The following is a 40,985-nucleotide window of genomic DNA, read 5'->3' on the forward strand; positions in this document are numbered from 1 at the left end:
ATAGGGATATTAGTGATACATATTTCAATAAAATGTGCCAAAGAATTAAAGCTATGAATTATTCAGGGTTTGATTCGAATGCATAAAAAAATCCATCAAATAACAAGAATTGTCTGATGATAAAATAACAAAAAAACGAATTTTCTTAAAATAAAATTAAAATTATTTTCATTTTACGCTTTACAACACGCGTTATCTATAGTACATTTGGCTTATCAAATTTTAAAGGAAGGAGTTTTTACGATGAAATACTTGAACACACAACACAACCAATCCATTTCGAATATCTTATCAGACTCCTTTACAAATAGGTACAACGTAGCAAAGTAACGTCTTTTTGACGTAAACTTTTTATGGAAATTTTTGCCTAGTATTGTTCAGTCAGACTGATGGACGATACTAGGCTTTTTTGTGTGCTTTTTTCCTCTTTAACAATTGAAATTATAGAAAACGAGGTACAATTCATGTTAACAATTTTTTGGAATTATATTAAAAAACATCCTTATATTTATGGAATCACAACGATTTTTGCGCTATTATCCTCTGCTCTAGCTGTTGTCCCTAATTATCTCATTCAACAATTTATTGATTCAATGGTCAATCAGACATTAACGAATGAAAATTTATTCTTTTATTTAGGCATCTTTTTGGGAGCAATCATTTTAATTTATTTAGTTGATATCACTTGGGTTGTCCTACTTTTTGGCCAATCTTATCGCTATCAAAATGGCTTACGTAGTCAACTTTACCGTCGTTTATTACAATTACGGACACCTTTTTACGAACGATTTCGCTCCGGGGATTTAATGACACGGATGACGAGTGACATTGAATTTCTGGGTGATACGATCGGTTACGGCTTTATGCTGATTGTTTCGAATATTACTTGGGCGCTTAGTATTTTGATTATTATGATTCTAACGATTTCCTTGAAAGTGACCTTACTTAGCGTCTTACCGCTGATTTTCTTTGCTTTATTTATCTTTAAGCTCTGGAAAAAGATTGACATTTTATACGAAGCCAATCGAGATGCGGTCGCAACATTAAGCAATGAAGTTTTAGAAGTCGTTGACGGTGTGCGCGTCATTCGGGCGTATGGTAAAAAAGAGTTGGAACAACAACAATTCAAAAAGAGAACGAACCAAGTTTTAGAAAAAGCCAATCAGCTAGTCCTTTATAACGGTGCCGTTGGTCCAATTGCTAAATTATTTACCGGACTTAGCATGGCTCTAGGATTAACTTATAGTGGCTACTTAATTAGTCAGGGACAAATGACCATTGGTGAACTCATTTCATTTCAAATTTATTTAGGAATGTTGAGTGGTTCAATTTGGGGTTTATCAGATATTGTTTTAGTTTATCAACAAGGTAACGTTTCCTTCCGTAAAGTGGAAGAAATTTTACAAGCAAATGATTTAGTTGAAGCTTCTGGTCAATCAGAATTATCAGGCATTCAAACAATTCGTTTTAATGATTACTCCTTTAAATATCCGACAAATGAGACGCCGACTATCGAAAAAATTAATCTAGAAATTAAACAAGGCGAAACTTTAGGAATTGTCGGTCCAACGGGTAGTGGTAAAACGACTTTAATCCGTCAATTACTTCGTCAGTATCCTGTCAATCCCGCTGGTAGCCTCTCGATTAATGAACAACCGATTCAACACTACCAAATTGCGGATTTAGAAAAGAAAATTGGTTACGTTCCTCAAGAACACATTTTATTTTCAAAAAATGTCGCGTATAATATTCGCTTTGGAAAAGATCGAGCGACTGAACAAGAAATACATGATGTCGTAGAATTCGCTGACTTCACCAAAGACTTAAACCGGATGACCGAAGGATTGGATACTTTAATTGGTGAAAAAGGCGTTTCGATTTCTGGTGGACAAAAGCAACGAATCTCGATTGCTCGCGGTTTAATTCGCCAACCGGAATTACTGATTCTTGACGACTCGCTTTCTGCTGTTGATGCTAAAACAGAACAAGCGATTATACGAAATATTCAAACGATTCGAAAAGGTCAAACAACCATTATTATTACCCATCGCCTGTCTGCTGTGGCTAAAGCCCATAAAGTCATCGTGATGGATCAAGGAAAAATTGCTGAATACGGTACACCAGAACAATTATTGCAACAAAAGGGCTGGTACTACCAACAACATCTGAAACAGCAATTGGAGGACGATCAACATGAAAACATTTAAGCGCCTACTCAGTTATTTGGCAACCGAACCACTTTTTTACGGCTTCGGTTTACTACTATCCATCGTATCGGCTGCTACAACAATTTATGCGCCAATGATCGGCAAACAAATTATTGATATCGTTTCTGAACGCATCACAAATAATCAATTAATTCCGATCGACTTTTTAATTCAACAATTTGGCCTTTTCATGCTAATAACAATCATTAGCGCGATAACCGGCTATGCAAGTTTTTTATTATTTGCCTTTGCTTCAAATCGTGTTAGTAAAAAAATACGTGATGATGCTCATGAAAAAATGCAACAACTCCCTGTTTCTTATTTTGATGATAAACCAGCCGGTAAAATCTCAGCTCGAATTGTTAATGATACGGAAGTTTTACGTAACAATTTTTATCAAAACTTTAGCAATCAAGTTGTAATCAACTTACTAATGGTCATCGGGATTTATGTCGCTCTTTTCATTATTAGTCCGACAGTCGGTATCGCTCTTTTAGTCCTATTGCCCTTCTTTGCTATGTGGCAATGGCTTTATATTCGCGCTGCAACACCGATTAATAAGCATTGGCGTGAAATCGTTAGTGACTTAAACAGCCTAACAGCAGAAATCATTCAAGGGGTTTCAATTGTCCAAATTTTTCATCAACAAGACAATATGGCCGCTGAATTTGAAGAAAAGAATCAAGCTTGGCTCGATAATCGGATTCGTTCCATTCGGCTCGATGGGATTTTCTCTTGGGATTTTTCAACTTTTATCAAAAATCTCGTCATGTTTTGTTTATTACTTTATTTAGGTACTCAATTTACGAATGGTATTTTAGGCTATTCAATGGGAACGATTTTTATCTTAATCAACTATATTTCAAGTTTATTTGATCCAATTTTAACACTTGTTCGCATTATGCCTACCTTACAACAAGCTCTTGCCTCAGGTGAGCGTGTTTTTGAAATGTTAGATGAAACGGTTGAAAATGATACTTGCCTTCCTTTAATTTTAGAAAAAGGTGCGATTGTTTTTGATCATGTAACTTTTGGTTACAAAGCAGATGAACCGGTTTTAAAAGATATTCATTTCCAAGTGAAGCCTGGTGAAACGATAGGCTTAGTTGGCCATACAGCTTCTGGAAAAAGTTCACTAATCAATTTACTTTTTCGTTTTTACGATCCTCAAAAAGGAAACATTTCGATTGATAATCAAGTCATTCAAGCATGTAATCGCGAAAGTGTGCGTTCTGAGATGGGCATTGTTCTACAAGAACCTTATCTCTTTAGTGGCACAATTAAAAGTAACGTGACAATGCAAGACGAAAGCATCTCAGATGAAGCTGTTATCGATGCCTTGAAAAAAGTTGGTGCCGGCCCTTTATTAGCTAAGCTACCAAAAGGAATTTACGAAGAAGTGATTGAAAAAGGCCAGTCGCTTTCTTCTGGTGAACGCCAATTAATCGCCTTTGCTCGAACGCTAGCTAAAAATCCAAAAATTTTGATTTTGGATGAGGCCACGTCACATATTGACACTGAAACGGAAAGTTTAATCCAACATGCGATGAATGTAGTAAAAAAAGGGCGAACCACCTTTATCATCGCCCATCGCCTTTCAACCATTCAACAAGCCGATCAAATTTTATTGTTGGAACAAGGTGAAATTAAAGAACACGGCTCTCATCAAGAATTACTGGCACTAGCAGGACAGTATGCTGAAATGTATCAACTACAAGCCAAATCAGCTCAAATTTAAAAGGAGTGATCTTCTAATGACTGTAACTATTCAAACAAAATGCCTTATTTTACGCCCTTTGACCGTTAATGACGCCCCTCAAATGTTTCACCATTGGGCCAATTCTAAAACGGTCACGAAATATTTGACCTGGCCACCTCATACATCTATCACTCAAACCCAAGCGCGTCTAGCCTTACGTGAAAAAAGCGATGATGAAGATTGGGGGATCGTCATCCAAGCAACCGATGAGTTAATTGGCACTATTAATGTTGTTGAGGATAAACCCGAGATAAAAACAAAAATTATCGGATATGTAATCGGTGAGGCTTATTGGGGAGAAGGTTATATGACCGAAGCACTCGATGCCGTGATTAATTATTTATTCAGCCATACTACCGTCAATCGAATTGAAGCAAGCCATGATATTGAAAATCCTGGTTCCGGTAAGGTGATGCAAAAAAATGGCGTGACTTTTGAAGGAATTTTACGCCAAGCTGGTCGTAATAATCGTGGAATCGTAGATATTGCGCTGTATAGCCGTCTGCGTGAAGATTAATGAAAGTGGATGTGGCTTGTGTCACATTCACTTTTTATTTTTGCTTTTTGCATCAATCTGCTACAATTTAGAAAAATGAGAAAGAAGGTTATCTTATGCAAAATTTCGAGGAATATTTAGCCGCCATCGAAAATATTGAACACCGTGAAAAAATACGGGATTTATTCGAGTGGATTTTAGCAGAATTTCCTGAATTAGAAACACGTATCGCTTGGAACCAACCGATGTTCACCCATCACGAGACTTTTATTTTAGCTTTTAGCTTAGCTAAAAACCATATTTCTGTGTCACCTGAAGTTAAAACACTCACTCTTTTTGCTGAGACCATTGATCAAAGCGGTTATGAGCGAACGAATAATATCTTCCGCATCAAATGGACACAACCGATTGATAGAGAACTGATAAAAGAAATGATTGCCTTCAATATTGAAGACAAAAAAGACTATCATAAATTTTGGCGATAGACTAATGATTAAGGGACTGAGATTTTTTCTCAGCCCCTTAATCATTAGTCTATGTAATTAAAAAAGAGCTCTCCTCGCAAAAGGAAAGCCCTCGGAAACGTTGCTATTACAACGTTTGTTAAGTCTAGAATTATTCAGCAGCGTTAGCGTCTTTAAGACCGTATTTTTTGTTGAAACGGTCAACACGTCCGTCTGCTTGAGTGAATTTCTGACGACCAGTGTAGAATGGATGTGAATCAGAAGTAACCTCTACACGGATTACTGGGTAAGTGTTACCATCTTCCCATTCGATTGTTTCTGCAGAATGTTTAGTTGATCCTGACAAGAATTTGTAACCTGTTGTTGAGTCTAAGAATACTACTGGATGGTACTCTGGATGAATATTTGGTTTCATAATATGTTTCTCTCCTTTGCCCTGACCCATTTGCTGAATCAGAGTTGATTGTCGATTTACAACAAGAATATCTTAACACGTTTCGTTTTCAGATGCAATTATCTTTTATTAATACGTTTCGTTATTTTTCCACCGAAGGCCACATCTTGGAATGCTTTTAAGAATTCTTGATTGTTTTTGGTCTTTTTCATCATTTGGATGAACTGCTCGGTAAATTCTAATGAATCACCAGTCATATGATTACGGATACGCCAAGTCTCTTCTAACTGTTCCGCAGACATTAATAAGTCTTCTTTTCTTGTACCTGATTTTTTCAAATCGATGGCTGGGAAAATGCGACGTTCTGCTAATGGACGTGAAAGTTGGAGTTCCATGTTTCCTGTACCTTTAAATTCCTCGTAGATGACGTCATCCATTCGACTACCAGTATCAACTAAGGCTGTCGCTAAAATTGTTAAACTTCCACCTTCTTCAATATTACGAGCCGCTCCAAAAAAGCGTTTCGGTTTGTACAAAGCTGCAGGATCAATCCCGCCACTAAGCGTCCGACCACTTGGCGGCACAACCAAATTATATGCCCGAGCTAAACGCGTAATACTGTCCATCAAGATCACGACGTCACGTTTGTCTTCTACTAAACGCATCGCGCGTTCCAGTACAAGTTCCGCTACTCGTGTATGATTGCTTGGTTGTAAATCAAAGGTTGATGAGACAACATCACCTTTGACACTACGTTCTAAATCAGTCACTTCTTCTGGCCGCTCATCAATTAAAAGCACAATTAATTCGACATTCGGATGGTTTTCCGTAATACCATTCGCAATTTCTTTCAGAATACTCGTCTTACCAGCCTTGGGTGGTGCTACAATTAATCCCCGTTGACCAAAACCAATTGGCGAAAATAGATCAATCATCCGTGTCGCCAAACGGCCCGAGTTCGTCTCCAAATTCATATGACGATTTGGATAAAGTGGCGTTAAAGCTGGAAAATGTGGACGTTCTTTGGCTTCTTCTGGTTCTTTACCATTAACTGTTTCAACATGCATTAAACCATAATATCGTTCGGATTCTTTTGGTGGACGTGCTTTTCCAGCAACTTTATCACCATTACGTAAGCTAAAACGACGAATCTGTGAAGAAGAAATATAAATATCTTCTGCACTTGGGCCATAGTTAATTGGACGTAAAAAACCATAGCCTTCTTGACTGACGATGTCAAGAATGCCTTCCATAATAAAGAAGCCTTGCTTTTCAGCTTGTGCTCGAATCACCGCTAGCGAAAGTTCTTTTTTATTCATTTGACTATAGTATGGAATCTTAAATGAACGTGCATAAGCATAGACTTCTTTTAGTGTGCAGTGTTCGAGTTCTGCCATCGTTAAATAATCTTGCATTTATTACTCCTCTATCATTTTAATATCTGCTCCCATAGCAGTTAATTTTTCAATAATATGATCATATCCTCTTAAAATATGATCAACTTGACTAATTTTAGTCGTACCTTCAGCCATCAAGCCCGCAATGACTAAACTTGCTCCTGCACGTAAATCAGAGGCAACAACTTCTGCACCTTGTAATTGTGGGGTACCGTTTAAAATCATCATGTTGCCTTCAATACTTGCTTTGGCTCCCATGCGAACTAGTTCAGGAATGTGATTGACACGTTTTGGATAAATTGTGTCAATAATTTCTGAGCTACCTTGCGCTTTTAACATTAATGGTGCCAATGGTTGTTGCAAGTCTGTCGCAAAACCTGGATAAGGGTAAGTTTTGACATTAATCGCTTTTAAGTTTTTAGCTGGATGAACATAAATACTATCTTCACCAATATCCATTTGAACACCCATTTCTTGCAATTTTGCAATGAAACTTTCTAAATGTTCATGAATCACATTTTTAACTAAAATACCATTACCGACTGCAGCAGCTAAGGCTAAATAAGTACCTGATTCAATGCGGTCAGGAATAATTGAATGACGGCAACCATGTAATTCATCGACACCATCAATTCTAATTTCATCTGTACCGGCACCACGAATATTGGCACCCATATTATTTAGTAACGTAGCAACGTCAATAATTTCAGGTTCACGAGCAGCATTTTCAATAATTGTACGACCTTTGGCACGTGAAGCCGCTAGCATCACGTTAATCGTCGCACCAATTGAAACCATATCCATAAAGATACGTGTCCCAACTAAGCCTTTTTCATCACTGCGTAAATACATTGCACCATGCTCATTTGTTACTTTGGCACCTAAAGCTTCAAAGCCTTTAATATGTAAGTTAATCGGACGTGGACCTAAGTTACAACCACCAGGTAAACCGACGACTCCTTCGCCAAATTTACCTAACAAGGCCCCCATAAAATAATAAGAAGCACGTAAACTATTAATTTTACCAGTTGGCATTGGAATTGAAGCAATATTTGTTGGATCAATGATTAATTTATTTTCGTTAAAAGTGGTTTCTACACCCATAATTTCTAAAATCTCAATAAGAGAGTGGACATCTTGAATATCAGGAACGCCTTCTAAGGTAACCGGAGAGTTCGCTAAAATAGCAGCTGGAATTAATGCAACAACACTGTTCTTTGCGCCACTAATTGTTACTTCACCTGTTAATGGCTTGTTTCCTTGAATTACTAATTTTTTCATTTAATTCACCTATTTATTTTCAATTAATTATTTACAATCATTCCCCATTCTAGCATATTTTTATGAAAGAAAAAAGACAAGAGATTTTGAGCGGTTTAAAGACATTAAAAAAGACTTATCCGCGCGGACAAGTCTTTTCATTTCATTCAGTTAATTAAGCTTTGTTTGCTGAACCAAAGATTTCAATATGCTCTTCAGCATCTTTGATAATCGCTGCTTTACCAGCTGCTAATAATTTGCGAGGGTCAAAACCTTTACCTTCTAAATCTTTACCAGCTTCGATGTATTCGCGAGTTGCTTTAGCAAATGAAACTTGGAATTCTGTGTTAACGTTAACTTTAGAAACACCCATTGAGATTGCTTTTTGGATTTGTTCTACAGGAATACCTGAACCACCGTGTAATACTAATGGTACTTCTCTTCCAGCAGCTGCTGAAACAGCATCTGAGATTGCTTGTAAATGATCGAAAGCTAATCCAGCCCAGTTTTCTGGGTAAGCACCGTGGATGTTACCAATTCCACATGCTAAGAAATCAATTCCTGTACCAACCATTTGTACACATTCGTCGATATCAGCTAATTCGCCAGAACCAATGATTCCGTCTTCTTCTCCACCGATTGAACCAACTTCACACTCAACAGAAATACCTTTTGCATGTGCTTTTTCTACAACGTCTTTAGCTAATTTTAAGTTTTCTTCAAATGGTAAGTGAGAACCATCAAACATTACTGATGTGTATCCAGCTTCAATACACTCTAAAGCTGCTTCATATGAACCATGGTCTAAATGAATTGCAACTGGAACAGTGATGTTCATAGATTCCATTAAATCTGTCACCATGTGAACAACTAATTTGTAGCCACCCATGTATTTTGCAGCGCCCATAGATGTTTGGATTAAAACAGGTGCTTGTTTAGCTTCAGCTGCTGCTAAAATCGCTTGTGTCCACTCTAAGTTGTTTGTGTTGTAAGCTCCTACTGCATATCCGCCTTTACGAGCTGCCTGTAAAATTTCAGTTCCTGATACTAATGGCATAATTAATTCCTCCTAGTTTTCACTAAACTTTTATTGTCAAGAATTTTGATTCCTAACTAACACGTTCATTTTAGCAAAGTTTCATTCTTTTTACTAGTCAAACAAGAAACTTTACTTGTTTTTTCATAATTCGCTTTACATTCTTATTTAACGAATAAAAAACGCTTGAAATCAATTGATTTAAGCGTTTTTTATTCCTGTTTAATAAAGCTCCAAATATTGTTCACGTTCCCATTCAGAAACCGTTTGACGATAAGCTGCCCATTCCATACGTTTTGCTTCATTAAAGTTACCATAAATATGATGACCCAGTGCTTCAATCATGACTGGATCTTTTCGTAGTGCTTTAATGGCATTATGAATGGTTGATGGGAGATCATAGATTTGAGCGGCTTCACGTTCTTCCATTGTCATCACGTAAATATTACGATCCACAGCGGGTGGTGGTGTTAACTCCCGACGAATTCCATCTAACCCTGCTTCTAATAAAACAGCCATTGCCAAATAAGGATTGGCCGTTGGATCAACCGAACGTAATTCTAACCGAGTCGATAATCCTCTCGCCTCTGGAATGCGGATTAAGGGCGAACGGTTATGCCCCGACCAAGCCACATATACGGGTGCCTCAAATCCTGGAACTAAACGTTTATATGAGTTCACCGTTGGGTTACAAACAGCAGTAAAGGCACGCGCATGCTCTAAAAGGCCTGCCATAAATTGATAGGCTATTTCACTTAACTGCATCTCACCGTCTTCATCGAAAAAGACATTTTTATTTCCTTTGAATAAGGACATATTACAGTGCATGCCTGAACCGGCGATTCCATACATTGGTTTTGCCATAAAAGTCGCATGTAAACCATGTTTACGAGCAATCGTTTTAACAACCAATTTAAATGTTTGAATATTATCACACGCCTCAACGACATCGGCATATTTAAAATCAATCTCATGTTGTCCCGGTGCGGTTTCATGGTGAGAAGCTTCCACTTCAAAGCCCATTTTTTCTAATTCTAAAACAATATCACGTCGGCAATTTTCACCTAAGTCAGTTGGAGAGAAATCGAAATAGCCACCTTTGTCATTCAAATCCATTGTAATCTCACCATTTTCATCCAATTTGAATAAGAAAAATTCAGGTTCAGGACCTAAGTTAAATGAGGTGAAGCCTAATGCTTTCATATTTTTTAGATTTCGTTTTAAGTTTCCACGAGGGTCACCTGCAAATGGCGTACCATCTGGATTGTAAATATCACAAATTAAGCGTGCGACTTTTCCATGTTCACTTTCCCATGGAAAAATTAACCAAGTCGATAAATCCGGATACAAGTACATATCGCTTTCTTCAATTCGTACAAATCCTTCAATTGAAGAACCATCAAACATCATTTTATTGTTTAATACCTTTGTTAACTGACTAATTGGTACTTCAACGTTTTTAATCGTTCCCATAATATCAGTAAACATGAGTCGTAAAAAACGAACATTTTGTTCTTGGGCATTTTTTTCAATTTCAGCTATCGTGTACTCTACTCTTGGCATAATTCATTCCATCCTCTATATTTTAGATTTTTACGCTTAAATTCTTGTATTTTTCTGGAAGGGGTTTGTTTGTGACAATCCACCTTGTGATAATATCTCATCATAAAAAATACGACGAACATCATTATCCGTTAACTGTTGTTTTGCTTTTGTTTCATTTTCTACTTTTTTTAATTCATAAAGTTTTTTTATACCCGCCATATTCAAACCATCAGACAAATAGTCTTTAATCTCCAGCAAAACGTCAATATCTTTCAAAGAATACATGCGTCGATTGCCTTCGCTTCTTTCTGGATGGATTAAATCTTGTTCCTCATAATAACGAATTTGTCGCGCGGTAAGGTCGGTTAATTTCATCACTGTACCAATTGGAAAAACAGACATTGAACGACGAAGTTCCTTTTCTTGCATTGAGCATCCTACTTTCTTAAAGATTGATTAGATGACTATAAAAAAAATATACCAAGTCAAAAAGCAGTTGTCAACCACCTATGTTAGGTTTCCTTACATGAAATAAAAAATTTTTTTTCCATAGCTAAAAAAATGGCGTAAAAAGAGCTGCTTTTCAACTATTTAGCTTAGAAAAATAAAATGGAGCAACTTCACTTTTTGGCAGTTTAAATCTTGTTGATTTTTGTTAGTAGAAATTTTTTCAAAAAAAAAAAAAAAACAGGACTGCGATTTTGACACAGTCCTAGTCTTATACTTATTTAATTGATAAATATCTTTTAGTTCGAAACAAGAGCAAAATGACTTTTACAATTTGCTCTCTTGATATTGTTTTTTATTCCGTACTTTCCATACGACGAATCGCTATCGACTGTGGGAAAGCAAATCCTTTTAAGAAATAGACTTGTTCGTCTTCATTAAATTCAGAAGACAGCAACAACGTCTCCCTTTGCAGCTGATTTAATAGTTTTCCTTCATCGGGACCTAAGTTTAATGTGTAAGGCTGTAAAATTTCCATAATTTTTAATTTAATCGCTTGGCTTAATTGTTCTTTCCCACGTGTCGTTTTCGCAGAAATTAAAACACTCGGAAATAACGTTGGAACAAAGAGTAATGGATTGGCAATTTTATCTGATTTATTATAAATTGTTAAAACAGGAATCGCGCCTAAGTCTAGCTCCTCCATTAATTTCGTAACCGTTTCTTCATGTTGTTGTCGGTTCTCTGAACTAGCGTCGACAACGTGTAGTAAAAGATCCATCCCTTTACTCTCTTCTAGCGTTGAATGAAAAGCATCGATTAATTGCGTCGGTAAATCTTGAATAAACCCAACGGTATCCGTTAACGTCACCTCTAACCCTTCTGGTAAGCGCCATTTTTTCGTTAAAGGATCAAGTGTCGCAAATAATTGATCTTCCTCGAACGTTTGGGCTTGAGTTAAGATATTTAGAATCGTTGATTTTCCAGCATTCGTATAACCGATTAAACCAATCTGGAAAACTTCATTATCTTGACGTTTTTGACGCGTTCGATTTCTATGCGCTTCAACTTCTTTTAACTCTCTTTTGATAATGGTAACTTTGTTGCGGATATGACGACGATCAGTCTCTAGTTTGGTTTCCCCTGGCCCTCTCGTTCCAATCCCTCCGCCTAAACGCGAAAGCATTTTTCCTTGACCCATTAGTCGTGGCAATAAATATTCTAATTGCGCCAATTCAACCTGTAGTTTCCCCTCTTTTGAACGGGCACGCATCGCAAAAATATCTAAAATTAACTGAACACGATCAATCACTGCGATACCTAATTCATCGCCAATAATTTGACTTTGGCGCGGTGTCAATTCATGATTGAAAATCACTAATTGCGCTTCGTGAAGCTCAATTAATTGTTTTAGTTCTTCGATTTTCCCTTTACCAACAACCGTTTTACGATCAATTTGCGGACGCTTTTGACTTAACGAAAATACTACTTCCCCTTTAGCCGTCTTCGTTAAGTTTTTTAACTCAAGCATTGATTCTTCAAAATATTGATAGTTTATTTCGGTCTCAACGCCAACTAAAATGACGCGTTCTTGCATTTCTTCGCTCATTCTTCTTTCGCTCCTTTCAACCAGTTTTTAATTTCAAATTCAATTGTATTCACTTCGTTCGGTTTTTGAACTAAATCGAACCAATGAGGCTGCATCCGATTTCTAAACCACGTTAATTGCCGTTTCGCATAACGTCTAGAATGAAGTTGAATTGTTTCAATTACCGACTCTAATGAAGCTTCGCCATTAAAATAAGGTTTAAATTCTTGATAGCCAATTCCCAAAGCACCTTGACTATCTGGATGCTTTGTTAATAAATATCCGGCTTCTTCTTCTAGACCTTGATCCAACATTTGATGCACCCGTTGATTGATTCGTTGATATAAAAGTGCTCGTTGCGTTGATAAACCTATTAAAAAATCATCATACAATTTCTCTGGTTCTTTTTCCGGCATTAAAATACTTTTCCCGGTTATTTCAAAAACTTCTAAGGCACGAACGACTTTACGAACATTGTTTAAATGAATCGCTTGTGCAGCTAAAGGATCACGTTCTTTTAATAATTCCCACAGAGCCTCCTTACCATGCGTCTGCTCATAGGCTTCATATTTTTTGCGAACTTCCGGTTGCACATCGCTAGATTTCTTTCCTAATTGGTAGTCGTAGATGAGACTTTGAACATACAATCCTGTTCCTCCAACGATAATTGGCAACTTGCCTTTAGCTGTGATTTCGTCAATTTTTTGACGAGCATCTACTTGAAAGCGAGCAACCGAATAGGCATCCTCTAATTCACAAATATCTAATAGATGATGAGTAATCCCTTGGGCTTCTTCTGACGTTACTTTGGCTGTCCCAATATCCAATCCGCGATACACTTGCATCGAATCGGCATTAATCACTTCGCCATTAAATTTTTGCGCTAATTCAATACTTAACGCTGTCTTACCTACCGCAGTCGGTCCGACAATGACTATTATTTTTTTCATCTAATATCTCACTTTATTTTTCTTGTTATTGATTAAAATGTTTTTGAAAATAAAGACATGGGTTCTTTTGTCATTTTCTTCAATTGTATTTTGCGCTCATAAATCATCTCGGTAATTTTATCAGATAATTGCTCCATAATGACACGTCCACCTCGGAACGTATAGCCACCAATTGCAATTGTCTCTTCTGGCGAAAGTACCGCCTTACGCATCGAAATTTGTTTGAAAAATTCTTCTAAAAAATGATTAGGCAAATAAAAACTATTATGAGCGGCATAAGATTGTAAATAGACGTAGTCATCCACAGTAATATAACAATCATCAAATGCATCAAAGCTTACATATTTATCCATCAGCAAGATGCGTTTTTCTAAAATTTCCATGACTTTTTGGTTCAGAGTAATCAGCGTTTCAATTTCGCGAACTTTATGCATCATCAGACGGTCTCTTTGCTCTCTTTGATGACGTAAACGCATATATAAGTAAAATGCTAACCCGACTAACAGGCCCCCGACAATCACACCACTTAGGCTTGCAATAAACATTGACATTTCAACTATCCACCCCTTTACTTATCTTTATTCATTCTAACATATTTTGATTTTTTTATTCAGTTTTTTTATTTGACCTTTATTGACCTTGGGGTTATACTTTATCTAGCTAAATAAAGATTTATTCTATTTAATTCACGGTAGGTATGTTATGCTATTAGTGAAATTTAGCAAAATTAAAAAGGAGGATTATTTCCTATGAATTTAATTCCAACAGTCATCGAACAATCATCTCGCGGTGAAAGAGCTTATGACATCTACTCACGTTTACTAAAAGACCGCATCATTATGCTAAGTGGTCAAGTAACAGACGATTTAGCAAACACAATCATTGCCCAACTACTATTCTTAGATGCGCAAGATTCTGAAAAAGATATTTACTTGTACATCAATTCTCCTGGTGGTAGCGTAACGGCAGGTTTGGCTATTTTTGATACAATGAACTTCGTTAAAGCCGATGTCCAAACAATTGTAATGGGTATGGCTGCATCAATGGGTAGTTTCTTATTAGCGGCTGGTACAAAAGGCAAACGCTTTGCTTTGCCAAACGCAGAAGTAATGATTCACCAACCATTAGGCGGTGCTCAAGGACAAGCAACTGAAATCGAAATCGCTGCCCGTCACATTTTAAAAACACGTGATCGCTTAAATAAAATCTTAGCTGAACGTACAGGTCAGCCAATCGAGGTCATTGAAAAAGATACAGACCGCGATAACTTCATGTCTGCTGAAGAAGCAAAAGCATACGGCTTAGTCGATGAAGTAATGGTAACAAGATAATCAAAAGAACCACTCGCTATTTTATCGATAGTGAGTGGTTTTTTTACAGGATCTAAACTTAGCACAATTTATAAATGACTTGAGAAATCAAAAAATCGATTAGCAGGAACTCTCCCGCTAATCGATTTTTGTTATTTATCGGCAAATAATTTCGTTAAGAAACTTTCAATTTGCGTTTGTGTCGCAAAAACAGCATTACTTTGTTTTTGCATGACTGCAAAGAAAATTTGAGAAACATTATTTTGCTCCTCTTTCAAATCCATGATTATTAATCACTGCTTTCATCCAGTAACTACTTGCTTTATCTGAGCGTCGATAGTTATCATCGCGGTTAATGCGGTAATAACCATAGCGATTTTTATAAGCATTTAACCATGACCAGCAATCAGAAAACGTCCACATATGATAACCAAAACAATTACTGCCTTCTTCAATGGCTTGCGCAAGGTACTCTAGATGTTCTTCTAAAAATTCAATTCGGTAATCATCTTGAATGATTCCATTTTCATCCATAAACTTCTCTTCACCTTCAACACCCATGCCATTTTCAGAAATGAACCAAGGCATATTACCATAATCGTTTTTCATACGCATCGCTATCGTATAAATTCCTTCTGGGAAGATTTCCCATCCACGGTGAGGATTGATACGCTTTTCAGGCCAGTTATAACCACGGGCCCAGGCACCAGGTGATTGTGCTGGGAATACTGGATTCTCAACTGCTTGTACACGCAATGGCTGATAGTAGTTTACACCAACAAAATCAACAATATTATCTTCAAATATTTTGCGATCGCCTTCTTCAACTTGTGGCAATAAATCACTCTCGCGGAACATTTCAATCAATTCTTCTGGGAAGTAACCTAAAACTACCGTATCAACGAAGCTACGAATATATATTAAATCTGCTTTATGACGTGCTTCTTGATCGGCTGGCTCATCACTTTTGGCGTAAACTGGTGATAAGTTTAAGATGATACCAATTTGTCCATCGTTATGCGGATTGTTTTTATAGGCTTCAACCGCCTGAGCATGAGCTAACATCGTATGGTAACCCACTTGAATCGCCCGTTTGAAGTCACGAACTTTCGGCCAGTGTGCATCACCCATGTAACCACATTCAATATGAACTAACGGCTCATTAAAAGTTGCCCATTTTTTAACTAAATCACCAAATTGTTCAAACGCTGTTTTAGCATAAAAAGCAAAATGATCGACTGATTCTCTTGCTTCCCAACCACCTTTTTCCATTAACCACCAAGGCATGTCAAAGTGAAACAAGTTGATAATCGGCTCAACACCGTTATTGATCATTTCTTGAAAATAATCACGGTAAAAGGCTACTGCTTTTGGATTTAAGGTTTTTCCATCAGGTAACAAACGTGTCCACGCAATTGATGTACGATACGAATTCATATCCATTTTTTTCATTAAAGCAACATCTTCTTTGTATTGATAGTAGATGTTTGATGTATCGTTTGGTCCAACTTGATCGAAAAATAATTCCGGCTCCATTTCAAACCATCTATCCCAAGTCGACGGACTCTTACCATCAACTAGTGCGGCTCCTTCAGTTTGTGGAGCCGATGTTGCTGCACCCCATAAAAAATCTTTTGGAAATTCAATCATCTTTCCTCAATCCTCCTATGTTTTATAGTTCTCGCTCCACTAAGAAAGCGAATCCAAAACAATATGTGTTTCACTTACATATCACTCACAAAAAATACACATTTTAATTTTTGACCGTTTCTTTGACATCTGAGTGTTTCATCATACCTATTAGTAAAAACTTACCTAAAGACCAAGTATAAACAACACTAAATAAAAACCCAATTATGACTGACGGAACCCCATAGGCCATTAAACCTAAAATCAAAACGGCAATATTCAAATAACGAATCATCTTGGCAACTTCGATTTTCGGATGTTTTTAGTGAATGATTTAAGCAATTACGTCGACGCCAACCGTCGTTGACCCTTCCGATAAACAGCAATAATAGCCAAATGCGATGACAATACAGGCTAACATAAAATCAAGTGGAGCCATGTCATCCATTCAAAGGGTAAAAAATAAAACAAACTAAAAAATGACATGTAAGATAAACTGCCCACTATCGACTTCATTAAATAACTTCTTCCTAAAAATACTGCACAAATAATCAGCAATATAACGGTTAAACTATTTGTAATCAAGGGTAAATCAATAGGAAGCATTTTTTTGTACGACTAAAGATAAGCTCGTCACACCACCATTTATAATCGTATACGGAACCATCCATTTCGCGTAGGCTAAAGCTAGTAACGCATTTCCTACAATAATTTTAATTAAAAATTACACGGATTGTTTATTGATCATTTTGATTCTCACTTTCTATCAAAAAAGGATAGAAAAGCCCGTGCCTTCTATCCTTTTTGCATTTTATTAACGATTGAACGAAACATACTTTGAATCGTATGTTTCATCCCACGAATAGCAACAGACATATGGTAAATATTTTAACATGGAGTGACACCACTGTAGCCTGCATCACCAATATGTTGTAAATCCACGCCACACATTTTGTTCCATAACGCAATTTGACGAATGGTTTCTGGTGAAGCACTTTCTTGACTCGTTCCAATTGCAGACATTGTTAGCATGCTCAAGATTTTAGCCATTTTTACGGTTTTTTTCTGCTTGGTCAAAAGCAAGAACACAGTTCCGACTGCTGGCAATAATAAAATATCAGCACCTGCATCGGTAAATTGTTGAATTGCTTCTTTGGTCATAATCGGCTCATCAACACCTGAACTATGCATTTTTCCAGTAATAATTAAACCATTGTAATTCTCTTTTTTCGACTTGAATAGCTATGGCGTTCGTTCATCATACCAGTTCCGGGATTTACTATTACATGTTTACATAAAACTTATTAACTCCCATTGAACAACCGTCTGAAAACTTCACATACAGTCCTTTATCCTCCTTAAAAAAAACACTTGAGAATTAATATTATTAGTATCATAAGATTCTTGATAATCTATCGTGAAGCTTTTGGTGGTTGGCAGACTTCACATTTTCTTTGATGATTATCTTTAAATTTTTTGAATTTTTTTTCAAAACGATTCCCACAAGAGCATTCAAATAACAAATCTTGTGAAAATCCATGGTATTCCATGGTTAACAGTTTACTATCTGAATTCTTTTCAACAAACTCACGAATCCTTTCAATTGACCAACGTTTGTTCATGTTTTTCCTTCTTTCTTACTAAATATTTATCTTTTTATATATTCCACTACGATAGAGGCAGTTCATTATAGCATGACTATCTCTAAAAATATATAACTAGTCACTAGGATTTAACTTAATCAAAAGAGTGTGATCACGAGTATCAAGAACTTTTAGAAAGACTATGTTTATCATTAGATCTTTCAACAATTTCGAAAAGAAAGCTCTCAAACGACACAAAGAATGATTGTAATTATTTATTTAGTTCTCTTTTCCTATGTCATCTTGATTCTACTACTAATCAAACTTAAGCAAAATCGACAGATAGAAACAAACGAGAAAGAAAAAGGTAAACTAGCAAATAATTGAAAATGTTATTTGAGGCTCCTTTTATCCATCAATTAGAAGCACTTCCCTTGATTAGCGGTTATGAAGTTACCACACTAGCCATGCTTTTAAATTATTACGCCATTGACATTGACAAAAATACACTTACCGAACGAATCGATCATGTCCCACTGGTAATATCAAGTACTACCCTCATCCACTCGGGCGTTATTGTCGATTTTAATTCAAAAAATATTTATATTAAAGATCCCATATATTCTAAAAAAGCACCTCCTGTTAAATTCATTTTACTTGAAGTTAACAGGAGGTGCTTTTTTATACTGTCCCATTTTCATTAGCCAGTTCCGATTGCAAATCGGGTGTTTATTTTATTGTTTTTTCTTATTTCACTTCAAAAGTTGGTGCGATCGTGATAGTTTGCTCCTCTGCTTGGAAATGTTTAATCACTCGGTAGTTGCCAGCCGGTAATTTATCAAAGTAATCCGCTAAATCAATGACTTCTTCATTCATCGCTTTGCCTTCTAATAGCATGGCAATTTCAATAAAAGCTACACCCTCATCAAAAGGCACTTGATACCATGTATCATCCAATTCAACTTCTAGCGTAAAATCGACGCCATAATAATAGACTGTATCTGTCAAATTTTCAAAAACGAGTGTGATCTTTTCCTTAAAGGATTGAATTTGTTCTTCTTTCACGTTCCCCTTAATTTTGCCTTCTGTAACAACTGCGGTCGATGGTTCTAAATCGGAAGGACGAAAGGCTTGACTCGCACAACCAACCAGGGATAAAAATGAGACAAGCATCAAATACAAGAGGACTTTTTTCATGATTGAACACCTCGATTTCTATTCTTGCCTTTATTTTAGCACGTCCTTCAAAAAATCATGTAGAAAACACACACGAAAACAGCCTTTTAAAGTAGGGGTCTGAGATACATCCTCTCTACTTTAAAAGACTGTTACTTGATTCTTAAATCTAATTTTTTTAACAAACACTCATATAAAAGAACTCATAAATAAACTCGCAATATTAAAATAAATCAAAACACTGGTTAAGTCACTCAATGTTGTAATAAAGGGTCCACTTGCTACCGCAGGATCAAAACCTAAACGATCCATTAACATTGGGATAAAACTACCTGCTAAATTAGCAACGGTAATGGCTGCCATCATTGCAAATCCAATCACTGCTCCTAGTATTGGGTTACCTTTCCAAATAGAAACAATGATAAAAATCGTTAGCCCCGTAATTAACCCCGTAATTAATCCCGTTAAAACTTCCGAGATAATAACGCGAATAAAAGTATTACTCTTGGAATCATTCATTGCTAAACGACGGACTGCAACGGCTAGTGATTGTGTTCCAGCATTTCCGGCAGTTCCGGTAATAAGTGAAATAAAAACGGCTAAAATACTAGCTTCACTAACCAATTCTTCATATTCTCCAATTAAAGTGGCAGTTGCCATTCCTAAAAATAAAAGGGTAATTAGCCACGGTAAGCGACGTGCGGCTGCCTTTAATGGTGCTTCGCTGACTTCTTCCACGTTAACCCCAGCTAATCCCGAGTAATCACTAGTCGCCTCATCATCAATAACATCAATGATATCATCGACCGTCACAATCCCTAACAAATGGTCATCATAGTCCGTTACTGGTAAAGCTAAGAAATCATAATCACGGAATGTTTGTGCAACGTCAAATTGGTCATCGCCCACGTGGACAGAGATAACCCGTTCACTCATAATCTCACTAATTAGCGTATCATCATCATTGATAATTAAATCTCTCAATGAAATAACACCAACTAATTGATTTTCTTGATTCACAACGTAAATATAGTAAATCGTTTCTGCAAAATCTGCTTCACCTTTTAAAACGTGCATTGCTGAACGAACAGTCTGATTGGCTACAATTGAAACGTATTCCGTTGTCATGATGGAACCTGCTGTATCGTCCTCATAATGCAAGAGTTCTTTAATTTCAGCAGCCTCTTCGTTTGACATTAAGCTTAAATATTTTGCTGTTTCTTTTTTTCCTAGTAAGTTTAAAAAATCGACTGCGTTATCCGTATACATCGCTGACAACATTGCTGCTGCGTAGCTTGGCCGCATTTCAGATAAATAATCAGTCATCGTCTCTTTATCTTCTTCAATTAAGTCAAAAGCATCGGCGACTTCTTTAGGTGAAAGATAAGAGTAAAGATGGACGCGTTCTTCTTGTGTCAACGACTGATAAAACTCACCTTGCTCATATAAATGGAGATCTAAGAAACTATCTCTAAATTCTTGAATTTGATTTGTTGCTAAATACTGTTTGATTTTAGAAAAACTCAATGCTAATTCTTGGTTTTCATCCATCTTTCCCACCCCTTTCTTAAAGTATTCGTTGAATGGCTTCCATGTCGGCTGGAAGCGGTTGTTGAAAATGGAGTTGTTCTTGTGTGAATGGATGAGTAAATTTTAAATCAAAGCAGTGTAGCGCTTGACGTTCAATACCTAAATCCATTCGACCACCATATAATTCATCGCCAATTAATGGATAGCCATTGGCTGAAAAATGCACTCGAATTTGATGTGTTCTTCCTGTGTGTAGCTGAATATCGACAAGTGCAACTTCATGATTTTTTTTAGCTAACCAATACTCAGTTTCTGCTGATTGCCCGGCAATAGTGACTTGGCGCTTAATAATTGAGCTCAAATCGCGACCGATTGGTTGTTTAAAAATAGCATGCGCCATTAGTTCGGTCATTTCTCCCGTAATTAAAGCTTTGTATTTTTTATGAAACGTACGGTTTCTTAATTGTTCATCTAGCCTTGAATGGGCAAAACCGTGTTTAGCAAACACCATCAGACCGGATGTGTCTCGATCAAGACGCGTCACAACATGGACAACCTGGTTCACATAGTTTTGTCTCTTATAATACGCTTTGACCCGATTAGCCATCGTATAATTTGGATGGTATTGCGCCGGAATCGATGACACCCCAGATGGTTTATTCACAATTAATAAATGCTCATCTTCAAAGACTATTTCGATTGGTGTCTCATCAATTTTCAGTGTTTCATGTTCGCCTTCATCTGGAATCACAATTGTGACCATTTCACCAGACTGCAACCAATGCAAAACATTGCGTTCTTCGTCATTGACTAAAATTTGCCCACCGTGAAATTTAATTTTTGCCAAGAGTTTTTTAGAGACTCCTTGCTCTTTTAAAAAAAATTTGATTTGTTGTTGCTCATTTTTACTAAATGCGTAATGAAATTTCATCTAATTCAAATCTCCAATAAAAGCTTCCCTTACACGATGCCAAAAATTCATATGGCGGTAGGAGGCAAAGCGTATTTTATCTGGTGCAACACGATAATAGACCGAAGCAATATCCGCTTGTTGCACACTAAATTGATCGACGGTTACAATAAATTCGCCACCTTTCGGTAAACGAACTTCAACCCAATCATCTTTTGAAATCACTAACGGGGAACCAACCGTACGAAAAACACGGTTATTTAGTGAAGCAATTTCCGTCAGTTGCATCGCTTCAATACTTGGATGAAGCACGGCTCCACCAATACTTTTATTGTAAGCCGTTGAACCGGTTGGCGTCGAGATTGAAACACCATCGCCACGGAAACGTTCAAATAACTCTTCTTTAATATAAACATCAGCAACCATCGTGCGATGTAAACTTTTAATCGTTGATTCATTTAATGCAAAAAAGTGTTTATCTGCTCGTCCATCACGATAGCGAATAACAATATCAAGCAGTGGATAACTGACATTTTCCTCTTGATTGCTACAAAGAGAATCAACCATTTCTTCTAACTCATAATCACGCCAATCTGTATAAAAACCTAAATGACCCGTGTGAACACCTAAAAAACGGACATGGTCTAAACGATGAATATATAGGTGGAAAGCTGATAGTAATGTACCATCGCCACCAATCGAAATCACGATATCCGGATTTTCTTGATCCAAAGTATTACCTGAAGCGACGAGTAATTTTTTTAATTTTTCAGCCGCAGCAACTGATTGTGCAACTTGATTATAGACCAATGCAACTTTTAAGGATTCCATCCCTTCGTTTCACCCCATTCTGCAGCCGTTCGATAATTCGTATCATCACTCGTTCCCTTTCCATGTGAGAATAAGCGTTGTGCTTCCTGAATTTCAACACGAATATTTGACATCTCTTCATCCAATTGATACGCGGCCTCTGCTGCTCGACGCAACCGTTCACTAATTTCGACTGGAAAGTCACCTTGGTACTTATAGTTTAATGAATGTTCAATCGTTGCCCAGAAATTCATCGACAACGTTCGAATTTGAATCTCGGCTAAAATCTTTTTTTCGCCTTCAAGTAACTGTACGGGATACTCAACAATTAAATGGTATGAGCGGTAACCACTCTCTTTTTTATTTTCGATATAATCGCGTTCAATGATAATTTGCATATCTTTGCGATTTCTTAGCAATTGAACGACATGATAAATATCATCAACAAATTGACACATTATTCGTAAACCAGCAATATCGGACATTTCTTCTTCTAATCGTTCAAGAGGAATCTTTCTTAAACTCGATTTCGCCAAAATACTATCTACTGGTTTGACTCGACCTGTCACAAATTCAATGGGCACGTGTTGATTTGTCTCCCGAAACTGTTTTCGAATGCCTCTGAGCTTTACTTTCAACTCTGAAACAGTTTGCTCGTACGGTGCTAAAAATAAATCCCAATTTCTCTCCATTTTCCATCCCTCTTGTCTTTCAACTCAGATTCTACCCTATTTTATCACAGTTTAGCTAAAATCTTTAGCCTTCTGATAAAACCTTCTTTTCTTTTTTTAGAAATATGCGATACAATACGTTAGAACTCATTGAATGGAGGCTAATTATGACACAAGAACTTGAGATTGAATTCAAAACCCTTTTAAGTGCCAATGATTACCAAAAAATCTATCAACACTACCAATTAGACAAACAATCATTTATTGATCAAACAAATATTTACTTTGACACACCCGATCAAAAGCTTCGTCAAAAACGATTCGGTTTACGAATTCGTCAATTTGAAAAAGATGGAGAATTAACGTTGAAGTGTCCGACGGATGGGTTAGGTTTATTAGAAATCACCGATTATTTATCCGCTGAACAACTAGACACTCTTATAGAAACAAAAAGTATTCTAAAAAATGGAGCCGTTGCCGCTGCTTTGGAATCACACGATATTTCTACTGAAACACTACAGCCCGTCGCTCGCTTGCGAACCAAACGCTATGAAATTCAACTGCCCATTGGCTTGTTAGCACTCGATGAAAGTTGGTATGGCCAAGCACATGATTATGAATTAGAGCTTGAAGTAACCAATGAAGCACAAGGAAAACATGATTTTGAAGAGTTTTTGGCTAGGTTTAATATTACTCAAATTCCAAGTGAAAATAAAATCATCAGAGCAATTAAAAATCAATAAGAGGTGTTTTATTTCTATTTTTTGAGAGAATCTGTTAAAGTTTCAATGAATAACAGCCCGACACTTTGCTCGCTTTTGTTCACTATAGATGATGGCATTCATCAAAAAACATTTGGGGGTTTATCCATTGATCGAGATTTATCTGTTCGTCAATCCACTAGACAGACGCTCCGTTGAGGCAGAAGAAACCTTACTTGCTTTTTCCAACGACAGTACTGAAAAAATCAATTTAACTATCTTACCTATCGTCAATCAAAAATCGGTTACTGCGGCACTAGCTTTTCAACGTATCCCATTAGAAGTGCGGAATACGTATATGAATCTCGCTTATAAAATGGCGCTCGATTTTAAAGCAGCTCAGATTCAAGGAAAAAAGATCGCGCGTGAGTTTTTATTAACTGCACAATACGAAATTTTAGCGACTAAACAACCCTACTGTGAATCCGTCGTGGAAAATTTTTTTACAAAGCATGGCGACTATTCGATGTTTTTAGAAGATCGCTCATCTGAACTTGTCAAAGAGCTTTTTTGGAATGACCAACAAACGGCAAGAAATTTTCACATTAGTTGCGAAACCAGTGCCGTTGTATATAATTGTACCCATGAAGGAGCTGGCTTGTTAATTGAAGGCTCTGAAACAATCCAACAAATTCCACAATTAAATTATCTACAACCTCATTGTCCTTTAAATGCTTCGAAACAAAAAAATAAAGCTTATAACTAAGAAATAGCCTCGTCTTTTTTTCAGACGAGGCCATTTTTTTAATCTTTCAATTCAATTTTAATCACTGTATTGACCGCATCGGGTAAGGGATACGCAAAGTGTGAAGTCCTATTATTTTTGAATATCCTTGGTTCATTTATTTGCATGTCATCTTAAATATTACCATAGTTCAAGAAAGTAAAAATTCCCTTTCAAACGATTTTTTTCAAATCAATTTCAATGATTTCCAGAAATAGAAAAAGCCTTATTTTATCACGAAGAAAAGCGGATAAAATAAGGCTTTAAGACAATTATTAAAGCTTTTTTACAAACTCTGATTTTAATTTCATCGGGCCAAAACCATCAATTTTACAATCAATATTATGATCACTATCAACAAGACCAATATTCTTTACTTTTGTCCCCATTTTTAAAGGGCCTTGTGCACCTTTTACTTTTAAATCTTTCATAATTGTGACACTATCTCCGTCAGCTAATTGATTACCATTAATATCTTTGACGATAAATTCTGCTTCCTTTTCAGAAACTTCTTCACCTGACCATTCGTGTCCACATTCTGGACAAATGAAAAGTCCGCGATCCTCGTAAGTATACTCCGATTGACACTGTGGACAATTTGGTAATGTTGCCATTTTATCTGCTCCCTCTCTATTAGCACCTTGCCGTGTTATTTACTAACTACTATAGCATGCTTTAAAGGTTCATTCCAGTCCATCAAATAAGCAAATTAGATAATGTTATTTTTCCATTTTAATCGGACATAATAAGTCCTATCTCATTCATGCTAGGCAGAAAAACTGGTGACTCAAACGATATCAAAAAAATTAATAAACAAACTATCATTTAAATTCAGTTGTCAATTGACGCCATTTAATAACGAGCAAATACCATCGACATCAACGGCACATTTTTTGCCCCCAAATCTAAGCGGCCTTTATCTCCCATAAGATATGTATATTTCAGCTATCATTTCCAATAACACTCAATTGCTGATCCATTTACTAAATAATTTACATAATGACTAATGATTGAACGAAAATGTGCTAAAATAACTTCTCTTGTTTCCTGCGAATATGATGGCACGTATTGATGTTTGTCTAATAAAAATTCTTTTTCTGCTTGTCTTTTATCTAAAAAATTGAGAGTCTTCTTACACGTACAGACTAGCCTATCCCATTTCATTTTACAAGGACATTTTTACACAAAACCCACTGAAATCAACATTTCAGACCACTTAACCATTAAAAAAACCTCTCCAAAAATGAATGGAAAGGATCACTTGATTATTTAATTTTAATTCATAGTCTCAGCCAATTGTTTCTAGTGCTTGTGCGAGGTCATTGATTAGGTCATTAATATTTTCGATACCGACCGAAAGGCGAACCGCTTCTGGTTTAATTCCTGCGGCGGCTAATTCTTCTTCTGATAATTGTGAGTGCGTCGTTGAAGCTGGATGAATAATTAATGACTTTGCATCACCGACATTGGCTAACAATGAGAATATTTTTGTTTCATCAATTAGTTTTTTTCCTGCTTGTGCTCCACCTTTTAATCCCACGGTGAAAATCGCACTTGCTCCTTTAGGAAAATATTTTTGCCCTAAATCATAATATTTACTACTCTTTAATCCTGGGTAGCTGACCCAAGCAATTTTAGAATGACTTTCTAAAAATTCCGCAACTTTTTGTGCATTTTCAACGTGTCTTTCAAGGCGAAGTGACAATGTTTCTAGCCCTAATAAAGTTAACCATGAGTTAAAGGGCGCCGCTGATGCTCCTGTGTCTCGTAAAATAATTGTCCGGGCACGAGTAATATACGCTGCTTTTCCAGCTGCCTCAACCCAAGAAACGCCATGATAACTCGGATCTGGTTCAACGAGGCGTGGGAACTTTCCATTCGTCCAATCAAAATTTCCCGAATCGACAATCGCGCCACCCAGTGTGACACCGTGACCGCTAATATACTTTGTTGTTGAATAGACAACAATATCCGCACCATAGTCAAACGGTTTAAATAAATACGGTGTGGCAAAAGTATTATCAACAATTACTGGAATACCAGCTTCATGCGCAATTTCAACAATTTTTTCTAATTCTAAAATCGCAATATCCGGATTACCTAAAGATTCAACAAAAATAGCTTTTGTGTTCTCTTGAATCGCTTGACGGAAATTTTCTGGGTCCTCCCCATCAACAAAAGTGGTTGTAATACCAAAATCAGGTAACGTATGTGAAAACAAATTATATGTACCACCATAAATACTAGTTGCAGAAACAATATGATCACCGTTTTTAGCAATATTTTGAATTGCATAAGTAATTGCGGCTGAGCCAGACGCAGTTGCTAAAGCACCCACACCACCTTCTAACAAAGCTAAACGTTGCTCTAAGACATCATTCGTTGGATTCGTTATCCGTGAATAAATATTGCCACCTTCCGATAAGGCAAAGCGATTAGCGGCTTGCTCGGCATCTTCGAAAACGAAGGCTGCTGTTTGGTATATCGGAACTGCTCGACTTCCAGTATCTTGATCAATGGTTTGTCCACCGTGTAATTGAATCGTTTCAAACTTTTCTGTCATAATTATCGTTCTCCTTTTGAGTGTTTGTCTTTAATTTAGTTGTATTTTCCAAATCCTGTTTAAGTTGCTTAATTGATTTTATATCCTCCTTATTCTTGATTAAAAACAAAAAAATCCCTAGAAGAGTTTTTCTCTTCTAAGGATGTATAAACATACATGGTACCACCTTAATTCATAAAAGCATTCCTACTTTTACCTCATCTTCCAGTGCGGCATACTTATGCGACACTGTGATTTTTCTAACGGGAATTTCCGTGTATCTCTAAAAATAATATTCTCGAGACACCCGCTCAAAAGCCATTTTCAAATTCGTTTCCTTTCACCTCTTCTCAGCTACCAAGGTTCTCTGTTAGAAATTCGACATAATTTTACTTTCTTTTTCTACGCGTTTAATTATTTAAATTTAATCATAAACTCATAATAATCTCATTTATCATTTTTGTCAAGTTCAATAATAATCTTTTTTATCAATAGTCAGAAAAAACGTTAAATTCCTTATTTTATAAGGGTTTTAATGGTATAATTAAAGTTGATATTATTAAGGAAAGGATGATTTTTTGACTAAAAACAAAGAATTATTTCTCATTAATTTTTTCATTAGCATGTTTACCTTTGGTGGCGGATACGTCGTGATTCCGATGATGGAGAAATATTTTGTCATTCAAAAGAACTACCTCTCAAAAGACGAATTGTATGAACTGGCAACCATCTCGCAAACCTCTCCTGGTGCGATTGCGATTAATTTAGCTGTACTTGTTGGCTATCGGATTAATAAAAAAACGGGAGCAATTGTTAGTGGGTTGGCAGGAATTCTTCCTTCATTCATTATTTTATCGATTGTTTCTTATAGCTATTCTGCCTTTGCGACGAATCCCATGGTCAATGGTGTCTTAAGAGGAATGGAAGCCGGTGTTGCAGCAATTATTGTCGATTTAGTGATTACGATGTTTCAACAAATCGCTAAAAAATCACAAAAGGTTTTACTTATTATTCCGATTGTAAGCTTTGTTTTAAACTATTTCTTTAATCTACACCCAATGCTTCTCATCGCTGGAACCATCTTACTAATGCTTTTCCTCCTTAGAGATTCCGGAGGTGAAAAATAGCATGATTTATCTGTTACTTGCTTTCTATTTTTTCCAAATCGGTTTATTCAGTATTGGTGGTGGTTATGCAACAATTTCGCTCATTCAAAAAATACTAGTCGTTGAAAATCAGTGGCTCACAACCAAAGAATTTACAGATATCATTACAATTTCTCAAATGACACCTGGACCATTAGCCGTCAATAGTTCAACCTTCGTTGGCCTGCAAGTTTCTAATCTTTTAGGCGCTTTTATTGCAACCGTTAGTGCGGTTATTTCTGGTTGTATTATCGCCATTGCTCTGTATCACTTTTTTCAAAAAAATAAAGATTCTACTAGAATTAAACACATTTTTAATGGCCTAGAAGCTGTTGCTATTGGCTTAATCGCCTCTGCCTCTTTATCGATTTTATCCATTGCTTTTTTTGGGAACATGGATTTTAACATTCAATTATCTACTATTAACTGGCTAGCTTTTCTAATTTTCCTAGCCGTTCTTTGGGCTCTAAGAAAGTGGCAACTAAATCCGATCATCATATTAATAGTGACTGGTCTTCTTGGATTTTTTCTATATACATAACAAATTAAGTAAGAAGCGAGTGGCAATTATCCACTCGCTTTTTCTTCGGATTAACTTGTTACGATTTCGAGATAAATTCAATTATTTGCAAGAAGTTCAATTTTGTTTTATTCTATGGCTACTAACAAAATGATTAAGGACGTGTAGAAGCATGACTAGAGATAAATTAAACTTTATTCCTAAATTTGATGAATCAAAAGGAATTGAATTTGGAATTTATACATTAGGTGACCATATTAAAAATCCTCATACTGGGGAAATTTTATCAGCAGAAACCCGCTTAAAAAACATTAAAGAAATGGCTATTTTAACCGAACAAGCTGGTTTGGATGCCTTCATGGTCGGTGAAAGTCACCAAGATCATTTCGTCACTCAAGCACATGCCATCGTTTTGGCAATGATTGCAGAAGCAACTGAAAAAATCACTATTTCAAGTGGTGCAACAATTGTTAGTACTTCTGACCCTGTTCGTATTTTTGAGAACTTTTCAACAATTGATTTAATGTCAAATGGTCGTGTAGAGCTAGTTGGTGGTCGTGCTTCTCGTGTTGGTTTATTTGAACTACTGGGTTACGATTTAGCTGATTATGAAGAATTATTTGAAGAAAAATTTGATCTATTACTAAAACTAAATCAAAGTGAATACATTAATTGGGAAGGGAAATTCCGTGCGCCTCTTCGTAATGCCCATGTTTTACCTCGACCATTAGATGGCCAGTTGCCAATCTGGCGAGCTGTTGGTGGTGGACCTGGAAGCGCCGTTCGTGCGGGACGCGCCGGTGTACCAATGTATATGGCGCACTTAGCAGGTGCTGCTCAATCATTTAAATATACAATTGATACGTATCGCCAATCTGCCGCTGAAGCTGGTTATGATCCAGCAAGTTTACCTATTTCAACTGCTGGACTATTCTATGTCGCAGATACGACACAAGATGCCATGCGTGAATTTTACCCACATGTTAATGAAGGTATGCGTTTATCAAACGGCCAAGGCTTTCCGAAACAAGCTTTCGTTCATTCCAAAGACCCACGTAGTATTTTAAACGTCGGTTCACCACAAGAAATTATCGAAAAAATATTGTACCAACATGAATTATTCGGTCACCAACGTTACATCGCACAGCTTGACTTCGGTGGTGTACCTTTTGATAAAGTTATGAAAAATATTGAACTCATTGGGAATGAAATTTTACCAGCTGTTAAAAAATATACTGCAAAGTAGGTTAATAAATATGAAAATTGCGTTGCTTTCTGGATCGATTGTCGGTTCAAAAACCCAAACAACAATGAAAATTATTCAAAATAAAATAGTAGCACAATATCCTGAAGATGAACTAACCTTAATCGATTTAAAAGAACTTTCAGTTGAATTTAGTGATGGCCGTAATTACCTTGATTACTCTGGTGATACGCTACATGTAACAACAACTTTAATGGAAGCCGATATGATTCTAATCGGCTCACCGACCTTTCAAGCTTCGATTCCAGCAACATTAAAAAATGTCTTTGATTTATTACCGCAAAGCGCTTTTGAACAAAAAATTATTGGAATCGCGATGACGGCTGGTTCACCGAAACACTTCTTAGTTGCTGAAATGCAATTAAAACCTATCATTAACTATATGAAAGGAAATCTTGTTGCGAATTACGTCTTTATTGAAGATAAAGACTTCTATCAAGCAGAAATCACCAACGATGACGTTTTATTCCGGATTGATAAATTAATTGAAGATGCGATCGTTTTAACGAGAGCATACCAACAAGTTTGGCAAGCTCAGGAAGATTCTTACGATTTTTAAAAAAAGTTCCGATTCAGCAAATGAATGCTGTATCGGAACTTTTTTCACCAAATCGTTGTTAAAATATCCCTTAACTTCTGGTTATCTTCTGGATAGCCTATCGTCACTCGTAACCATTGATCTCTTAAACCTGCTCGAACAATATAACCGGCTTGCATTAATTTTTCGGCTAGTTTTTTACTATCTTGTTTTGTTTCAAAAAAAACAAAATTGGCTTGAGAAAGATAGTAATCCACTTCGGCTTGCGTTAAAAAACCCTCCCATTTTTCTCGTTCACTGGCATTCGTTGATACCGTCTTTTGAATAAATGCTTGATCCGCCAATGCGCTAATTGCGCCAACTTGGGCTAGCGTACTCGTGTTAAATGGTAAACGGACGATTTCAAATGGACGCTTAAACTGTTCAGATAAAATCGCATAACCAATCCTTAAAGCAGCCAAACCATAAGCTTTTGAAAAAGTTCGCAACACGATTAAATTTGGATAATCCGCTAATAAAGGTAGACTCGTTGAAATTTCCTCAATCGTTACATATTCTTGATAAGCTTCATCACTAATGACTAAAATGTCACTTGGTACTTGAGCTACAAAGTTTTGAATTACTGATTGTGGCAAATACGTTCCTGTCGGATTATTCGGATTGCATAACCAAATAATTTTTGTTTTTGAGGTAATCGCGGCTAACATTCCTGCTAAATCCATTTGGCCTGTCTTTGAATCAACCGGTACTTTAATTACCGTTGCCCCTTCAACAGTTGCGTGTAGTTCATATTGTGAAAAAGTCGGATCCGCCACAATAATCTCATCACCTACACTTAAAGTAGCTCGTGAAATAATTTGAATTACATCATCTAAACCTGAGCCGACAACAATTTTCTCTTCTGAAATCTGGTGAAAATTCGCAATCGCCTTTTTAAGCGCTTTTGCTCCACCATCTGGATAATATTCTAAGCTAGTTAGAGCCTCAGCTAAAGCGGTTTGAACTTGTTTCGATGAACCAAAAGGATTTTCATTCGATGCCAATTTCACGACTTTTTCTAAACCATACTCTGCTTGAACGTCCGCAATTGGTTTGCCGGGGACGTACGGACTTAAACTTGCTAAAGTTCCTTTTTCTTGCATCTTTTTACGACCTTTCTATAAATCATCAATTGTTCGGCGTTCTTTTGTTTGACTGACAAGCCCTTGACGTCGAACCAATTCTTCCTCAATTTCCGCCAAAGATACCCCTTGTTGGACGAACAAAACGAGTAGATGATAGAGTAAATCCGCACTCTCAGCAACCAACTCAGCATTGTCTTGATTTTTAGCTGCTATCACCACTTCCGTACTTTCTTCGCCGACTTTTTTTAAAATCTTATCCAAGCCTTTTTCAAATAAATACGCTGTATAAGAGCCCGTTTTCGGTTTTTGCTGCCGCTCATTTATTTCTTGATATAAATCCGTCAAGCTATCCATTTGGAGTCACCTCTTTTATTTTTTCGAAGAAACACGTTTTTGCTCCTGTATGACAAGCAGCTCCGATTTGTTCCACAGCAATCAAAAGTGTATCTTGATCACAATCTAAATAAATTGATTTTACATATTGAAAATGTCCGCTTGTCGCCCCTTTATTCCATAACTCTTTACGTGAACGCGAATAAAACCAAGTGCGATTTGTTGCCAACGTTTTCTCATAACTTTCTTCATTCATATAAGCTAACATCAAGACTTCTTTTGTTTGATAATCTGTAATTATCGCTGGAATCAAGCCTTTTGAAAAATTAGGTTTGCTCATGAAACGGCAACCCCTTCTGCTTTCAAGCGTGTTTTAATGTCTGGAATTTCTAACTCGCCATAATGAAAGACCGAAGCAGCGAGCGCACCCGTTGCTTTCGTTTCTTTAAAAACAGCCAGAATGTCTTCAATACTGCCACAACCACCTGAAGCAACTACCGGTACATCCACAGCCTCGGCAACCGCTTTAGTTAATGCGATATCATAACCTGTTTTAACGCCATCGCCGTCCATACTTGTTAATAAAATCTCACCGGCCCCTCGTTGCTCCATTTCTTTAGCCCAAGCAACCGCATCAATTTGCGTATCGACTTGTCCCCCATGACTATAAACATGCCATGAATGCTCCTCTGGGTGATATTTAGCATCAATTGCAATCACAATTTTTTCTTTTCCAAAAGTCTCTGCTGCCTTTGTAACTAATTCGGGAGTTTTAATTGCTGCCGAACCAATTGAAACTTTATCCACACCTGCAGTAAACAAAGCTTCCATATCCTCAATCGAAGCAATTCCTCCACCTACAGTTAAAGGAATCCGCACATTTTTCGCCGTTTTTGCAACTAAATCAACAATCGTTTTGCGCTTATCCGTTGTTGCCGTAATATCCAAAAAGACGAGCTCATCTGCACCTGCTTCAACGTAAGCCTTAGCAATTTCAACAGGGTCACCAATATCATTTAAGTCAACAAAGTTTACCCCCTTCACAACACGACCACCAGTTACATCTAAACACGGAATAATACGCTTTATTTCACTCATCTACCTACCTCCACTATGTCTTTCATTGAAATATTGCCATTATATAAAGCTTTCCCTGAGATAACAGCATACACATTTAATGCTTTGACTTGTTCTAAATCAGCTCGAGAACTAATACCTCCTGATGCGATGATTTGAACATCCGGCACTTGCTTTTGAATGGCTGCTAATTGTTCTAAATTGGGACCAAGTAACGTGCCATCCTTACTAATATCGGTAAAAATAATTGTTCGAACGCCTAAATTGGCCATCTGTGTGGCAACATCCAAATAATTTTGATTCGAAACACTCACCCAACCTCTTGTTGCCACAAGTCCTTCTTTAGCGTCGATCCCAACTGCAATTTTATCACCATACTTTTCAACAGCTTGTTTTACAAACTCCGGATCTTCTACCGCTTTAGAACCAATAATCACACGTTCGACACCAATATCAAGATACGTTGCAATCTGTTCCATTGACCGAATGCCACCACCAACTTGTAGCGGAATCGTTAGTGTCTGACGGATCTGTTCAATCACCCGAAAGTTCGTTAAATCCCCACTCAATGCTCCATCTAAATCAACAATATGTAAGGCTTGGGCTCCCGTTTCTTCAAAAATCTTTGCTTGAGAAAGCGGGTCAGGATTCACAACCGTTTCTTGCTCAAAATCCCCTTGATATAACCGTACACAACGGCCTGCTTTCAAATCAATTGCTGGATAAATAATCATTTTATTCCTTGACCTCTTTCTTTCGCTTTTATTTCGTTATAATACGCCTTTCGTTGAATTGACCCCTTTAATCGCCGGATTTATTTCAATCGCCTGTCTTAATGCACGACCAAAAGCTTTAAACAGAGCCTCAATCTTATGATGGTTATTTTTTCCATACAGAACTTTTAAGTGCAAATTCATTTCAGCATTAAATGCTAGGGCTTGAAAAAATTCCTCCACCAATTCTGTATCAAAGTCGCCAACTTTAGCACTACTAAATTCGGCATCGAAGACCAAATAAGAACGCCCACTCAAATCAAGTGCAACAAACCCCAAACTTTCATCCATTGGCACGTACTCATGTCCATATCGATTAATACTTTCCTTTGTTCCCAAAGCTGCTTTCAAACATTGACCAATCACAATCCCAACATCCTCAACTGTATGGTGACTATCAACCTCTAAATCACCATCAGCTTGGCATTTAAAGCTAATCCGACTATGACGGGCAAACAAGGTTAGCATATGATCAAAAAAACCAACTCCTGTTGTAATTTCACAAATCGGATTACGTTCATCTAATGCTAAAGATATCGCAATTTTTGTTTCTGCTGTTGCTCTTTCTAACTTCGCTTCTCTCATTTTTCTCCTCCGATTTCTTCATCAAAACGTACTTGAATCGCTCGTGCATGGGCCTCTAATCCTTCTTCTCGTGCTAACGTCATGACGGCATCTTTTTCCAAGCCAAGCGCTGCTTTTGTATATGAAATAAACGCTGACTTCTTAATAAAATCATCGACCCCTAGCGGAGAGAAAAAACGAGCGGTTCCACTCGTTGGCAAGACATGATTGGGACCAGCCAAGTAATCGCCCAGTGGTTCCGATGCATAATCACCTAAGAAAATAGAGCCGGCATGTTTAACTCGACTTAAATGAGCCATTGGATTTTCAATCTGAATTTCTAAATGTTCCGGGGCAATTTGATTCATTAAGGCGAATTGTGTCTCAATATCTTTAACTACAAAAATATGACTTTGATTTTCAATTGATTTCCTAGCAATTTCGGCTCGTGGTAGTTCTTTTAGTTGTTGCCAAACTTCCTTTTCGACCCGTTCAGCCAAGGCTTGACTCGTTGTAATTAAAATTGCCCGTGCTAACGTATCATGTTCAGCTTGTGATAACAGATCGGCTGCAATAAATTTAGGATTCGCTTGAGCATCCGCCAATACAACAATTTCAGAAGGCCCAGCAATCATATCAATCGCTACTTCTCCAAAAAGCAATTTTTTAGCTGTTGCTACATAAATATTTCCTGGTCCAACAATTTTATCAACTTTAGGAATCGATGCCGTACCATAAGCCAGTGCTGCTATCCCTTGCGCTCCTCCAACTTGATAGATTTCTTCAATGCCACAAATCGTAGCCGCTGCTAAAATAGCATCCGGTAAGCCCGCTTTATCCGGTGGTGTAATCATGACAATTCGTTTGACCCCTGCAATTTTCGCCGGTAAAGCATTCATTAAAACGGATGACGGATAACGCGCCGTCCCTCCAGGAACATAAATCCCAACCGTTTCTAAAGGTAAAACAAGTTGTCCTCGAATAACGCCATTTTTCTCAGCATCGATAAATCCATTTTGTTTTTGCTTTTGGTGAAATGAAACAATGTTTTTTTTCGCAGCTTCCAACGCTGTTACCACTTCTGGGTTAGTTCGCTTGTAGCCCGCTTGAATTTGTTCTTTTGAAAGTCTAAAATCGGATAAGGTCACGCCGTCAAATTTCTCCGTATAATCAATAACGGCTGTGTCACCTGTTTCTTTGACCGCTTTAAGAATTATTTTGACTTGTTCCTCAACATTTTCCTCTGCCTCTTGATTGGTTTGTTCAGATAAATATCGTGTTAACTCGTTGAGCTCTCCTGAAATAATTTTCATTTAACCGTCTCCTTTTTGCGAGCAATATGTGCAGCTAATTGGTCAACTAACTGACAAACTTCTCCTTTTTTTCGTTTTAAAGAAGCTGGATTAACGATTAAACGCGTCGAGATTGGCATCATTTTTTCAAAAATCACTAGACCATTTTCACGTAACGTATCTCCGGTTTCAACAATATCGACAATCGCATCGGCTAATCCCAATAAAGGGGCAATTTCTACCGAACCTTCAATTTTAATAATTTCAATATCTTCGCCTTTTTCTTGAAAATATCGAGCAGCAGTTCGTGGATATTTGGTCGCTACGATTTTACGTCGATAATCAAAAGGATCATAATCTGGCGTTGAGGCGATACAAAACTGGCAACGACCAATTTCTAAATCAAGCATTTCGTATGGTTCACGCTCATCTTCATACAAAACATCACTACCAACAATCCCGATATCAGCCACCCCTTGTTGCACATAGGTCAAGACATCGACCGCTTTAACTAAAATAAATTCGTAATCATCATAAGGACTTTGAAAAACGAGTTTGCGCTTTTTGTTTCGTAAAAAATCGCAATTAATCCCAATTTCTTCTAATAACTGAATCGTACTTTGCTCAATCCGTCCTTTGGTTAACGCAATTTTTACCTTCGCCATTTTCATCCTCCTTACTCGCTAAACAGACTTCTTCAATTCCTTCATTCGACACAATTAAAATACGAGGAATTCCCCACTGCTTTGCATATTCAATTGTCTCTTCCAGTGTTTCTTGTAAACTTAGACGACTATTCGCTTGATTGCTAATTAATTGTTCTGCTTGATGTAAACAATCATTTTCAAAATAAATTAAAGTCGAAATTTCCAACGCATCTGAATTTTCTTGTCGATTAAAGATGCTATACATCCGATCTAAATAAAAGACTAAACCGACTGCTTCAATGGTATCCACCGAAAACTCTGTTAGTAAGTTGTCATAACGGCCACCACTAAAAAAAGCATCGGATGAGCGATCAGCATAACCTTTAAATGTAATACCTGTATAATATTTCATTTCAGGAACTAAACCAATATCTACCGTCAAATCTTGCCGCGGATAAACTTGTTGAACTCGTTGAATTAAGTCTTTCATCTCATCGATTGCTTTCAGTATTTCTGGATGATTCGTTAAAGAAATCACTTCTTCAAAAATTCCAGCATCTCCAAAAAGTCTCGGTAATTTCAAAACAAAATTATATAATGGATGGGCTTCGTATTTTTCCAAAAACAAAGCCATAGCTGGCATATTTTTACTTTGTAAGAGCCACTTGAAGCGTGTCTTTTCTTGTGCCGACAATTGTAACGCTTCGACAATCGTTTGGTAAATGGAAGCATGTCCCAATTCAATTTGAAAATCACTTAAACCACTTTTTTGTGAGACAGTCACAGCATTAATTAAACATTCCGCTTCCGCTTTTAATGACGGATAGCCGATTAATTCCATCCCTGCTTGTAATTGTTCATTGTATTCTCCAGAATGATCCTTATTAACTCGAAAAACTTTCCCACTATAAAATAATTGCACAGGTGGGATAATCCCAGTCGTACTCATCACACGTCCAATAGGCAAAGTCATATCCGGTCTCAAAACGACAATTTGACCTTGTTCATTAAAAAAACGATAACGAGACGTCGCCTTTTGATCCATCGCCGAGAACACTTCTTCAAATTCAATTAATGGGGTTTCGATTCGATGGTAACCACGTAGTGCAAAATGCTGATTAACTAAACTTTCTAGTTGATGACTATGACTCGCTTCCTTAAACAACTTATCTTTTGTTCCATTTGGTAAACTACGATTCCATTGCATTTCTACACCTCACATTAACTTTAGATTAAATATTAAAGATATTAAAATGATAAAACTCACATAATGTTAGAACTATACTAGCAATTATTCCGAATAAAGTAAACCGTTTTGGGCTTAAAATTCGTAATTTTCTGAAAATTTTTCATATGATAAATTATTTTATTCAAGATACTTTCAATAAAAAATAGTTAACAATCACAACTACTTCCTTTCGGAAAAAATAAAAAAGCCTAGATTCTACTCTAAGCTTTCTTCTTATTTTATAACTTGCCAATCGTTGCTCGTTCTTCATTCGATAACGAGAAATCGAACAATGCTAGATTTTCTTTTTGTCTTTTCGAATTATGTGATTTTGGAATCACTATGACATTACGCTCAATTTGATAACGTAGTAGCACTTGAGCCCAAGATTTATCATACTTCTCACCAATTTCAGTAAGAGTTGCTCTTGTTGTCTCATTCACTTTTTTCAACGGTCCCCACGCTTCAGGAATCACTTGATTCTTCAATGAGAATTCAATAATTTCATGATTCCAATTCCCGGGATTTGATTCGACTTGATTGACTGCTGGTTTAATCCGTGAATGATCGATTAAGTACATCAGTTGTTTCTCATTAAAATTCGACACGCCTAGTGCTTTAATTTTTCCCTCATCCACAAATTTTTCTAATATTTTCCAAACAAGTACCATTTCCTCAAGGTTAGGCCAAGGGTGATGAATTAAATAAAGATCCACATAGGAACTATCTAAGGCAGTTAAAGTTGATTCAACTGCATCGATCACGGCTTTTTCACTCGAAATAAATTCTGGTCGTCCTGGAATTTTTGAAGTAATAAAAAAGTCTTCTCGAGGCAATTCACTTTGCTTTATTGCAAGTCCTACAACCCGTTCATTACGATAAGAAATCGCCGTATCAAAATGCCGGTAACCGACACCAATCGCTGACATTAACTCACTTGTATCATCATTAATTTCTCCATCATATTGCTGATTCACTTTGCCAAAAGTATTGGTTCCGCTTCCAACATATGGAATTTGAATTCCGGTATTAAGTGTTAAAAACTCCATAAAAAAGCCCTCCATTCAATTAATGTGTTTACTAGTACCCTTTTAGTATAACACAATGATAGCAAACCGAATATTGGTACACTCCTGTCGATTACTTTACAAAAAAACACCTCTGAATTTCCATCCTAACTAATGGTAATTCAGAGGTGTAGTTATTAAAAAATAACTTCAAAAATCGTTGTTGATTCAAAATCTTTAGCCGGGTCTAAAATAATATTTCCAAAGCCTTCATGATTAATCGCATCAGGTAGCCCCTGTGTTTCTAAAGTGATACCACCATGCTGAACCTGAGAGCTTCCACGCATTGGAACTGGTTGGTTTAATTGATTCGTGGTGTAAACAACTACACTTGGTTGATCCGTATAAAGATTAATTTTAATTTTTCCATCCGGTGAATAAAGTGTTCCTTTAATTGCATCCGCACTACTTTCGTTAAAGACAAATGGATGATCGTAACCATTGACTAAGCGGTTTTGTTGGTAGTCACTAACAAAGCCTTGCTCAAGCAGACGGCCTTCAGCATGGTTAAAATCAAATGGTGTGCCAACTACTGCAACTTTTTCGCCAGTTGGTAATACATCTTCTGTCAACGAACCAAAAAAATCACTATCTAAATATAAACGATGATTGTCGATTGTTTCAGTTAGTTGGGAATTCAAATTAAAGTAAACATGATTCGTTGGATTGTACAACGTTCTTGCATCTGTATGTGCCCAATAATCAATTTTAACTTGATTGTCTGCCGTTAACGTATAAGAAATTTTTTGTTGTAAATTTCCTGGGAATCCATTTTCCATATCTGGTGAATCAATTGAAAAAATAACGGTCGCTTGCTCGTCACCTTCAACGATTTCACAGTTCCAAATCTTACGGTCAAAACTATTAAAGCCCCCATGTAAATTGTTATCGCCATCATTTTTTTCTAACTGGAACTCTTTCCCATCAAGTGTAAATTTTCCACCAGTAATTCGGCCAGCCACTCGACCGATTGAAGCACCTAAATAGGAATCAATTTCGTCATATTCTGCTGCTGACTCAAACCCTAAAACAATATTACGTTGTTCCTCCCCTAAGTCGGTAATCAAATCAACAATTCGTGCACCATGATTAGAAATGCCCAAAGTCACACCTTTCTTATTCGTTAGAGAAATTAATTTCTCTCCATTATTACCAAATACTGCTACGTCAATTTTCATTTTGTTCTAACACCTTTCTTTTTAGGTTTAATTTTCTATAATGATTTCGCTATTTACAGTCGTCGTTACTTTTATTATTACTCCTCAATTGTAACCGTCCCCATATATTTATTCAAGCAAAAAACCAATTGTTTAATAACAATTGGTTTTTCTATTTTTATAAGTTCAACGTATCACATCTACTTGTTTCTCCATATAATTCAACACAAATGATTTTGACAACACAGGACTATCTCCTACTGTTGTATGAGCGAGTACCGCACTATAAACGCCAAACTTGACGGTCTTTTCTAATGACCATTTTTCAATTAAGCCTGTTAGTATCCCGGCAACAAATGCATCGCCTGTACCCATTCGATCGCATACTTCATAAGTTACTTTTTCTGATACTATTTTTTCTGATCCTTGGTAGATAAACCCTTGAAGTTGTTTTTGGTGATTATTTTGATGGCGATGTGTTCCTGCAAAGACGGAAATATTATATTGCAGCATAAATGATTCAACAATCGCCTCTTCTGATTCAACAGCTATTTTCAATAATTCTTTTAAATCTCGCAAAGAACCAAAAGCAATCGTCACCCAAGGAAGAATGATATTATAAGTAGCAACCAAACTTGCCATCCCCTCTTCATCATTCAGTGATGAACGGAAATTAAAATCAAAACAGATAGCAATTTCTTTTTCGTATGCTTTTTTAGCAAGTGCTAAAGCATTTTGTTTTGAAAGCTCCGAGGTCGATAAAGCAATTCCACAAATATGTAACATATCTACGCCTTCTAGTGCTTGGTCCATCATCTCTTCTGTCATTTTTCACTCATTAAATGAGCTATGAGCACGATCAAGATACGTCACTTCAGAAGGCCGGCCACCGTAGCCTAACTCTAAAATGTAAATGCCTAGATGGTTGCCTTCATAGTGAATCCCTTGATCTAATACATTTAATTTTCGGATATTGGCGGCAGCTGCTCTTCCTAGATTATGGTTGTATAATATTTGGTGTTGATGGAAAAATCTCATAGAGATTTTCTTTCGGCACTTTTTTTATT

44 protein-coding genes, 1 pseudogene and 1 other annotated feature are annotated in these 40,985 nt (G+C 36.8%); of the genes and pseudogenes, 11 read left to right on the forward strand and 34 right to left on the reverse strand.

Annotation, left to right across the window (positions count from 1 at the left end; all coding sequences use genetic code 11):
- The first annotated feature begins 464 nt into the window (after positions 1 to 464).
- The 4 genes from ACFO3L_RS03975 to ACFO3L_RS03990 all read left to right on the forward strand — a co-directional run bounded on the left by ACFO3L_RS03975 (position 465) and on the right by ACFO3L_RS03990 (position 4,947).
- Entirely contained in the window at positions 465 to 2,207 is a 1,743-nt protein-coding gene (locus ACFO3L_RS03975; protein WP_379964079.1) for an ABC transporter ATP-binding protein, read from the forward strand.
- The gene (locus ACFO3L_RS03980) at positions 2,194 to 3,945 is read left to right on the forward strand and encodes an ABC transporter ATP-binding protein (protein ID WP_379964081.1); all 1,752 of its coding nucleotides are present in this window, start codon (positions 2,194 to 2,196) and stop codon (positions 3,943 to 3,945) included. Before ACFO3L_RS03975 ends, ACFO3L_RS03980 begins: the two co-directional genes overlap by 14 nt.
- Before the next feature lie 16 nt (positions 3,946 to 3,961).
- On the forward strand, positions 3,962 to 4,483 hold the full coding sequence (locus ACFO3L_RS03985; RefSeq protein ID WP_379964084.1) for a GNAT family N-acetyltransferase: 522 nt from the start codon (positions 3,962 to 3,964) through the stop codon (positions 4,481 to 4,483).
- 95 nt (positions 4,484 to 4,578) lie between these two features.
- Complete coding sequence (locus ACFO3L_RS03990) at positions 4,579 to 4,947, forward strand: iron chaperone (protein WP_379964086.1); 369 nt, start codon at positions 4,579 to 4,581, stop codon at positions 4,945 to 4,947.
- A 130-nt stretch (positions 4,948 to 5,077) separates the two neighbouring features.
- On the opposite strand, the gene ACFO3L_RS03995 is transcribed toward ACFO3L_RS03990, so the two are convergent.
- From ACFO3L_RS03995 to ACFO3L_RS04035, 9 genes are all read right to left on the reverse strand, one after another.
- The gene (locus ACFO3L_RS03995; protein WP_379964088.1) at positions 5,078 to 5,341 is read right to left on the reverse strand and encodes a type B 50S ribosomal protein L31; all 264 of its coding nucleotides are present in this window, start codon (positions 5,339 to 5,341) and stop codon (positions 5,078 to 5,080) included.
- A 98-nt stretch (positions 5,342 to 5,439) separates the two neighbouring features.
- A complete protein-coding gene (rho, locus tag ACFO3L_RS04000) occupies positions 5,440 to 6,735 on the reverse strand; it encodes a transcription termination factor Rho (RefSeq protein WP_379964090.1) in 1,296 nt (431 codons plus the stop codon).
- A gap of 3 nt (positions 6,736 to 6,738) precedes the next feature.
- On the reverse strand, positions 6,739 to 7,998 hold the full coding sequence (locus tag ACFO3L_RS04005; RefSeq protein ID WP_379964092.1) for a UDP-N-acetylglucosamine 1-carboxyvinyltransferase: 1,260 nt from the start codon (positions 7,996 to 7,998) through the stop codon (positions 6,739 to 6,741).
- Between the two features lie 154 nt (positions 7,999 to 8,152).
- Positions 8,153 to 9,034, reverse strand: a complete 882-nt coding sequence (locus ACFO3L_RS04010; RefSeq protein ID WP_379964094.1) for a class II fructose-bisphosphate aldolase — start codon at positions 9,032 to 9,034, stop codon at positions 8,153 to 8,155.
- Between the two features lie 201 nt (positions 9,035 to 9,235).
- On the reverse strand, positions 9,236 to 10,576 hold the full coding sequence (gene glnA / locus ACFO3L_RS04015; RefSeq protein WP_379964096.1) for a type I glutamate--ammonia ligase: 1,341 nt from the start codon (positions 10,574 to 10,576) through the stop codon (positions 9,236 to 9,238).
- A 36-nt stretch (positions 10,577 to 10,612) separates the two neighbouring features.
- Complete coding sequence (locus ACFO3L_RS04020) at positions 10,613 to 10,987, reverse strand: MerR family transcriptional regulator (protein WP_379964098.1); 375 nt, start codon at positions 10,985 to 10,987, stop codon at positions 10,613 to 10,615.
- Positions 10,988 to 11,360: 373 nt separating this feature from the next.
- Positions 11,361 to 12,602, reverse strand: a complete 1,242-nt coding sequence (hflX, locus tag ACFO3L_RS04025; protein WP_379964168.1) for a GTPase HflX — start codon at positions 12,600 to 12,602, stop codon at positions 11,361 to 11,363.
- Positions 12,603 to 12,610: 8 nt separating this feature from the next.
- Positions 12,611 to 13,543, reverse strand: a complete 933-nt coding sequence (gene miaA, locus ACFO3L_RS04030) for a tRNA (adenosine(37)-N6)-dimethylallyltransferase MiaA (protein ID WP_379964100.1) — start codon at positions 13,541 to 13,543, stop codon at positions 12,611 to 12,613.
- Between the two features lie 32 nt (positions 13,544 to 13,575).
- Positions 13,576 to 14,094: a hypothetical protein gene (locus tag ACFO3L_RS04035; RefSeq protein WP_379964102.1), complete on the reverse strand. Its 519-nt coding sequence runs from the start codon at positions 14,092 to 14,094 to the stop codon at positions 13,576 to 13,578.
- A gap of 198 nt (positions 14,095 to 14,292) precedes the next feature.
- On the opposite strand from ACFO3L_RS04035, the gene clpP reads away from it, so the two are divergent.
- The gene (clpP, locus tag ACFO3L_RS04040; protein ID WP_379964104.1) at positions 14,293 to 14,874 is read left to right on the forward strand and encodes an ATP-dependent Clp endopeptidase proteolytic subunit ClpP; all 582 of its coding nucleotides are present in this window, start codon (positions 14,293 to 14,295) and stop codon (positions 14,872 to 14,874) included.
- A 131-nt stretch (positions 14,875 to 15,005) separates the two neighbouring features.
- Here the strand turns inward: clpP and ACFO3L_RS04045 are convergent, their stop codons facing one another.
- The 10 genes and pseudogenes from ACFO3L_RS04045 to yjbM all read right to left on the reverse strand — a co-directional run bounded on the left by ACFO3L_RS04045 (position 15,006) and on the right by yjbM (position 23,183).
- Positions 15,006 to 15,137, reverse strand: a complete 132-nt coding sequence (locus ACFO3L_RS04045; RefSeq protein ID WP_379964106.1) for a hypothetical protein — start codon at positions 15,135 to 15,137, stop codon at positions 15,006 to 15,008.
- Positions 15,112 to 16,503, reverse strand: a complete 1,392-nt coding sequence (locus ACFO3L_RS04050; RefSeq protein ID WP_379964108.1) for a glycoside hydrolase family 1 protein — start codon at positions 16,501 to 16,503, stop codon at positions 15,112 to 15,114. Before ACFO3L_RS04050 ends, ACFO3L_RS04045 begins: the two co-directional genes overlap by 26 nt.
- A gap of 103 nt (positions 16,504 to 16,606) precedes the next feature.
- The gene (locus tag ACFO3L_RS04055) at positions 16,607 to 16,777 is read right to left on the reverse strand and encodes a hypothetical protein (protein WP_379964110.1); all 171 of its coding nucleotides are present in this window, start codon (positions 16,775 to 16,777) and stop codon (positions 16,607 to 16,609) included.
- Between the two features lie 500 nt (positions 16,778 to 17,277).
- Positions 17,278 to 17,718 (reverse strand): annotated as a pseudogene (locus tag ACFO3L_RS04060) (DUF7916 family protein); the annotation flags it as partial.
- A gap of 176 nt (positions 17,719 to 17,894) precedes the next feature.
- A complete protein-coding gene (locus ACFO3L_RS04065) occupies positions 17,895 to 18,104 on the reverse strand; it encodes a hypothetical protein (RefSeq protein ID WP_379964114.1) in 210 nt (69 codons plus the stop codon).
- A 708-nt stretch (positions 18,105 to 18,812) separates the two neighbouring features.
- On the reverse strand, positions 18,813 to 19,262 hold the full coding sequence (locus ACFO3L_RS04070; RefSeq protein WP_379964116.1) for an immunoglobulin-like domain-containing protein: 450 nt from the start codon (positions 19,260 to 19,262) through the stop codon (positions 18,813 to 18,815).
- A gap of 168 nt (positions 19,263 to 19,430) precedes the next feature.
- A complete protein-coding gene (gene mgtE / locus ACFO3L_RS04075; RefSeq protein ID WP_379964118.1) occupies positions 19,431 to 20,792 on the reverse strand; it encodes a magnesium transporter in 1,362 nt (453 codons plus the stop codon).
- Positions 20,793 to 20,808: 16 nt separating this feature from the next.
- Positions 20,809 to 21,702, reverse strand: coding sequence for an RluA family pseudouridine synthase (locus ACFO3L_RS04080; RefSeq protein ID WP_379964120.1), 894 nt, complete (start codon positions 21,700 to 21,702; stop codon positions 20,809 to 20,811).
- Complete coding sequence (locus tag ACFO3L_RS04085) at positions 21,703 to 22,512, reverse strand: NAD kinase (protein WP_379964122.1); 810 nt, start codon at positions 22,510 to 22,512, stop codon at positions 21,703 to 21,705.
- Positions 22,500 to 23,183, reverse strand: a complete 684-nt coding sequence (gene yjbM / locus ACFO3L_RS04090; RefSeq protein WP_379964124.1) for a GTP diphosphokinase — start codon at positions 23,181 to 23,183, stop codon at positions 22,500 to 22,502. The genes ACFO3L_RS04085 and yjbM overlap by 13 nt, the downstream gene beginning before the upstream one ends.
- A 146-nt stretch (positions 23,184 to 23,329) precedes the next feature.
- On the opposite strand from yjbM, the gene ACFO3L_RS04095 reads away from it, so the two are divergent.
- Together ACFO3L_RS04095 and ACFO3L_RS04100 are read left to right on the forward strand one after the other, a co-directional pair.
- Positions 23,330 to 23,905, forward strand: a complete 576-nt coding sequence (locus ACFO3L_RS04095) for a CYTH domain-containing protein (RefSeq protein ID WP_379964126.1) — start codon at positions 23,330 to 23,332, stop codon at positions 23,903 to 23,905.
- A gap of 127 nt (positions 23,906 to 24,032) precedes the next feature.
- On the forward strand, positions 24,033 to 24,629 hold the full coding sequence (locus ACFO3L_RS04100; RefSeq protein ID WP_379964128.1) for a DsbA family protein: 597 nt from the start codon (positions 24,033 to 24,035) through the stop codon (positions 24,627 to 24,629).
- A 293-nt stretch (positions 24,630 to 24,922) separates the two neighbouring features.
- Here ACFO3L_RS04100 and ACFO3L_RS04105 read toward each other — a convergent pair whose 3' ends face one another.
- Both ACFO3L_RS04105 and ACFO3L_RS04110 read right to left on the reverse strand, forming a co-directional pair.
- Positions 24,923 to 25,261: a zinc ribbon domain-containing protein YjdM gene (locus ACFO3L_RS04105; protein ID WP_379964130.1), complete on the reverse strand. Its 339-nt coding sequence runs from the start codon at positions 25,259 to 25,261 to the stop codon at positions 24,923 to 24,925.
- Between the two features lie 674 nt (positions 25,262 to 25,935).
- Positions 25,936 to 27,210, reverse strand: coding sequence for an O-acetylhomoserine aminocarboxypropyltransferase/cysteine synthase family protein (locus ACFO3L_RS04110; RefSeq protein WP_379964132.1), 1,275 nt, complete (start codon positions 27,208 to 27,210; stop codon positions 25,936 to 25,938).
- A 135-nt stretch (positions 27,211 to 27,345) separates the two neighbouring features.
- Positions 27,346 to 27,603 (reverse strand) — a binding site (T-box leader).
- A 164-nt stretch (positions 27,604 to 27,767) separates the two neighbouring features.
- On the opposite strand from ACFO3L_RS04110, the gene ACFO3L_RS04115 reads away from it, so the two are divergent.
- The 4 genes from ACFO3L_RS04115 (at position 27,768) to ACFO3L_RS04130 (ending at position 30,677) form a co-directional block, all read left to right on the forward strand.
- Positions 27,768 to 28,316 (forward strand): chromate transporter, encoded by a 549-nt coding sequence (locus ACFO3L_RS04115; RefSeq protein ID WP_379964134.1) that lies wholly within the window; start codon positions 27,768 to 27,770, stop codon positions 28,314 to 28,316.
- Between the two features lies 1 nt (position 28,317).
- Entirely contained in the window at positions 28,318 to 28,875 is a 558-nt protein-coding gene (locus ACFO3L_RS04120) for a chromate transporter (RefSeq protein ID WP_379964136.1), read from the forward strand.
- Positions 28,876 to 29,026: 151 nt separating this feature from the next.
- The gene (locus ACFO3L_RS04125; RefSeq protein ID WP_379964138.1) at positions 29,027 to 30,100 is read left to right on the forward strand and encodes an LLM class flavin-dependent oxidoreductase; all 1,074 of its coding nucleotides are present in this window, start codon (positions 29,027 to 29,029) and stop codon (positions 30,098 to 30,100) included.
- 10 nt (positions 30,101 to 30,110) lie between these two features.
- Complete coding sequence (locus ACFO3L_RS04130) at positions 30,111 to 30,677, forward strand: NADPH-dependent FMN reductase (RefSeq protein ID WP_379964140.1); 567 nt, start codon at positions 30,111 to 30,113, stop codon at positions 30,675 to 30,677.
- Positions 30,678 to 30,721: 44 nt separating this feature from the next.
- Here the strand turns inward: ACFO3L_RS04130 and hisC are convergent, their stop codons facing one another.
- The 13 genes from hisC to ACFO3L_RS04195 all read right to left on the reverse strand — a co-directional run bounded on the left by hisC (position 30,722) and on the right by ACFO3L_RS04195 (position 40,956).
- Positions 30,722 to 31,798: a histidinol-phosphate transaminase gene (gene hisC, locus ACFO3L_RS04135; protein ID WP_379964142.1), complete on the reverse strand. Its 1,077-nt coding sequence runs from the start codon at positions 31,796 to 31,798 to the stop codon at positions 30,722 to 30,724.
- A 15-nt stretch (positions 31,799 to 31,813) separates the two neighbouring features.
- The gene (hisE, locus tag ACFO3L_RS04140; protein ID WP_379964144.1) at positions 31,814 to 32,134 is read right to left on the reverse strand and encodes a phosphoribosyl-ATP diphosphatase; all 321 of its coding nucleotides are present in this window, start codon (positions 32,132 to 32,134) and stop codon (positions 31,814 to 31,816) included.
- Complete coding sequence (gene hisI, locus ACFO3L_RS04145) at positions 32,127 to 32,453, reverse strand: phosphoribosyl-AMP cyclohydrolase (protein ID WP_379964146.1); 327 nt, start codon at positions 32,451 to 32,453, stop codon at positions 32,127 to 32,129. The genes hisE and hisI overlap by 8 nt, the downstream gene beginning before the upstream one ends.
- The gene (gene hisF / locus ACFO3L_RS04150) at positions 32,450 to 33,211 is read right to left on the reverse strand and encodes an imidazole glycerol phosphate synthase subunit HisF (RefSeq protein ID WP_379964148.1); all 762 of its coding nucleotides are present in this window, start codon (positions 33,209 to 33,211) and stop codon (positions 32,450 to 32,452) included. The genes hisI and hisF overlap by 4 nt, the downstream gene beginning before the upstream one ends.
- The gene (gene hisA, locus ACFO3L_RS04155; protein WP_379964150.1) at positions 33,208 to 33,924 is read right to left on the reverse strand and encodes a 1-(5-phosphoribosyl)-5-[(5-phosphoribosylamino)methylideneamino]imidazole-4-carboxamide isomerase; all 717 of its coding nucleotides are present in this window, start codon (positions 33,922 to 33,924) and stop codon (positions 33,208 to 33,210) included. The genes hisF and hisA overlap by 4 nt, the downstream gene beginning before the upstream one ends.
- A 36-nt stretch (positions 33,925 to 33,960) precedes the next feature.
- Positions 33,961 to 34,548, reverse strand: coding sequence for an imidazoleglycerol-phosphate dehydratase HisB (gene hisB, locus ACFO3L_RS04160; RefSeq protein WP_379964152.1), 588 nt, complete (start codon positions 34,546 to 34,548; stop codon positions 33,961 to 33,963).
- A complete protein-coding gene (gene hisD, locus ACFO3L_RS04165) occupies positions 34,545 to 35,840 on the reverse strand; it encodes a histidinol dehydrogenase (protein ID WP_379964154.1) in 1,296 nt (431 codons plus the stop codon). The genes hisB and hisD overlap by 4 nt, the downstream gene beginning before the upstream one ends.
- On the reverse strand, positions 35,837 to 36,490 hold the full coding sequence (hisG, locus tag ACFO3L_RS04170; RefSeq protein WP_379964156.1) for an ATP phosphoribosyltransferase: 654 nt from the start codon (positions 36,488 to 36,490) through the stop codon (positions 35,837 to 35,839). The genes hisD and hisG overlap by 4 nt, the downstream gene beginning before the upstream one ends.
- Positions 36,444 to 37,673 (reverse strand): ATP phosphoribosyltransferase regulatory subunit, encoded by a 1,230-nt coding sequence (gene hisZ, locus ACFO3L_RS04175; protein WP_379964158.1) that lies wholly within the window; start codon positions 37,671 to 37,673, stop codon positions 36,444 to 36,446. Before hisZ ends, hisG begins: the two co-directional genes overlap by 47 nt.
- Positions 37,674 to 37,933: 260 nt before the next feature.
- Entirely contained in the window at positions 37,934 to 38,743 is an 810-nt protein-coding gene (locus tag ACFO3L_RS04180) for an aldo/keto reductase family protein (protein ID WP_379964160.1), read from the reverse strand.
- A gap of 155 nt (positions 38,744 to 38,898) precedes the next feature.
- Positions 38,899 to 39,939 carry an aldose epimerase family protein gene (locus ACFO3L_RS04185; protein WP_379964162.1) on the reverse strand — a complete coding sequence of 347 codons (1,041 nt, stop codon included), beginning with the start codon at positions 39,937 to 39,939 and terminating at the stop codon, positions 38,899 to 38,901.
- A gap of 165 nt (positions 39,940 to 40,104) precedes the next feature.
- Positions 40,105 to 40,746, reverse strand: coding sequence for a PfkB family carbohydrate kinase (locus ACFO3L_RS04190; RefSeq protein ID WP_379964164.1), 642 nt, complete (start codon positions 40,744 to 40,746; stop codon positions 40,105 to 40,107).
- Positions 40,747 to 40,749: 3 nt separating this feature from the next.
- Positions 40,750 to 40,956, reverse strand: coding sequence for a hypothetical protein (locus ACFO3L_RS04195; protein WP_379964166.1), 207 nt, complete (start codon positions 40,954 to 40,956; stop codon positions 40,750 to 40,752).
- Between the last annotated feature and the right edge of the window lie 29 nt (positions 40,957 to 40,985).

The sequence above is a fragment of the Enterococcus eurekensis genome (genome assembly GCF_042654605.1).
GTDB classification, from domain to species: Bacteria; Bacillota; Bacilli; order Lactobacillales; family Enterococcaceae; genus Enterococcus_I; species Enterococcus_I eurekensis.

Excerpts from the sequence above, each read along its gene's own strand:
- hisA (WP_379964150.1), bottom strand. The coding sequence starts at position 33,924 with ATGATTATTTATCCAGCAATTGATTTGAAAGCAGGCCGTTGTGTACGG.
- ACFO3L_RS04105 (WP_379964130.1), bottom strand. The coding sequence starts at position 25,261 with ATGGCAACATTACCAAATTGTCCACAGTGTCAATCGGAGTATACTTAC.
- glnA (WP_379964096.1), bottom strand. The coding sequence starts at position 10,576 with ATGCCAAGAGTAGAGTACACGATAGCTGAAATTGAAAAAAATGCCCAA.
- ACFO3L_RS04125 (WP_379964138.1), top strand. The coding sequence starts at position 29,027 with ATGACTAGAGATAAATTAAACTTTATTCCTAAATTTGATGAATCAAAA.
- ACFO3L_RS04020 (WP_379964098.1), bottom strand. The coding sequence starts at position 10,987 with ATGCAAGAAAAGGAACTTCGTCGTTCAATGTCTGTTTTTCCAATTGGT.
- ACFO3L_RS04005 (WP_379964092.1), bottom strand. The coding sequence starts at position 7,998 with ATGAAAAAATTAGTAATTCAAGGAAACAAGCCATTAACAGGTGAAGTA.
- ACFO3L_RS04195 (WP_379964166.1), bottom strand. The coding sequence starts at position 40,956 with ATGAGATTTTTCCATCAACACCAAATATTATACAACCATAATCTAGGA.
- ACFO3L_RS04190 (WP_379964164.1), bottom strand. The coding sequence starts at position 40,746 with ATGACAGAAGAGATGATGGACCAAGCACTAGAAGGCGTAGATATGTTA.
- hisF (WP_379964148.1), bottom strand. The coding sequence starts at position 33,211 with ATGAGTGAAATAAAGCGTATTATTCCGTGTTTAGATGTAACTGGTGGT.
- hisC (WP_379964142.1), bottom strand. The coding sequence starts at position 31,798 with ATGCAAGAAAAAGGAACTTTAGCAAGTTTAAGTCCGTACGTCCCCGGC.
- hisB (WP_379964152.1), bottom strand. The coding sequence starts at position 34,548 with ATGAGAGAAGCGAAGTTAGAAAGAGCAACAGCAGAAACAAAAATTGCG.
- ACFO3L_RS04065 (WP_379964114.1), bottom strand. The coding sequence starts at position 18,104 with ATGAACAAACGTTGGTCAATTGAAAGGATTCGTGAGTTTGTTGAAAAG.
- ACFO3L_RS04185 (WP_379964162.1), bottom strand. The coding sequence starts at position 39,939 with ATGAAAATTGACGTAGCAGTATTTGGTAATAATGGAGAGAAATTAATT.
- ACFO3L_RS04080 (WP_379964120.1), bottom strand. The coding sequence starts at position 21,702 with ATGAAATTTCATTACGCATTTAGTAAAAATGAGCAACAACAAATCAAA.
- ACFO3L_RS03975 (WP_379964079.1), top strand. The coding sequence starts at position 465 with ATGTTAACAATTTTTTGGAATTATATTAAAAAACATCCTTATATTTAT.
- ACFO3L_RS03990 (WP_379964086.1), top strand. The coding sequence starts at position 4,579 with ATGCAAAATTTCGAGGAATATTTAGCCGCCATCGAAAATATTGAACAC.
- ACFO3L_RS04095 (WP_379964126.1), top strand. The coding sequence starts at position 23,330 with ATGACACAAGAACTTGAGATTGAATTCAAAACCCTTTTAAGTGCCAAT.
- ACFO3L_RS04045 (WP_379964106.1), bottom strand. The coding sequence starts at position 15,137 with ATGGATTTGAAAGAGGAGCAAAATAATGTTTCTCAAATTTTCTTTGCA.
- ACFO3L_RS04010 (WP_379964094.1), bottom strand. The coding sequence starts at position 9,034 with ATGCCATTAGTATCAGGAACTGAAATTTTACAGGCAGCTCGTAAAGGC.
- hisE (WP_379964144.1), bottom strand. The coding sequence starts at position 32,134 with ATGGATAGCTTGACGGATTTATATCAAGAAATAAATGAGCGGCAGCAA.
- clpP (WP_379964104.1), top strand. The coding sequence starts at position 14,293 with ATGAATTTAATTCCAACAGTCATCGAACAATCATCTCGCGGTGAAAGA.
- ACFO3L_RS04035 (WP_379964102.1), bottom strand. The coding sequence starts at position 14,094 with ATGTCAATGTTTATTGCAAGCCTAAGTGGTGTGATTGTCGGGGGCCTG.
- ACFO3L_RS03985 (WP_379964084.1), top strand. The coding sequence starts at position 3,962 with ATGACTGTAACTATTCAAACAAAATGCCTTATTTTACGCCCTTTGACC.
- ACFO3L_RS04130 (WP_379964140.1), top strand. The coding sequence starts at position 30,111 with ATGAAAATTGCGTTGCTTTCTGGATCGATTGTCGGTTCAAAAACCCAA.
- ACFO3L_RS04180 (WP_379964160.1), bottom strand. The coding sequence starts at position 38,743 with ATGGAGTTTTTAACACTTAATACCGGAATTCAAATTCCATATGTTGGA.
- ACFO3L_RS03995 (WP_379964088.1), bottom strand. The coding sequence starts at position 5,341 with ATGAAACCAAATATTCATCCAGAGTACCATCCAGTAGTATTCTTAGAC.
- ACFO3L_RS04050 (WP_379964108.1), bottom strand. The coding sequence starts at position 16,503 with ATGATTGAATTTCCAAAAGATTTTTTATGGGGTGCAGCAACATCGGCT.
- hflX (WP_379964168.1), bottom strand. The coding sequence starts at position 12,602 with ATGCAAGAACGCGTCATTTTAGTTGGCGTTGAGACCGAAATAAACTAT.
- hisD (WP_379964154.1), bottom strand. The coding sequence starts at position 35,840 with ATGAAAATTATTTCAGGAGAGCTCAACGAGTTAACACGATATTTATCT.
- ACFO3L_RS04085 (WP_379964122.1), bottom strand. The coding sequence starts at position 22,512 with ATGGAATCCTTAAAAGTTGCATTGGTCTATAATCAAGTTGCACAATCA.
- hisI (WP_379964146.1), bottom strand. The coding sequence starts at position 32,453 with ATGAGCAAACCTAATTTTTCAAAAGGCTTGATTCCAGCGATAATTACA.
- ACFO3L_RS04055 (WP_379964110.1), bottom strand. The coding sequence starts at position 16,777 with ATGATTCGTTATTTGAATATTGCCGTTTTGATTTTAGGTTTAATGGCC.
- hisZ (WP_379964158.1), bottom strand. The coding sequence starts at position 37,673 with ATGCAATGGAATCGTAGTTTACCAAATGGAACAAAAGATAAGTTGTTT.
- ACFO3L_RS04070 (WP_379964116.1), bottom strand. The coding sequence starts at position 19,262 with ATGAAAAAAGTCCTCTTGTATTTGATGCTTGTCTCATTTTTATCCCTG.
- ACFO3L_RS04120 (WP_379964136.1), top strand. The coding sequence starts at position 28,318 with ATGATTTATCTGTTACTTGCTTTCTATTTTTTCCAAATCGGTTTATTC.
- rho (WP_379964090.1), bottom strand. The coding sequence starts at position 6,735 with ATGCAAGATTATTTAACGATGGCAGAACTCGAACACTGCACACTAAAA.
- mgtE (WP_379964118.1), bottom strand. The coding sequence starts at position 20,792 with ATGGATGAAAACCAAGAATTAGCATTGAGTTTTTCTAAAATCAAACAG.
- yjbM (WP_379964124.1), bottom strand. The coding sequence starts at position 23,183 with ATGGAGAGAAATTGGGATTTATTTTTAGCACCGTACGAGCAAACTGTT.
- miaA (WP_379964100.1), bottom strand. The coding sequence starts at position 13,543 with ATGAAAAAAATAATAGTCATTGTCGGACCGACTGCGGTAGGTAAGACA.
- hisG (WP_379964156.1), bottom strand. The coding sequence starts at position 36,490 with ATGAAAATGGCGAAGGTAAAAATTGCGTTAACCAAAGGACGGATTGAG.
- ACFO3L_RS03980 (WP_379964081.1), top strand. The coding sequence starts at position 2,194 with ATGAAAACATTTAAGCGCCTACTCAGTTATTTGGCAACCGAACCACTT.
- ACFO3L_RS04110 (WP_379964132.1), bottom strand. The coding sequence starts at position 27,210 with ATGACAGAAAAGTTTGAAACGATTCAATTACACGGTGGACAAACCATT.